The sequence below is a fragment of the Hymenobacter terrenus genome (assembly GCF_000972495.1).
In the GTDB taxonomy this organism is placed as follows: domain Bacteria; phylum Bacteroidota; class Bacteroidia; order Cytophagales; family Hymenobacteraceae; genus Hymenobacter; species Hymenobacter terrenus.
The window spans coordinates 57,672-101,281 of sequence record NZ_LATM01000019.1; the positions used below are offsets into that span (position 1 = coordinate 57,672).

General features: G+C 55.0%; 44 protein-coding genes (1 of these 44 only partly in view). 27 read left to right on the forward strand and 17 right to left on the reverse strand.

Going from position 1 to position 43,610, the window contains the following annotated elements; translation table 11 throughout:
- On the reverse strand, positions 1 to 2,854 hold the 5' portion of the coding sequence (locus WX88_RS19105) for a hypothetical protein (RefSeq protein ID WP_046246012.1). Its footprint begins 377 nt before the window's first position; the window shows 2,854 of its 3,231 coding nt (coding positions 1–2,854); it begins with the start codon at positions 2,852 to 2,854; its stop codon lies off the left edge, out of view.
- Positions 2,838 to 3,719, reverse strand: a complete 882-nt coding sequence (locus WX88_RS19110) for a DUF4007 family protein (RefSeq protein ID WP_046246013.1) — start codon at positions 3,717 to 3,719, stop codon at positions 2,838 to 2,840. Before WX88_RS19110 ends, WX88_RS19105 begins: the two co-directional genes overlap by 17 nt.
- Before the next feature lie 451 nt (positions 3,720 to 4,170).
- On the opposite strand from WX88_RS19110, the gene tssD reads away from it, so the two are divergent.
- The 9 genes from tssD to WX88_RS19155 all read left to right on the forward strand — a co-directional run bounded on the left by tssD (position 4,171) and on the right by WX88_RS19155 (position 11,177).
- Positions 4,171 to 5,211, forward strand: coding sequence for a type VI secretion system tube protein TssD (gene tssD / locus WX88_RS27995; protein ID WP_052732858.1), 1,041 nt, complete (start codon positions 4,171 to 4,173; stop codon positions 5,209 to 5,211).
- A 14-nt stretch (positions 5,212 to 5,225) separates the two neighbouring features.
- Entirely contained in the window at positions 5,226 to 5,984 is a 759-nt protein-coding gene (locus WX88_RS19120; protein WP_046246014.1) for a PoNi-like cognate immunity protein, read from the forward strand.
- 251 nt (positions 5,985 to 6,235) lie between these two features.
- Complete coding sequence (locus WX88_RS28000; RefSeq protein ID WP_052732859.1) at positions 6,236 to 6,991, forward strand: PoNi-like cognate immunity protein; 756 nt, start codon at positions 6,236 to 6,238, stop codon at positions 6,989 to 6,991.
- A gap of 332 nt (positions 6,992 to 7,323) precedes the next feature.
- On the forward strand, positions 7,324 to 8,061 hold the full coding sequence (locus WX88_RS19130) for a PoNe immunity protein domain-containing protein (protein WP_197076852.1): 738 nt from the start codon (positions 7,324 to 7,326) through the stop codon (positions 8,059 to 8,061).
- Positions 8,062 to 8,132: 71 nt separating this feature from the next.
- The gene (locus WX88_RS19135; RefSeq protein WP_046246016.1) at positions 8,133 to 8,891 is read left to right on the forward strand and encodes a PoNe immunity protein domain-containing protein; all 759 of its coding nucleotides are present in this window, start codon (positions 8,133 to 8,135) and stop codon (positions 8,889 to 8,891) included.
- A 112-nt stretch (positions 8,892 to 9,003) separates the two neighbouring features.
- Positions 9,004 to 9,519: an SMI1/KNR4 family protein gene (locus WX88_RS19140; RefSeq protein WP_046246017.1), complete on the forward strand. Its 516-nt coding sequence runs from the start codon at positions 9,004 to 9,006 to the stop codon at positions 9,517 to 9,519.
- Positions 9,520 to 9,560: 41 nt separating this feature from the next.
- Entirely contained in the window at positions 9,561 to 10,124 is a 564-nt protein-coding gene (locus WX88_RS19145; RefSeq protein ID WP_156176277.1) for a hypothetical protein, read from the forward strand.
- A gap of 69 nt (positions 10,125 to 10,193) precedes the next feature.
- Positions 10,194 to 10,376, forward strand: coding sequence for a hypothetical protein (locus WX88_RS19150; protein ID WP_046246019.1), 183 nt, complete (start codon positions 10,194 to 10,196; stop codon positions 10,374 to 10,376).
- A 12-nt stretch (positions 10,377 to 10,388) separates the two neighbouring features.
- Positions 10,389 to 11,177, forward strand: coding sequence for a PoNe immunity protein domain-containing protein (locus WX88_RS19155; RefSeq protein ID WP_046246020.1), 789 nt, complete (start codon positions 10,389 to 10,391; stop codon positions 11,175 to 11,177).
- 10 nt (positions 11,178 to 11,187) lie between these two features.
- On the opposite strand, the gene WX88_RS19160 is transcribed toward WX88_RS19155, so the two are convergent.
- Both WX88_RS19160 and WX88_RS19165 read right to left on the reverse strand, forming a co-directional pair.
- Positions 11,188 to 11,574 (reverse strand): hypothetical protein, encoded by a 387-nt coding sequence (locus WX88_RS19160; protein WP_156176278.1) that lies wholly within the window; start codon positions 11,572 to 11,574, stop codon positions 11,188 to 11,190.
- A gap of 141 nt (positions 11,575 to 11,715) precedes the next feature.
- The gene (locus tag WX88_RS19165) at positions 11,716 to 12,312 is read right to left on the reverse strand and encodes a TetR/AcrR family transcriptional regulator (RefSeq protein ID WP_046246022.1); all 597 of its coding nucleotides are present in this window, start codon (positions 12,310 to 12,312) and stop codon (positions 11,716 to 11,718) included.
- 375 nt (positions 12,313 to 12,687) lie between these two features.
- On the opposite strand from WX88_RS19165, the gene WX88_RS19170 reads away from it, so the two are divergent.
- Positions 12,688 to 13,269 carry a helix-turn-helix domain-containing protein gene (locus WX88_RS19170; protein WP_046246023.1) on the forward strand — a complete coding sequence of 194 codons (582 nt, stop codon included), beginning with the start codon at positions 12,688 to 12,690 and terminating at the stop codon, positions 13,267 to 13,269.
- A gap of 381 nt (positions 13,270 to 13,650) precedes the next feature.
- Complete coding sequence (locus WX88_RS19175) at positions 13,651 to 14,061, forward strand: hypothetical protein (RefSeq protein WP_046246024.1); 411 nt, start codon at positions 13,651 to 13,653, stop codon at positions 14,059 to 14,061.
- A 248-nt stretch (positions 14,062 to 14,309) separates the two neighbouring features.
- Here WX88_RS19175 and WX88_RS19180 read toward each other — a convergent pair whose 3' ends face one another.
- Positions 14,310 to 15,311, reverse strand: a complete 1,002-nt coding sequence (locus WX88_RS19180; protein WP_046246025.1) for a sugar phosphate nucleotidyltransferase — start codon at positions 15,309 to 15,311, stop codon at positions 14,310 to 14,312.
- A gap of 212 nt (positions 15,312 to 15,523) precedes the next feature.
- On the opposite strand from WX88_RS19180, the gene WX88_RS19185 reads away from it, so the two are divergent.
- The 10 genes from WX88_RS19185 to WX88_RS28010 all read left to right on the forward strand — a co-directional run bounded on the left by WX88_RS19185 (position 15,524) and on the right by WX88_RS28010 (position 26,118).
- Positions 15,524 to 16,102 (forward strand): LemA family protein, encoded by a 579-nt coding sequence (locus tag WX88_RS19185; protein WP_046246026.1) that lies wholly within the window; start codon positions 15,524 to 15,526, stop codon positions 16,100 to 16,102.
- Between the two features lie 103 nt (positions 16,103 to 16,205).
- Positions 16,206 to 16,664: a TPM domain-containing protein gene (locus WX88_RS19190; RefSeq protein ID WP_046246027.1), complete on the forward strand. Its 459-nt coding sequence runs from the start codon at positions 16,206 to 16,208 to the stop codon at positions 16,662 to 16,664.
- Positions 16,661 to 17,527: a TPM domain-containing protein gene (locus WX88_RS19195; RefSeq protein WP_082116154.1), complete on the forward strand. Its 867-nt coding sequence runs from the start codon at positions 16,661 to 16,663 to the stop codon at positions 17,525 to 17,527. Before WX88_RS19190 ends, WX88_RS19195 begins: the two co-directional genes overlap by 4 nt.
- 560 nt (positions 17,528 to 18,087) lie before the next feature.
- Positions 18,088 to 18,945, forward strand: a complete 858-nt coding sequence (locus WX88_RS19200) for an ABC transporter permease (protein WP_046246028.1) — start codon at positions 18,088 to 18,090, stop codon at positions 18,943 to 18,945.
- A gap of 6 nt (positions 18,946 to 18,951) precedes the next feature.
- Positions 18,952 to 20,238, forward strand: a complete 1,287-nt coding sequence (locus WX88_RS19205) for an ABC transporter ATP-binding protein (protein WP_046246029.1) — start codon at positions 18,952 to 18,954, stop codon at positions 20,236 to 20,238.
- A gap of 7 nt (positions 20,239 to 20,245) precedes the next feature.
- Positions 20,246 to 21,514 carry a glycosyltransferase family 2 protein gene (locus WX88_RS19210; RefSeq protein WP_052732860.1) on the forward strand — a complete coding sequence of 423 codons (1,269 nt, stop codon included), beginning with the start codon at positions 20,246 to 20,248 and terminating at the stop codon, positions 21,512 to 21,514.
- Positions 21,515 to 21,516: 2 nt separating this feature from the next.
- Positions 21,517 to 23,133, forward strand: coding sequence for a glycosyltransferase (locus WX88_RS31520; RefSeq protein WP_046246030.1), 1,617 nt, complete (start codon positions 21,517 to 21,519; stop codon positions 23,131 to 23,133).
- A gap of 64 nt (positions 23,134 to 23,197) precedes the next feature.
- Positions 23,198 to 24,157: a polysaccharide deacetylase family protein gene (locus WX88_RS28005; RefSeq protein WP_197076853.1), complete on the forward strand. Its 960-nt coding sequence runs from the start codon at positions 23,198 to 23,200 to the stop codon at positions 24,155 to 24,157.
- 9 nt (positions 24,158 to 24,166) lie between these two features.
- Entirely contained in the window at positions 24,167 to 25,072 is a 906-nt protein-coding gene (locus WX88_RS19225) for a glycosyltransferase family 2 protein (protein WP_046246031.1), read from the forward strand.
- 11 nt (positions 25,073 to 25,083) lie between these two features.
- Positions 25,084 to 26,118 carry a glycosyltransferase family 2 protein gene (locus WX88_RS28010; RefSeq protein WP_082116155.1) on the forward strand — a complete coding sequence of 345 codons (1,035 nt, stop codon included), beginning with the start codon at positions 25,084 to 25,086 and terminating at the stop codon, positions 26,116 to 26,118.
- A gap of 75 nt (positions 26,119 to 26,193) precedes the next feature.
- On the opposite strand, the gene WX88_RS19235 is transcribed toward WX88_RS28010, so the two are convergent.
- Entirely contained in the window at positions 26,194 to 27,165 is a 972-nt protein-coding gene (locus WX88_RS19235) for a glycosyltransferase family 2 protein (protein WP_046246032.1), read from the reverse strand.
- 516 nt (positions 27,166 to 27,681) lie between these two features.
- Between WX88_RS19235 and WX88_RS19240 the strand changes: the two genes are divergently transcribed.
- A complete protein-coding gene (locus WX88_RS19240; protein ID WP_231590747.1) occupies positions 27,682 to 28,515 on the forward strand; it encodes a hypothetical protein in 834 nt (277 codons plus the stop codon).
- Between the two features lie 328 nt (positions 28,516 to 28,843).
- Here WX88_RS19240 and WX88_RS19245 read toward each other — a convergent pair whose 3' ends face one another.
- Complete coding sequence (locus WX88_RS19245; RefSeq protein WP_046246034.1) at positions 28,844 to 29,476, reverse strand: DUF1684 domain-containing protein; 633 nt, start codon at positions 29,474 to 29,476, stop codon at positions 28,844 to 28,846.
- Positions 29,477 to 29,622: 146 nt separating this feature from the next.
- On the opposite strand from WX88_RS19245, the gene WX88_RS19250 reads away from it, so the two are divergent.
- On the forward strand, positions 29,623 to 29,802 hold the full coding sequence (locus WX88_RS19250) for a hypothetical protein (protein WP_046246035.1): 180 nt from the start codon (positions 29,623 to 29,625) through the stop codon (positions 29,800 to 29,802).
- A 79-nt stretch (positions 29,803 to 29,881) separates the two neighbouring features.
- Here WX88_RS19250 and WX88_RS19255 read toward each other — a convergent pair whose 3' ends face one another.
- Positions 29,882 to 30,553 carry a sterol desaturase family protein gene (locus WX88_RS19255; protein WP_046246036.1) on the reverse strand — a complete coding sequence of 224 codons (672 nt, stop codon included), beginning with the start codon at positions 30,551 to 30,553 and terminating at the stop codon, positions 29,882 to 29,884.
- A 29-nt stretch (positions 30,554 to 30,582) separates the two neighbouring features.
- The gene (locus WX88_RS19260) at positions 30,583 to 31,191 is read right to left on the reverse strand and encodes a shikimate kinase (RefSeq protein ID WP_197076854.1); all 609 of its coding nucleotides are present in this window, start codon (positions 31,189 to 31,191) and stop codon (positions 30,583 to 30,585) included.
- 85 nt (positions 31,192 to 31,276) lie between these two features.
- Here WX88_RS19260 and WX88_RS30930 point away from each other — a divergent pair, with 85 nt between their 5' ends.
- On the forward strand, positions 31,277 to 31,414 hold the full coding sequence (locus tag WX88_RS30930) for a hypothetical protein (protein WP_197076855.1): 138 nt from the start codon (positions 31,277 to 31,279) through the stop codon (positions 31,412 to 31,414).
- 422 nt (positions 31,415 to 31,836) lie between these two features.
- Here WX88_RS30930 and WX88_RS19270 read toward each other — a convergent pair whose 3' ends face one another.
- The 3 genes from WX88_RS19270 to WX88_RS19280 all read right to left on the reverse strand — a co-directional run bounded on the left by WX88_RS19270 (position 31,837) and on the right by WX88_RS19280 (position 34,995).
- Complete coding sequence (locus WX88_RS19270; RefSeq protein ID WP_046246039.1) at positions 31,837 to 32,895, reverse strand: ABC transporter permease; 1,059 nt, start codon at positions 32,893 to 32,895, stop codon at positions 31,837 to 31,839.
- A gap of 114 nt (positions 32,896 to 33,009) precedes the next feature.
- Complete coding sequence (locus tag WX88_RS19275; RefSeq protein ID WP_231590748.1) at positions 33,010 to 34,176, reverse strand: BT_3928 family protein; 1,167 nt, start codon at positions 34,174 to 34,176, stop codon at positions 33,010 to 33,012.
- Positions 34,177 to 34,452: 276 nt separating this feature from the next.
- Positions 34,453 to 34,995, reverse strand: a complete 543-nt coding sequence (locus WX88_RS19280) for a DUF1599 domain-containing protein (protein WP_046246040.1) — start codon at positions 34,993 to 34,995, stop codon at positions 34,453 to 34,455.
- Between the two features lie 94 nt (positions 34,996 to 35,089).
- On the opposite strand from WX88_RS19280, the gene folP reads away from it, so the two are divergent.
- The 3 genes from folP (at position 35,090) to WX88_RS19295 (ending at position 38,468) form a co-directional block, all read left to right on the forward strand.
- A complete protein-coding gene (folP, locus tag WX88_RS19285; RefSeq protein ID WP_046246041.1) occupies positions 35,090 to 35,956 on the forward strand; it encodes a dihydropteroate synthase in 867 nt (288 codons plus the stop codon).
- 105 nt (positions 35,957 to 36,061) lie between these two features.
- Positions 36,062 to 36,895, forward strand: coding sequence for a diadenylate cyclase CdaA (gene cdaA / locus WX88_RS19290; RefSeq protein ID WP_046246042.1), 834 nt, complete (start codon positions 36,062 to 36,064; stop codon positions 36,893 to 36,895).
- A 403-nt stretch (positions 36,896 to 37,298) separates the two neighbouring features.
- Complete coding sequence (locus WX88_RS19295) at positions 37,299 to 38,468, forward strand: MBL fold metallo-hydrolase (RefSeq protein ID WP_156176280.1); 1,170 nt, start codon at positions 37,299 to 37,301, stop codon at positions 38,466 to 38,468.
- Between the two features lie 30 nt (positions 38,469 to 38,498).
- Here the strand turns inward: WX88_RS19295 and WX88_RS19300 are convergent, their stop codons facing one another.
- The 5 genes from WX88_RS19300 to WX88_RS19315 all read right to left on the reverse strand — a co-directional run bounded on the left by WX88_RS19300 (position 38,499) and on the right by WX88_RS19315 (position 42,491).
- Positions 38,499 to 38,972 (reverse strand): hypothetical protein, encoded by a 474-nt coding sequence (locus WX88_RS19300; RefSeq protein ID WP_231590749.1) that lies wholly within the window; start codon positions 38,970 to 38,972, stop codon positions 38,499 to 38,501.
- A 403-nt stretch (positions 38,973 to 39,375) separates the two neighbouring features.
- Positions 39,376 to 40,008: a hypothetical protein gene (locus WX88_RS30285; protein ID WP_156176282.1), complete on the reverse strand. Its 633-nt coding sequence runs from the start codon at positions 40,006 to 40,008 to the stop codon at positions 39,376 to 39,378.
- Between the two features lie 214 nt (positions 40,009 to 40,222).
- The gene (locus WX88_RS30290; RefSeq protein WP_156176283.1) at positions 40,223 to 40,849 is read right to left on the reverse strand and encodes a hypothetical protein; all 627 of its coding nucleotides are present in this window, start codon (positions 40,847 to 40,849) and stop codon (positions 40,223 to 40,225) included.
- A gap of 32 nt (positions 40,850 to 40,881) precedes the next feature.
- On the reverse strand, positions 40,882 to 41,511 hold the full coding sequence (locus tag WX88_RS19310; protein WP_046246046.1) for a hypothetical protein: 630 nt from the start codon (positions 41,509 to 41,511) through the stop codon (positions 40,882 to 40,884).
- A gap of 2 nt (positions 41,512 to 41,513) precedes the next feature.
- The gene (locus tag WX88_RS19315; protein WP_046246047.1) at positions 41,514 to 42,491 is read right to left on the reverse strand and encodes an OmpA family protein; all 978 of its coding nucleotides are present in this window, start codon (positions 42,489 to 42,491) and stop codon (positions 41,514 to 41,516) included.
- Positions 42,492 to 43,610 lie beyond the last annotated feature (1,119 nt).

A 43,610-nucleotide genomic window follows, 5' to 3' on the forward strand; every position in this document is an offset into this window, starting at 1 on the left:
ATATCAGCAATTCGTTGGGCAGTTGGTGCGGTTCGAGGCTGCGGAACCGCTCGCGCAACGCCAGCTTGTACTGCTCAAACTCGGCCGACCGGCCCAGGATGTGGCTGCTGATGCCTTGCTCCAGTCGCAGCAGCAGCGCCGAATACACCTGGCGAATGAGCGTGATGTTGTGTTGCAGCGTCTGCACGTACCGCTCCCGCGTGGCCGTGTCCTCCTGCAACTCAGCCAGGCTGAAGCCCAGGGCCCCGGGGAACGTTTCGAAGAAGGCCGCTTCCGGGTCTTTGCTCAGCGAAATGCTTTCGCGCAGCCGCAAGGCCGCCGCCGGCAGTTTCTTGGTGCGCTGGGCATACTCCGGCAGCTGCCGGTAGAAGGTCAGAAACGGCTTAATCGACTCGATGAACGTCTTGTTGGATAGCCGCTCGGCTGGTCCAAGCTGTAGCAGCTCGCGGTATTCGTTGAACAGTGCCAGCTTTTCCGGCAGCAGCTCAAATGCTTTCACCGCGTACAGGGCGGGGCTCTTGGTGAAGAGGTCTACCACGTCGGCATTGAGGTCGGGAATGTACCGGTCATCCTCCCCGTACAGCGCGAACTCATGCCGCCGAATGTAGAGGAACACCGGTACCCAGAAATCAATAAGGCCCTGCTTCAGCTTGAACGGTTTGCCCAACAGCAGCTTCATCAGGTCCAAAATCTTCAGCTTGCCACCCTGCGACTGTTGTAGAAAAGCGTCGCACGCTTCCCAAAGCGGCTGGAACGTGGCCGCCGTGGGCGGCATCAGCGCATACTCGCCATTGAACTGCCGGTGAATGCCGGTATCCTGCAACAACGACAGGTAGATGGTTTTTTCGGGCGGGAAGTTCTTGGCTGGGAAATCCAGGTCTGGGTATTGCCACTTCTCAAACAGCGCCCGAATAAAGTTCTTGCGCGCCGTCACAATGGGCACCGACAACTTGGTGCGGTTCACCAGCTCGCTCCGGTACACGGGCGTATCCATGTACACCTCGCGGGCAATGGCCGACAAGCACCGGTTGAACGACCGACGGTTATTAAAGTTCACCTTCGCCGCACCGTTGAAAAACCAGGTGATGTTGCCATTGGCTTCATACAAGCTGTCCAGCACGTAGTGATTGAGCAAGGCCACCTGGTGGTCATAGATGCCATCTAGCTCGCGCACCGCTACCTTATCGTTCAGGTTCACCTTGCGCACGGCCCGCACCTTGTCAATCTCCCGGATGAGCCGCTTGATTTCGCCCGACTTGCGGTAGATGCCATATAGCACCGCCTGGCGGCGGTCGCCCACCGTCTGCCGCAGCTTCTCCGGTGAGATGGAATCCGAAAAAATCAGGTTCACGAAGCCGTCAATCTCGCCCTCGGGCTCTTCCAGCAGCACATCATCCGTCATGCGTACCTCAAATACCCGGGGCGTACCCACTTCGTAGGAAGCCTGCTTGGCGGCGATGTACGGAAACGTGAAGAACTCCCGCAGGCGCGTTGCCACGTCCGTTACCTGCTCTACCAGGCTGCCCGCCTCGTCAATGGCTAACTCAATATCCAGGTCGGTACCCTCGAAGAGGATATAGCTGTTCTTGTGCGGCTGAAACCGGATAAGCTTATGCTGCTTTAAGGTATTCAGCGCAGGCACCACCGAAGGAAGCCCCAGGCTCAGCTTGGCGTAATCTTCCAGAAACTCCGTGCTGATTTCAGCCCCCGCCGGCGCGAAGATGGACAGCAGCCCAATGGTCTTCACCAAGTGCCGGGCGGCGTTCAGGTCTTCGTCGGTATCGAAGTGTTTCTCCAGTCGTTCAAGCGTGTTCTTAAGAATACCCCACTGAAAGAAGTTGGGATTGTAGCGCGAAGTCAGCAGCGAGTAAAAATGGTAGCTCAGGTAATCGTATACCTGACTAACCCCATAGTAAGTCCCGTGCTTCAGGTGCTGCTCAATGCCCAAGTAGTCATTGGAGCGCAGAAAGGAGAACAGGGACCGTTCGTTCTGGCCGTAGCGTTGCAGTGCCTGCACCAGTACCCCACCCGAAAGCAAGTCCAACGGCCATAGTTGCTGCTGCATGTCGGCCGTTTTGTAGTCGCGTAGCGGGAAGACATGGGCTGCCTCAATTGTTACAAACAGTTGTTGGTTTGCCACCGGATTAGCGGCACTCTTTTGGGTATCGGCCAGTTGCTGCGCCGCTAGCTGTAGCAGCTGCTCCACCGGTTCGTTGAAGGTCAGTTCCTTCAAACGGCCCTTCACCTTTTCCCACTCCTGCCGCTGGGTGCGACTCAGGCCAACGGCGTAAGAACTTACGTCTTGGTGAACTGTCGTCAGCAGTAGAATATCCTTGCTAGAGTCATTGATGTACTCCGCCAGTTGCTGAATAAAATATAGCTCCTCCTCCGGGTTTTCTCGCGCGGCATATTCTAGAAATTTACCGAACTCATCTACCACTAGCACCAGCGCGAAGCGCTTCTTCGCTAGCGGTTGGTATTCCTGGTCTAAAGCTTCAATAACTTCCTTGGAAGAAGCTTCCAGTCCAGCATCGCCCAGAAAGTGCTTTGCCAGCGTTTGCTTCAGCGAGGCATATTCACCAATAAAGTGCTCGAACCGGAAGGCCTTGATGTCCTTAAAGCCAACCTCCGTTTGGAAATACTTATTTCCCTTATTCAGCGTCTGCTGAAACGCCCATAGAAAAGCCGATTTACCAGTGCCATAAGCTCCAACAATATTGAAGCTGTGAACACCTGATAAGTAATTATCAACTATCTGCCCGAAAATCGTCTGTGCATTCGGGGTGGGAATGTACAGAAGCTGCTGCGAAGCGTCGCGCGCAATATTGACAGATGGACTAAACGAGGTTGCCATAATATTTCTGCATCACCTCATCGAGGTTGATTAGTTCTTTCTTGATAGTAAGCACTCGGTTGCCGGCCGTGCTCGAATAGATAATGGCCGTCGGGAAATGCTCACGCATCTCTTCAATCTTATAGAACAAGCCCTTCTCATTCATGGCAAACAGCAATCCCGGTGAATCAGGAGCTACCTCCAAGTCATTAAAGCTGATGGTCTCGCCAAACTGCTCATTCTCCAGGATGATGCGCAGCACCACTTGCCAGGGGATTTCGCGCCGTTCCAAATTCTCAATGTGGTAGCGGAGCCCATCATTCTTAGTAATTGTAAGCAAGCTCAAGTCCTGCAACAACCCACTAGACTCCTCTTCGATATCTCCTTTGCCTTTCTCGCCAGAAGGCGCATAGCTGCGAATAAATACAGTGAGGTCGGCGTCGAGCGTGGTAGTATTCAATGCCGTCTTACCAAGTTCTAAGTTGCGCCGGGTAATAAACTGTTCCAATTGAGCCCGACTGAAAGAGAAACCTTCTTTCCGCAGTTCGTTGAAGACAAAGTGGTATATCGAAGCACGTCCAGTTTTGACTAATAGATAATGGAGATACCAGAGGGTCGCATTATCCTCAAGGTATGGGTCAAACCCTTCAGCCCCGAGCAATTGCTGAGCAACAGCAAGCAGCTCATCTGATTCATTAGTCAACCCAAATGCACGCAACCAATAGCGCACCGCATCCACCATGTTTTTACCGACGCCAAGTTTCACTACAGCGTCGGCATCGTTGAAGCCTCCTCCAGCTTCGATAAAGTCATACCCCTTCTTCAGCCAGCCGTGGCGACATAAGAACGTATTATGTCCTTGAAAAATAAGCTTTTCCCCTAGCATGGTTTTTCTTTTTTAAAGCTAAGGTACCACCACCCTAGTTGGAAAGAAAGGAAAAAAACTAATAGGTTGAGCATCAAAAGTTGAAGCGCAAAGAAGCCCCAGCCGCCCACGCAGCCGGGGCTTCTCTGTGCTACTCTCCGCCGCTACTTTGCCACTGGCGCTGCATCACCGCTGGACTTGCCGCCGCGACCGGCCGGCTATTGCTAACGCCCCGTTCGCACCGCATCCGATGCGTAAGGCCTGCACTGCTCCTCCCGCAACCTGTCAATGCCTCATTGACAAACCAGGATAAGGCCCCCGCCCTGGCACTGCTTCGCGCTTCCTGTGCCCCGCTTGCGGCGGCCGAACCTGAGTAGCTCCGCCCCGTGCCCGCAGTGGCCGCCAGGCTCGCCTGGTACTCGGATACGGCGTAGCTTTGCCGCCTATTTCACTTCTACAAAATCAGTGGACTATGGCGTCTTCTTACGCTGAAATGCACGTGGACGGCCACGTGTTTCCCATCCGGCTGTGCACCTACGGCGTCCACCAGGCCACCCACCAGCGGGGGCGGGTCAGCACCAAGGTGCGCTACGACGAGGTTAACGTGACCTTGGATGTCCCCCACGAGCACGTGCTGTCGGCTTGGGCTGCCGCTCCACAGAAGCGTCTGCCCGCTAGTCTGGTGTTTAAAGATGCGGCCGGGGGGAGCGCGCTGGAGACCGTGAGTCTGAAGGCAGCGTACTGCGTTTCCTACGACGAGGAGTTCGTACACGGGGATGTGAACACGGGGGCCTACGTCTGTCTGATTACTCTCTCTGACCCCGACGGGTGGACCATGCTGCCCGGTGGGCCAGCCACGACCTTCGTAGCGCCAGCGGCGCGGGAGCATGGCTTGCCCGTGGCCCTACTGAACGCGGCGATAGGTGGTGGCCCAGCGCCGGACCCGCACGCGGCCGATTGGGCCGCCGCTCGGGCGAAGGCGCTGGACCCGGCACGGATTGCAGGCCTGTATGCGGTCTATAAAGCGCGCAAGGAGAAGAAAAAGGAGACACCCCGCCCTCAGGACAAGTGGTGGGGCGAGCCCGGTAAAAGGGGCGGGGCTGGTCGGACTGTGGATGGCTGCTTGGGCGAGTACCAGGCCGATAAGCTCTTTGCGGCGCAAGGCCATCAAAAGCTCAACCACGGCGGGCAGCTCGTTGGCTTGCTCGACCCGCCAAGGGGGACGGGCATTGATGGGGTGTGGCGAAACGCTACCCCACCACCCGAATATATTATCACCGAAACCAAGTATGGCAAACCGCCCAAGCTCACCAAGGCGACCAAGCAGATGACCAATGAGTGGATATTTGGTTCAGACCGATTAACGCGTGCGGTGGACGACGAAGAAGAGGCAGACCGGATTACAACTGCTCAAGCAACCGGACAAGTCGAAAAGCGCGTACTGCATATTGATTTTGATGGAAAGTTGACAGAATATAAAATTGAAAAAACTAGTCGACTCACAAAAATCTGATAAACGATAAGGCTATGGTTAAGAGAGAACCTTTGCGGTCAGAGGAATACTTCGACCAGACAATCACTTTTAAAAGAGGGGTTATTAATCGAGATAAAGAAGCGTTAGCTATTAATCCTGGGCAATTCGTTGAGCCAGAAATAATAGCAGCATCTGTTTTCAAGCATCATCACAATCTTTTTGTAGCGGAATACTCACGGGGCTACCCATTAGCAGAATTACAGGGGGCTTTCTCAGAGACTGTTACTTCCTGGGAGCAGCTAAAGGCTTTTGACAGAGACAATGTGTTTGCTGGGATATTTAAAACGGATATTGATAATTATGTGCGGGCCCTTTGGCTACTCTCGCAAGCATATTTACTGGGTATAGAGCCGTCCGTGGTAATGCGCTTATTAGCGTGCATTGGCAACGAAGGGGAAGATTTGCTTTTTGAACGCCTTGTGACAGCTATAGTGCCTGAACTGCTACGCAAGCCAGCCAAGAAGCTGCTTTACCCAAAGCCATATCAGGCTCTCTACGATGCGTTAGACGCACCTAGTGAACAGCGGGCCACCCTGATACAGGAGTTTTTGAAGCAGTGGTACAAACGCATGAATAATACAGGTTGGCATGACGCTCACAAAGCGCCTAAAGGGGGTGGATTTGTCGGCTACTGGTGCTGGGAGGCGGCGGGCGTGGCCCACGCCTTTGGCATCGATGACAGTAGTTTTCGCGACCTGCCCTACTACCCGAAGGACTTGGCGGATTTCGCTCATGCTGCCAAGCTCGCGTAAACCAAAGCCTCCGCTCACGCGGAGGCTTTTTTGCTAGCCGATGATCCGCTTCATGGGTCAGCATCAGTGGGGTGTGGCAATGCTACCCCACCACCAGAGCATATGATCACCGAAACAAAACCCACTACTCCGGGCATCAAGCCCAAGTTTTCTATTGGCCAGATGAGCAACGTATGGGTGCTACATGATAAGAAGCTGCCTCGGGCAGCGAGCGAGGTGGAAGCTGATCGTATTCAGCTACTATAATTTGTATGACGAAGCGAGAGCCGTTACAATCCGAAGCCTATTTCGACGAATTGATAGCCTTCAAGAAAATGGTTATTGCCCGGGACCAAACCGCTTTATCGGCCGACCCGAAGCAATTTGCCCGACCAGATGCGCTGGCATTTTTCCTTTTTAGTCATGGTCGCATCTTGCCAATGGCTGAATATTCCCGGGGGTACCCAGTGGCTGATTTCCATGCTTCACTCTCTCAGGTTATCAACTCGCTGGAACAGTTGCGTGCGCTGGACCCAGAGGGTACGTTCGCGATGAGCTTCAAGAGCGATATGGACGACTATGTACGGGCGCTGTGGCTCGTATCGCAAGCCATCCTGTTGCGCCTGGAGAACTCCCTCATTGAGCGGTTGCTGGCCTGCATCGGCAATGAAGGACAAGACCTGCTATTCGAGCGTTTGGTGGCCGTCGTAGCTCCCAACATAGGCCGTAAGCAAGCGAAAAAGCTTTTGTACCCCAAAGTTTATCAGTCACTGTATGACTCCATAGACGCTCCGGCCGAGCAACAGGCGGCTTTGGTGCAGCAGTTCTTAAAGAATTGGTACAAAGGCATGCGCAAGACCGCCTGGTACGATTCCCATAAAGAAACCGATAGTGGCTTCTTCGGCTACTGGTGCTGGGAGGCAGCCGGGGTAGCCCACGCTTTCGGCATTGATGACAGCAGTTTCCGCGACATGCCCTACTACCCCAAAGACCTGGCGGATTTCGCCCGCACCCCCAAGCTCACGTAAGCCAAAGCCTCCGCTCACGCGGGGGCTTTTTGTTATATCGTAACCCACTCCGCGGACCGTGCCGCAATGAGACGTGGCGCAATGCTATCCCACTACTTAACACATTGACACCAAAACCAAGTATGACTCGGCGAAACTCTCCAGATGACAACTGAGTGACGACCGGGTGAGAAGAAGCTTATGCATCGAACGCGCGATGGACAAGAACCAGGTAGGAAAACGTTTACTTCACGTTGGTAGCGATGGGAAAATGCCCGAATACGAGTTGGACGAAATGGGCAAAATTTCCATCCCTTAAATACAGTTAGATGCTGAGCTTACGTGATTCCTTAATGGATGAAGTCTATTTCGACAAGACAATCCGATTCAAGCAGCAGGCTATTGAAGAAGACCGAACTGATTTGCTGAATGACCCTGGGCAGTTTCCGAAAATTGAAGGTGTATATGAGCGCCTCTTTCGGTTTCAGCACCACCTCTGGATGGCACAATATTCCCGCGGCGCCGCCATTCAGGACCTGGAAGAGAGCTTTTTGCTCGTTGTACAAGCCGCCGAGGACTTGCGTCGAGTAGATGTTCGCGGGGTGCACGCTTTTAATTTTAACACAACGCTGGATAATTATGTGGCGGCGTTGTGGCTGCTGTCCCAAGTCTATTTACTCAAGGTAAAGCCCGAACTGGTTACTCGCTTATTAGCATGTATTGCCAATGAAGGGGAGGATTTGCTGCTCGAACGGTTAGCCGCCATAAGCGCCCCCGATATTAGACGCAAATCGGCTAAAAAGCTATTGTACCCCAAAGCCTATCAGAGCCTTTATGATGCCTTGGACGCTTCTGCTGAGCAGCAGGCTACGCTAATGCAACAATTTCTAAAGGGCTGGTATAAGGCCATGAGTAAGACGGGCTGGCATAACTCCCACAAAGGCCCTGGTGGTGGAGGTTTCTTCGGCTACTGGTGCTGGGAGGCAGCCGGGGTGGCCCATTCTTTCGGCATTGATGACAGTAGCTTCCGCGACATGCCTTACTACCCCAAAGACCTGGCTGACTTCGCCCGCACCCCCAAGCTCACGTAAGCCAAAGCCTCCGCTCATGAATCAGGTATAGATAAATGCGGTAAAATTGTTACCCCCAATACCCCAATGAAATGACCAAGCGTGAGCCCTTAATGACCGAAGCATACTTTGACCAGCGCCTCGCGTTTGTAGAACAAATTATTGCAGAAGATGAAACGGACCTTCGCGACGACCCTACCCAGTTTACGGATGTTGCCAGCGTTTATTTCAACATTTTTCAACATCGGCTATTTCATCTCATCTCCCTTTATTCACGAGGGTATCCATTAGATAGCGTGCAAAAAAGCTACCTGCTTCTAATCGATGACTGGGAGCAGCAACGGGTTGCTGACGAGGAGAACGTGTACGCTGGAGACTTTCAACGCGACATGAGCACCTACGTGCAGGCGCTATGGCTACTGTCACTAGCCTACCTGCTGCACATCAACCAGTCCGACATTGTGCGTCTGTTAGCGTGTGTTCGAAATGAAGGACAAGACGTGCTATTTGAACGGCTCGTTGCAGCACGTGTAAGCGGAACGGCTCGAAAGCCAGCTGAAAAACTGTTGTATCCGAAAGCGTATCAGCCCCTATATGATGCGCTAGATGCTCCCGTTGAACAGCAGGCCGCGTTAGTAAAGCAGTTTTTGACGAGCTGGTATAAGCGCATGAGCAGCACGGGGTGGCATAACGCCCACTTAGGCCCAGATGGGGGCGGGTTTGACGGCTACTGGTGCTGGGAGACGGCCGGGGTGGCCCACGCTTTCGGCATTGATGACAGCAGCTTCCACGACCTGCCCTACTACCCCAAAGACCTGGCGGATTTCGCTCATGCTGCCAAACCCACGTAAGCCAAAGCCTCTCCCCTAAATCAAGACAAAGGCACATAAAGCCCTTTCAAATACCTCGGCTCGTACGATCAATACAACGGGCACCCCGGCCTTCCTTTAGCTAAACAGCCCTATGGAACCTAACCTTTTCAGTGGTACTGAGGAACCCGCTACGCTATCTGACATCGCAGCTATCGAGCAGCAATACGGCTTTACGCTGCCCGACGATTACAAAGCCCACCTCCTTCAATATAATGGTGGCTGGCCCGAACGCTCCATCTTTATGGAGGTTCGACCCGACGGCGAACAGATAGCTCGTGATATCAGCGATTTCTACTCGGTGCGTTACGGCGATATCACGTTGGAAAGCGGCTTAGAGTCATTAGCTGACCAATTGCATTCCGACTTAGTACCGTTTGGAGACGAAACCGGCGGGGATATTTTTGTTCTCAGCGTAGGTCCACAGGATTACGGTAGTGTTTACTACATCGGCCACGAATTCTACAAGGCCCCCGAGTATGAGTATGACGAGGAAACTGACGAATCGACGCCCCCGGCCCCGCTAGACTATGGCGCGGGAGTACATTTCCTGGCTCCGTCTTTCACGGCTTTTTTAGAGGGACTAAGAGAACCCAACGAGGCAAGCTAGCCGGGGCTGCCCCGACAGTGAACCCTTAAAGCGAAATTGTCATGATTGCTCAACCTTCTATCACCGCTACCGACTGCTTACTTTCAGCAACGGCAAACCAATTGGCTAACGCGCTGCACTTGCATTACGAGGTGGTCAACACTTCCGACAAGCCTCTTTACTTATTCAATAAGCTAGCGCGTGTTGGTGGCAAAAGTGTATTCGACACCGACCCCAATGCTACTAACATTCTGCTTTACGCCAATCATGTGGCAGTGAGCAAGACCCTCGTACCCGTACCTGATGACAAAGAAGTAGAGCGGGAGTACGTTCCAGGATTAACCCGAATAGCACCCGGAGGAAAGTTCGCCGAAACGATGCAGTTGCAATGCCCGCTTTCTCCATTTACCTGGTATGAAGGCCGCCCCATGAAGTCAGCGCCGGTAAGTCGTGCGCTATTTTTTGAACTAGGCTATGCCGTTGCTTCCGAAGAAGTTGAGAACCTTGTTCAACTACTGAGCACCCCTTATGGGGAGATTTATACTGCTAACTGGTTTCCGTTGCAATTGCAGAAACGTGTCTCGACGGGTCCACTACTCGACGTCTCTGTTTTCTCGGCGAGATAATCAATAAGTAGAATAAAGTACCTCATCACTGAGACCAAATATAACAACTCTAGCCTCTCTAAAGGGCAGATGAATAAGCAATGGGTGTTGAGTGGTAACAGATTAGAGCAAGCAGTTGGCCCTGATAAGGCTATCGAAATACGCAAGGCTCTATTCAATGATGATGTAGGCAAGCGTCTACTACAAGTCGATGCCACTGGCAACATGCAAGTGCGAGGCATTAACCGGGCAGGAAAATTAGTTGACCTGTAACTTTTTTATGATATGGCGAAGCGCGAACCTTTAATGACTGACCAGTATTTCGATGAGCACATTGCCCTCCGAGAAAAAACAGTCCGTGAATGGCAGGATGAAATGTTGCAGTATAAAAACAAGGATGCGGCTCAATTCAGTGTATTTCAATACTGCATGCACCTTGTTCCTGCCTATTACTCACGCGGAAATTCCATATTCGAAATCAAGAATAAATTTTTAGCTGCGCTTGAAGCCTGGGAAACACTGAAGCAGATAGACGTAGATAAGCAATTTGTAAACTCGCTGAAAAACGGTCTCAACGATTACGTTAATTCTATCGGACTACTCTCACAAGCGTATTTGCTGGATATGGAGCCAGTGATAATAGCCCGATTATTAGCTTGTATTGGTAGTGAAGGCCAGGACTTGTTGTTTGAACAACTTGTGGCTCAAATAGCTCCGGCTCTAGTTCGTAAATCAGCCAAAAAGCTTCTTTACCCGAAAGTATATCAGCTGCTTTACGATGCGTTAAATGCGTCTGCTGATCAACAATCCGTACTAGTTCAGCAGTTTTTGAAAGACTGGTATAAAGGGATTAAAGTTGTTGGTTGGCACAACTCGCATAAAGGCCCTGGTGGTGGAGGTTTCTTCGGCTACTGGTGCTGGGAGGCCGCTGGGGTAGCTCATGCCTTCGGCATTGATGACAGCAGCTTCCACGACATGCCCTACTACCCCAAGGACCTCGCCGACTTCGGCCAAGCCGCAGGAAAAGCTGCTGATACGCTGCGGCAAAGCCCTCGGCGGACAGCGGATGCATGACCTGGTTTTATTATCTGGTGCTTCTCGCGCCTAGCAGAAAGCCAAGGAGGCCAACTAGTAGCAGGACCGTTGCTAAAACATCAATCGTCATTACCCTTTTGAGTTGTGAGCTAATGTCCTTGCCAATCCAGAAGTAGAGTACGATGAACGATACCATGCTAACCAACCCCGTGACGGTTGCTACGGTATAATTCTTTCTACTGATAGCTGATGCAATCATGAGTCCGCCAATTATGCCAAATAGCACCGCACGGTGTCTGAGCAGCAACTCATAACTCGCATTGGGCACTTCAACACCGTAAGATTTCGAAATCCTATCGGGAAGAAAGACCAGCAGGGACGGTAATAAGTTGATCAGACCCGCTGCGAAGAGCATTAGTCGGTAAAATAATTCCATGTTTTGTTGACTTATCCGCCGTAAGGTCCAGCCGCGTTGAGGGCTGTAGGTCTGTTGTAGGGGTGAGTGGGGCTGATGCTGTTGATAGGAGGAAAGGAGGTGGATATTTTAAACTGTTTGGTCTTTTTTTAGGCAAAAAATTTAGCCTGCCAACTGGTTCGTCACGTAGTCTCGTAGTCGGTCCAGCAGCCGGTTCAGCACCCGCGGGTCGCCGCTGGTTTGGCTCAGCAGGATGCCACCTTGGATTTGGGCATACAGGTACTCGGCTTCGTACGAGGTGCTTAAGTTCGAGCGAAACTCACCGCTGGCCATGCCCCGCGCTAGGATAAGATGCAGCCCGTCCAACAATTCCGCCAAGGCAGCCCGCACCTGGCGATGTAAGGCCGGATAAGCGTCGTGCGTTTCTACTGCCGCGTTCATGATAGGACAACCGCCCGGTACCACTGGCTGCACCGTGTAGTTGCGGTAAAACTTGAGAATGGCCAGCACCTGTCCCTGCGCAGTCGCCTGGGATGCCGTCGCGCGCGCCAGTGCCGCCCGCAACTGGCCGTATGAGTGCGCAAACGCGGCAGCAGCGATTTCATCCTTGCCCGAAAAGTTGCCATAGATGCCCCCTTTGGTCAGGCCCGTGGCCGCCAGGATGTCGTTCATGGACGTGCCCGCGTAGCCCTTGGTGTTGAACAGCGGAGCGGACAACTCGATAATTCGTTGCTTGGTCCGGTCTGACTTAGAGGGCATGGCATGTAGGAACAGAGGTACGAATATAAACCAAAAGGTTTAATTTTCCTGTTTGCGTGCCGCATTGATGAATAGGTGAGTCACCTGAATCGGTAATGAAGTGTTGACTCACCTTGGTGGACGCTGGTTCACTCAGCCTAAAGCAAGCCCGCCCAGAAATTGCCTTATCCCAGGGTGTGCGAACCGTAATCAGCAACTGGCTGATAAGCCCCCGCCGTGCCCGCTGCTGGGGCTTTTTCGCGTACGGCAAAACCACTCGCTGCTTCTTGTAGCCTTTTTCAAAATTGCTGCGTCAAAGGCTACACCATACTTGTAGCCTTCTCTCGGCGTTTGCAAAAAAAGGCTACAATTTCCTTCACCTCTGCGGGCAGCAGTATGAAAGCTATTCCCTCTACCAGCACGGCTGCGGCGGTGCGGGCTTATTTCGGCCTTTCGCAAGCGGCGCTGGCGCAGTTTCTGGGTGTCACGCGGGGGCAGGTGGCCCATGTAGAAGCGGGCCGCCGCGGGCTGAACCGCGCCGACAACCACCGCCTGAACCAGCTGGCCGACCTGCTGCCGCCATCCCTCACTGATGAAGCGTCGGTTCCCGCCACCCCGGCCGAGACTCCCGCGCTTCCCGAACCCCTCGACCCCCACCCGTTGCGGCGTCGGCAGCGCCGGTGCACCTGGCGGGCCACCAACTTGCGCTACGACCTCGCCAAACTGGACGCCCGCGCCGACGTGGCCCGCCGTTGGCAGCAGGTCTTGCCGGGCCTGTTAGCCGCGCTGCCCACCGACCCGGCCAATGCTGCCGCCCAGCGCACCCGCCGATGGCTCACCACCCAGGCCACCGAAGCCGCCGCCGAGCTAGACGGAACCACTGCCACCACCCGGGTGCTGCTGCGGCTGCGCATCGAGCACCTGGAAGCCGAAGCCGCCCAACTAACCCAGCTATTGGCGTCACTAGCCCAGTCCTGAACGAGGGAGGGGAGGCGCCAACCCGTCATGCTGAGCGGAGCCGAAGCATCTCGCTCGGAGTAGTAACTCAATCGTCAGAAAAGGATTAGTGGTGGCACGCGAGATGCTTCGGCTCCGCTCAGCACGACGGTCTAATCCGTTCATGGTGATGGCCTCTTTCAGGTCATGGCGGACAGCCTAATCAGCTCATGATGAAGTTCTAATTAACTCATGACGGATGGCTTAATCAGTTTACGATGACGGGCTCCTCTAACTATTATTCCACACTCGTAAAGCTTCTTCTAAAATATTATGAAAAAAATAATTGATATCATACAATACGAAGCTGGGCACTCCGTTTAAATGCTGTTATCACTTTTTTCATCTTTTTTTGCAAACCTTATGGCTTACTCAGTGAAATTATTGAAGACCGTCGCCGAATGCGACCTGGCGTTGGCGTTAGCCAACGACGAGCTGAAAACGCTTCGTCACCAGCAGCAGAACATCGACTACCAGCGCGACAACACGACGGAAATCGCCACCGAAGTGCAAACGGAGCTGTCAAGCCTCAGTGTGGATATCGCCTCGCTGAACTCGCTCATCCCGACCTTAGCCGAGGGCCCTACGCGCAAGCGGCGCACCAAAGAGCTACGCATTGCCACCAACCGGCAGGCTGAGCTCACCGAACGTCAGGAGTTGCGCGGTGCCGTGGCCCTGCTCAAGCGTGAGCTAGCCCTGAAGCAGGTAGAAGTTCAAATCACTGAAACAGAAGCCTTCAAGACCGAGGTAACGGAGCACAAGGCCACGCTGTAAAGCAAGTGGTTGTCACACAAAAAAGCCCCAGCTGCTGATGCAGCTGGGGCTTTTTTGTGGCGCTTATTTCGTTGTGTATGGCATGCCGTGCAGGCAGGCTGGAGCAGTTCTAAAGTCGGTGTACCGTAGCGCGAACTACAAAATTCGCATTACCGCCTGGGCCGGTATACGGAGTGCCAAACCGCGCTAGGCTAGTTGTTAGGAGCCCGTCCCGATTGAGCGCCACATCAAGCGGCGGAGGAATGTCCTTAGCTGTAGTCAATCTCGGTGTTGTCGCCAATATTCAACGAGTGGTTCATGCCCCGAAACGACGCGTCGCTGCCCACGATGCAGTCGTGCATCACGGCCGAGCGCAGCTCCGAGTACGAGCCGATGATGGAGTCGCTGAGAATGGTGTTCTTGATGATGGTTTTGTCGCCAATGGCCACGTTGGGGCCAATGATGGATTGCGAAATCTGGCAGCCGCGCCCGATGCTGACCGGCGGAATAATTACCGAATCGGGGAATTCGGCGTAGTCGCGGCCTTCCAGAAACTCGGGCCGGTTGAGCAAGCGGGCGTTGGCTTCGAGCAGCGTTTCCTTGCGGCCACAGTCAAACCAGTTGTCCACCGGGCAGGTGCTCATCACCTCGCCTCCCTCGATGAGGTGCATCAGGGCATCGGTGAGCTGGTATTCGCCGTGGGTGCGTACTTCGGTTTCGAGCAGCCATTCCAGCGCCTGGGCCAGCTTTTCGGGGTAGGCCAGCTTGTAGAGGCCCACCATGGCGTAGTTCGACTTCGGAATTTTGGGCTTCTCGACCACCTTGTTCACCTGGCCGCTGGTGGCGCTCTCGACCAGGCCGAACATGCTGGGCGTTTTCACCTCCTTCACGGCCAGCACCGAGCCGGGCGTGGCCAACAGGGCCGGCAGGTCCACGTCCACAATAGTGTCGCCGAGCAGGATGAGCACCCCGTCGGTATCATGGCGAAACTCCTCGCGGGCCAGCCAGAGGGCATGGCCCAGGCCCTCGCGGGGCTCTTGCACCACAAACGTGGCCTTGAGGTTGGGGTAGTGGCGGCGCACGTAACGCACTATTTTATCGCCGAGGTAGCCAACAACAAACACAAAATCGCTGAGCCCGGCTCCCAGCAGGCGGTCGATGATGTGGCCCAGAATGGTGTTGCCGGCCACGGGCACCAGGCTTTTGGGCTGGGTGTGGGTGTGGGGACGCAGGCGCGAACCAATGCCGGCGACAGGAATTACGGCTTTCATTACGCTAGTAAGGAAGAGTGAAGAATGAAGGATGAAAAGTTGACCGGGGACAATCTCATCCGAAGTGCTAGTTACGGCTTTTTGAACTAGGCACAACCGCAAAAGGCTATCTGCGTACCTTTCGCCGTGCGGGGCCTAACCTGTCAAGTACACGCAAAGTTTTGGTTAACATTCCCCACTCCTCATTTCTTATTCTTCACTCTTCAGGAAAAATGAAACGCTTTCTCCTTTATTTCGCGGGCCTGGCCCTGTTGCTCACCCAGTCGTCGTGCGGCTACAACGGCATGGTGCAGCGCGACCAGGCCGTGAAAAGCCAGTGGGCCAATGTACAGAGTGCTTACCAGCGCCGCGCCGACCTGATTCCAAACCTGGTGAACACGGTGAAAGGCAATGCTAAATTCGAGCAAGGCACGCTGACCAGCGTTATCGAAGCCCGCGCCAAGGCCAGCTCCGTACAATTGAATGCGGAGCAACTCACGCCCGAGAATATCCAGAAGTTTCAGGCCGCCCAAAGCCAGCTTTCGCAAGGCCTGGGCCGCCTGCTGGCCGTGTCCGAAAGCTACCCGGAGCTGAAGGCCAGTGATGCTTTTCAGGCACTCCAGGCTCAGATTGAAGGCACTGAAAACCGCATCAACGTGGAGCGCAACAAGTTCAACACCATCACCAACGACTACAATACCTTCACCCGCTCGTTTCCCAACAACCTGTTTGCGGGCATGTTCGGCTTCCAGCCCAAGCCCTATTTCGAAGCCGACCCGGCCGCCAGCAAGGCCCCGACGGTTCAATTTTAAATAGAATTATGAGTTATGAATTATGAGTTATGAATGGTCCCGCCTAGCTTGGTGCCCCATCCCTAACTCGTAATTCATAATTCGAAACTCATAATTCAACAACATGAATTCCCCTCTCACTCCCGCGCAGGACGCGGCTTTGGTAGCGGCCATCCGTCAGGCGGAGGTCATGACTTCGGGCGAAATCCGGGTGCACCTCGAAGACACCTGCCCCACGCCTGAGCCCCTCGACCGCGCCGCCCAGGTATTTGCTGAGCTGAACATGCACAAAACCGCCGCCCGCAACGGTGTGCTCTTTTACCTGGCCTGGAAGAGCCGCCAGTTTGCCGTGGTGGGTGATGCCGCCATCAATTCCGCCGTGTCCGATGACTTCTGGGAAACCACCAAGGAGACCGTGCTGGCGCAGTTCCGGACCGGAAACTACGTGCTGGGCCTGGAGCGCGGTATTAAAATGGTGGGCGAACAGCTGCAACGCCACTTCCCCTACAATGCCACCACCGACCAGAATGAGCTGGACGATGCCATTTCTATTGGCGGCTCAACCCCGTCAGCCGACGCATGAGATATTCCGAGCCTGACGCCAGCTGGTGGAAGCCCATTGGGCGGGAAGCCGACGGGCCCGTCGTGCTGCTGCGGCAGGGCTGGTTCCTGCTCGTCCTATTGCTCGCGCTGCTGTCCGCAGCCGGTGCCTCCGCCCAAAACATCCCCCCGCGCCCCGACCCGCCGCGGCTGGTAAACGACCTGGCCCACCTCATGCAAAGCAGCGAGGTAGCCGCGCTGGAGCAAAAGCTGGTGGCTTACAACGACAGTACCTCGTCGCAAATCGCGGTGGTAACCGTGCCCAACCTCGACGGCGACGAAATTGCTAATTATGCCCAAAAACTCTACGAAAGCTGGGGCATTGGGCGCAAAGGCAAAAACAATGGTATTCTGGTGCTGGTGGCCCAACAGGAGCGTACCGCCCGCATTCAGCCCGGCTACGGCCTCGAAGGCGCCGTGCCCGATGCCATCGCCAAGAATATCATCAGCAACACGATGGTGCCGGCCTTCCGCCGAAACCAGTACTATGCCGGCCTCGACCGTGCCACCGACCAGCTCATTGCCCTGGCCAAGGGCGAATACAAAGCCGACCCCGCCGACGCCCAGCCCCGCAGCCGGGGTCGCACGGGTTCCGGCATCCCCTTCTGGCTCATAATCGGCGTGCTGGTTCTCCTCTTCGTAATGCTCCGTAACCGCGGCGGCGGTGGTGGCCGTGGCAACCGCGGCTTTGGCGGCGGGTTTGTGCCCCCCATCATCTTCGGCGGTGGTGGGTTTGGGGGCGGCTTCGGCGGCGGGGGCGGCGGCTTTGGTGGGGGCGGCGGCGGTGGTTTTGACGGCTTCGGCGGCGGCAGCAGCGGTGGCGGCGGCGCCAGTGGCAACTGGTAGCGCCACCCAGCCGCGAAGTGGCGCACAAGAATAAGTCAAAAGGTCATCTGCTCATCTAGCGTCCGCGCAGGCCAGCCCGGTGTAGAGACGCGACCCATCGCGTCTCGTCGTTGAACGATGACAGGCGAACGGCGCGGCTGGGCAAACGGCGCGGACGGCGCGGACGACGCGACGCGATGGGTCGCGTCTCTACACCGGGCTGGCCTGCGCAAACAACCAAAGCGGGCGAGATGCGCCGGCGGCGCGGATGCCTGACGAGCTGACGCGTTTAGCTGACCACTTACAGCGATTCCCAAGTCGGTATCGAAGTCGTCAGGCTCCCCTCTCTTTTGGCTTCGCGCATCAAGCGAACCGGGGTCGTACCCGGTAGGGCCGGGGGTGAGGTTTCCCCAGCCGCGCCGCGGACACTAACCAGAGAACCGCTACAGCTGTAAAGTAGGAGCCGAGCAAAAACTTAACGCCCTTGCTGCGGGGTCACTCAAACCGCTTTCCATAGATTTCTCGTTCTTTATTGAAGTTCAATCTTGAGCTTTTCGCTTTACGCCCTATTCAACTAAGAAATGTCCGGTAGTCCTGACGCCAAGTGGGATTGGGAAATAGCTGCTAAAACCAGTTGGTGGGGTTCGAGCTTATCCGAGCTGTGGTCATACCGCCATTTGCTGGTTGGCTTGGTCCGCCGCGATTTCCTGCTCAGTTATCAGCAAACCGTTCTGGGCCCGCTCTGGATGCTCTTCCAGCCGCTGATGACCTTGATTACCTATGTATTGGTATTTGGGAAAGTAGTAGGCATTTCTACCCAAGACACTCCGCCCACGCTGTTTTACCTGGCGGGCATTGTGCTGTGGAACCTGTTCAATGATGCTTTCACGAACACGTCCTCCACTTTTCGCGATAATGCCCACATCTTCAGCAAAGTGTATTTCCCGCGCCTGGTTATGCCCCTGGCGCAGCTAAGCGGCCAGCTGCTGCGGTTTGTAATTCAGCTGCTGCTCCTGCTAGCAGTGCTGTGTTATTACGTGCTATTCACCCCCTGGGCCGTACCTGTCACGACTCAGCTTTTTTTGGTGCCGCTGGCCATAGCATTAGTTGCGGCTTTGAGCCTGAGCCTGGGCTTGATTTTTTCGGTGCTGACGGGCAAATACCGGGACATCACGTACATCGCCGGGCTGGCAATTCGGTTGTTAATGTTTCTGACCCCGGTAATTTATCCCATGAGCTACGTGGCAGAGAAGTGGCGTTGGATAGTTCAAATCAACCCCTTGACGCCGCTGTTTGAGCTGTTTCGGTTGGGGTTGCTGGGCAAAGGCAACGTCACAAGCCCCCAGCTTTTTTACAGCGGTGCTTTCACCGGGGTACTGCTGGTTGTCGCGTTGCTCATTTTCAACAAACAGGGCGACAAACTAATTGATGTGGTTTAAGCAGGCATGGCAGAAACCGTAATTCAGGTAGAGAATTTATCCAAGATATACCGCTTGGGTACTACGGGAACTGGGTCGCTGCGGCAGGACCTGCAGCGCTGGTGGACCACGGCTATCCGCAAGCGAGAAGACCCGTTTTTTCAGGCGCCCGCCCTTGGAGCCAAGCCCTCGGCCGTGCAAAACCAGGCCTTGTGGGCCTTGCGCGACGTCAACTTTGAAATAAAGCAGGGAGAAGTGTGGGGAATCATCGGCAACAACGGCGCCGGGAAATCAACCCTCCTGAAAGTTATTTCCCGCATTGTGCGCCCCACGCGCGGAACCGTGAAGGGCCGGGGGCGCATTAGCAGTCTATTGGAAGTTGGTACCGGCTTCCACCCCGAGCTTAGTGGGCGCGAAAATATTTTTCTGAGCGGTTTTATCCTGGGCATGAGCAAGGACGAAATCCGCTCAAAATTTGATGAGATAGTTGCTTTCTCCGGCCTGGAGCTGTTTCTGGATACGCCCGTAAAGCGCTACTCTTCCGGCATGTACGTGCGGCTAGCTTTTGCGGTGGCCGCTCATTTAGAGCCCGATATTCTTATCCTCGACGAAGTACTGGCCGTTGGGGATGCGGAGTTCCAGAAAAAATGCCTCGGCAAAATGCGGGAAGTGTCGCAGAAAGAAGGACGAACTATTCTGTTTGTAAGCCACAGCATGCAGGCCGTAGCCAAGCTGTGTCAGTACGGCCTTTGGCTCCAGCAGGGGATGGTGCGGGAAAGCGGCAGGGTAACGCAGGTAGTAAACAATTACCTGTTGGGCACGCAGAACAACAACATCAAGCAAACCTGGGCCACGCCTGAAGAAGGCCCCGGCAACGACCAGGTGCGGTTCAAAGCAGTGGAGCTGGTCACCCATCTGGCCGTGCCCGATGCGCCCCTCGACATCCGCGCCTCCCTCACTATCAAATTCCAATTCTGGAACTTAGCCGGAAATGCGGTTCTGAATGCTGGCTTGCACTTATTCTCGTATGGGGGAGAATGCATTTTCGATGTCCCTTCTCCTTCCATCACCTGCGCGCAAGGGGTTGTGTCCGGCGAGTGTACCATTCCGGGCAATTTTCTCAATGACGGCTCCTACTTCATCTCGCTGGTTATTGTGCGCGACACCCTGATTGAGGTTTTCTATTTCGAAGAATGTCTGTCTTTTACCATGGAAGACTTCAGGGGGGATATTCAGTGGCAGGGCAAGTGGATGGGGACCGTGCGCCCGGCACTTCCGTTTCAGCTCACGCAACCCGAAACCATTATTCAATAAGCTGACTGTGCGCCCTTACCCGCCTTACCATATCACGCACACGTACCTCGACCGCGAGCTGGCGCGGCCCCCGGCGGCTGGCTCAAACCAAGGCAGCTACGTGGTATTCTGGTGGCAGGAAATAGCCCTGGGACACCTGTTCATTAGCCCCGGCCAGGAGCTCACCGAAACCGATTATTACGCGGCCCTATTAGCCGCTATCAAACCGGCCGTTCAGCAGTACAGTGCTCTTGATGCTAGCAGCTCGGTCTGGGAGTCGTGGGCGCTGCCCCAGGGCCTCGTGCGTTGGCGAGCCTGGATGCAGGCCACTTTTGCGACCTGGCTACCGGCCGCCGTTCCCGCGCAGGTTCCGGTTTCGGCCATTATCTGCACGCGCAATCGCCCTGTCCAACTACGCCGCTGCCTGCAACAGCTACGGGAGCTGCGCTGCGTAGCGGCCGAAATACTGGTGGTCGACAATGCCCCAAGTGATAACCGCACGCAGGAAGCGACTCAGGAATTTGAAGAAGTAACCTACATTCGGGAGCCCCGGGCCGGGCTGGATATTGCCCGCAACACGGGCATTCGGGCCGCTCACTACCCCGTCGTTACCTTCATCGACGATGATGTAGTGGTGCACCCCATGCTGCTCTATCGGGTGTGGGAAGCGTTTGAGGAGCCCGCTACGGCCGCCATAACCGGTTTGGTAATTGCCTTGGAACTACAAACCGAAGCGCAATTAATTTTCGAGAAATGCTGGAGCTTCAACCGGGGCTACGTCGATAAATGGTACGGCCCCGAATACATGCAGGCGGCGGCAACCAAGGCGCCGCCCGTTTGGGAAATAGGGGCCGGGGCCAACATGGCTTTTCGAAAATCTATTTTCGAGCAAATCGGCTATTTCGATGAGCTATTAGACGTGGGCGCCGCCGGTTGTAGCGGCGACTCGGAAATGTGGTACCGAATCCTGCTCCACGGGCACACCATTCACTACTGTCCCCGCGCCGTGGTGTACCATGAGCATCGCAAAGAAATTGCGGACCTCAAGCGGCAAATCTTCTATTACATGCGCGGCCACGCCGCGGCGGCGCTCATCCAGCAGGAGCAGCAGCCCCAAGCCGGCTACACGCGGCACTTGTACCGGAAAATGCCCCAATACTACGCTCGGCTGATTAAAACGGGCTTTCCGTTCTTCCGCTTCCGCAGCCGCACGCTGTGGGTCGAAATGAAAGGACTCGTCTCGGGCATTGCTTTTTACTACCGCAACCGGAACCGCGCGGCCAAGCCCCAATCCTGACAATGGCTCCTGCTGCAAGTACAGCCCTTCCGCTGGTATCGGTAATTATTCCCTGCTACAACCACGGAATTTATTTGCCGGAAGCCTTTGCCAGTGTCTGGCAGCAGGACTATCCCGCCGTGGAAATAATTGTGGTCGATGACGGCTCAACCGACAGCACCCGGGAAGTCACGCAGCGCTATCCGGCCGTCAAATACATTTACCAGGCAAACCAAGGACTCTCAGCCGCTCGTAATACGGGCATTCGGCACAGCACTGGGCAATATTTAGTTTTTCTCGATGCTGACGACTGGCTTTTACCCGATGCCCTCAAGATTAATGCGCACTACCTTCTGCAAGCCCCCACGTTAGCTTTCGTGTCGGGTGCTCACGATAAAGTATTTATGACTACGGGGCTTATCAGGGAGGAATTCCAGGAGGTTACAAGTCAGCATTACGAGCACCTGCTGCGTGGAAATTACATCGGCATGCACGCCACCGTGATGTACCAGCGCTGGATATTCGATGTAGTACTGTTCGACATAACCCTGAAGGCCTGTGAGGATTATGACCTGTATTTGCGAATTGCCCGAACCTATCCGGTTGCTCATCATGCGAAACGCATGGCCGCCTACCGGCTGCACAGCGCGAATATGTCGGGCAATGTTCCCCTGATGCTATCCACCGTATTGGCGGTGCTGCGGCGGCAGCAAACCCAACTGCGAACTGCCGCCGAAAAGCAAGCCTACGCCCGGGGCCAGGAAATCTGGAAGGAGTATTACAGCACCGAACTTTATCGCAAAGTCCGCACGACTGATGCCGCGGCTACCCCAGCCGAATTGCGAATGCTCGCTACCCACAGGCCGTCACTCTTACTGCGTCACCTTGTGCAACCCAAACCCATTATGCTGAAAAAGGTAATTAAAAAATACGCGCCCGCTTCCGGATTGCGGCTGCTGCATAAGGCCGGGCTCTACAACAACTATTCTCCCGCAATTGGCAAGATTTTGCCCGGGGATTTTGCCCGAAAATCTCCCTTCAGTACGGAGTTCGGCTACGACCGGGGCGGCCCGGTAGACCGTTATTATATCGAAGCCTTTTTGCAGCAAGAAGCCGCTTTAATTAAAGGCCGGGTATTAGAAATCGGCGATAATGAGTACACCCTGCGGTATGGCAAAGGCATTACGCAGAGCGATATTCTGCACGTAGATGCCAGCAACCCCCACGCCACATTTGTCGGGGACTTGAGCAATGCCCCGCACTTGCCCGATAATTCGTTCGACTGCATCGTGCTCACCCAAACGCTGCACCTTATTTATGAGTACAAGCATGCGCTGGCCACGTGCTACCGGATTTTAAAGCCCGGCGGCACCTTGCTGCTTACCGTGCCCGGCATCACCCCAATTGACCACGGGGAATGGAAAAAAACCTGGTACTGGTCATTCACCGACAGCGCATTGCACCGCCTGTTCGCCGACACTTTTCCGACTGGTGCCGTGCAAATAAGCTCGTTCGGTAATGTGTTCATTGCTTCTGCTTTTCTGTACGGTATGGGCCTGTCGGAGGTAACAAAAGAGCAGCTGGACCATTACGACCCACAGTTTCAGGTCATCAACGCCGTGAAAGCAACGAAGGCCTAACCCCATGCTCAGAAGGCTATTCTCGGCTATCCGGTTTTCCCGCCCCGACCAGGCTTGCGTGCTCATGTACCATCGTATCGCGGCGCTGCAATCAGATATCTGGAACATCACCGTTCATCCAGATGAATTTGAACAACACATTCAGATACTAAGCAAGCAAGCCACTGTCGTCCCCACCGAGGAATTAGTAGCAGCCCTGGAAAGGAAGGAAATTAAAAGAAACACCATCGCCATAACTTTTGATGACGGCTATGCCGATAATTTTCTAGTAGCCAAGCCTATTCTGGACCACTATAAGCTACCCGCTACCTTTTTTATTGCCTCGCAAAATATTGGTCGGGAAGAAGAATTCTGGTGGGATGAATTAGAGAATATATTCTTGTTTTGTGATTACCTGCCCTCCGTATTTACCAGCACCATCGCCGGAGAAACAATTACCTTCGACTTAGGCAATGAATCTCGTTTAAGCCATGACCTTAAGCAGCAACATCAGCGTTGGGACGCCTGCGAGCACGAGCCGCCTACTCGACGTTGCGCGTTGTTTTTGCAGCTGTGGCAGCGCTTAAAGCCGCTACCGCACGCCGAGCAGCAAATCCAATTAGCCCACATCCGGCAATGGGCGAATATCGACCCGAGCACCCGGCCGGAGTTCCGCAGTATGTCGGGAGCCCAGCTACAAAGCCTCGGCGATAGTAATCTGCACAGCATTGGTGTGCATACCATATCGCATCCGGCTTTAGCTCACCACCCAAAGGAATTTCAATGGCAAGAGCTACTAGATAATCAGGCCTTTCTCACGAACGCGGTTGGCAAACCAATAAACCTTGTTGCCTACCCTTACGGCAACTACAACCACGAAACGATGGAGGTTGTAGACCAGGCAGGATTCAAAGGGGCTTTTACCACCGAAGCAACTGGCGTTAAAAATACCTCCCATAAGCACCGCCTGGGCCGGTTTCAAGTGCCAAACCTGTCGAAGCAAGCCTTCGAGGTGCAGTTAAGTAAATGGCAAAGAACCCGCTAGCATAGCCCCATGGATTATTCAGGCTCACCGACTGTTTCAGTTATTATTGCCTTTCTAAATGAGGAAGCATTCCTTGAGGAAGCAATTGCGAGCGTACTCCGGCAGGATTATCAAAGCTGGGAACTACTCCTGGTAGATGATGGGTCGACCGACCAAAGCACGGCCATTGCCAGGCAATATGCCGCGCAATTCCCCGACAAAATTATCTATTGCGAACATGCGCAGCACCTTAATAAAGGCCTGAGTGCGAGTCGTAATCATGGCATTGAGCAGAGCAGCGGGTCGCTTATCGCCATCTTAGATGCCGATGATATCTGGCTGCCTAATAAATTATCCAGCCAAGTAGCGGTTTTTCGTGAGCACCCCGACGTGGCCATGCTTGCCGAAGCCTCCCTGTACTGGTACAGCTGGAACGACCCGCAGAGGGAAGACATCGCCATTCCATTAGGGGCCCCCGCGGATAAGGTGTATCAGCCCACCGAGCTATTGTTTCTATTATACCCATTAGGAAAAGGCGCCGCGCCCTGTCCCTCGGGTCTGATGATTGCCAGACAAGCCTTCCTCACCGCGGGCGGCTTTGAAGAGTCCTTCACGAAGGAAAACCAATTATACGAGGACCAGGCCTTCCTCAATAAAATCTATTTAAAAGAAAAGGTATACGTCTCGGCTGCTTGCAACAATCAGTATCGGCAGCGCGCGGGCTCGATAGTTCAGGCAGTTATAGAGCAAGGCCACTACCACCAGGTGAGAAAATACTTTCTCGAATGGTACGTGTCGTATCTGCATAAAAACAACGTGATAAATAAGCCAGTGCAAAAGCTGGTTGATAAGGCTCTCATGCCCTACCGACACCCCCTGCTCTACAAAGCCACTCATTTTTCCTGGAAACGGCTGCTTACCGGCTTATTCAAATAACTGGCACTACCATGGCGAAGCTTTCCGTAGTGATGCCTGTTTACAACGCAGAAAGGTTCTTGTCGGAGGCCATAGACAGCATCTTAGCGCAGTCTTTCACCGATTTTGAATTCATCATTCTGGATGACTGCTCCACCGACGCTAGCGTGAGCATTATTAAGTCCTACAATGACCCCCGCATCAGGTTTTACCAGAACGAGAATAACTTAGGAATTAGCGAGACTCTTAATAAAGGGATACTATTAGCCGATAGTAATTTAATTGCCCGGATGGATGCCGATGATATTAGCCATCCGCAACGGCTACAGAGGCAATACGACTATCTGACGTCGCACCCCGAGTGTGCTATGGTTTCCTCCCTGGTAAGGGTAGTAGCAGAGGATGGCTCTGTAATCAGAGAAGACAGGTTTGATAGCCGGTTTTACTATTATAACCTGGTCTTTATTTGTTGGATTTATCATCCGACGGTTATGTACAGAAAACAGGCTGTATTGGAGGTAGGACTCTACACCGTCCCGTATTCTGAGGATTTTGAGTTGTTTTGGCAGCTCTCCCGGCAGTTCGTAATAAGCAACATCCCGGCAGTATTACTCGACTACCGCACGACCTCCCAAAGCCTGCATCAGGTCACCAAAAAGGAAGAATATAGCCAGGCTCAGTTGAACCAAGTTCTGCGCAATATCCGCTATTACACAGGGACGGATTTTCTTATCTCGGCGAATCACCTACAATGCTTGCAACATGACTTCTACCCACTGCTAGCGGAGCAAAGTACCGACAGCATTGTCTCTTGCATTGAGAAGCTTGATTTCATATCAAAATGCATACTTGACAAGCCAAATGCGAACTGCAATAAAAAGGATGTCAGAGAAGCTTACTATTATAAAAGGAAGTTTATCATTCTCTTTTACCTAAGAAATCTGCCGCGTCGCAAGGGTATCATGCTGATGATTCGCTTGAGATGCATAAGCCTGGCACTCAAAGAAGTCTATAACCATCGCATCGTTGGGCGGGTTAGAGTAATCGGCCAGGCAGTAAATCCCTGAAAACGGCGCTCTAAAGCATACCTGCGAAGCTGCTTCCCCCTTAGCAAGAGGCATTTTATACTATGCCTTGGCCAGCTATTGAATCAGTAATTTAATTCGCAGCTTAAGAATTTTAAAGTAAAGCGCAGGGTCCTTGTGCATTGCTGTTAACTTCCGGAATAGCTTACCAATTGCCTGCTTATCGTGTGAAATATGCCACAGCTCATTAGCTAAACGGACGCCATGGTGACTATAAAACTTTTTCGATTCCCTAAGAACTGCTTCTTTTTTGTCAATAGGCAAGTACTGCTGGATAGATTGCATTACGTCGGCTAAATCATCCAGGTACTCTCCGTACAGAGACTTATTGCCAGAAATAGAGCTCATATGCTTGCGGTAGTCAGCAAGGGTTTGCGGAGTGTAGGCAACCGGAAATTGGTGAGCAATTCGAGCCCACATTTCCCAGTCTTCCCCATAAGTCACCCCACAAAAGCTGCCTATTTGCTCATATACCCCTCGTCTTACGACGATGGACGCATATTGAATTCTGTTGCGCTCCCCAATCTTCAAAAGCCAGTTTTCTAAGATGCCTTCCTGGCTGGCTTCGGCAGGTTGTGTGTATTTATAATGTCCTGCTTCATCAATATATCCGAACCGACAAAAAGCAGCTCCAGCTTCGGGATAGTTCTCGAATAGTTCGCTTATTTTTTCGTAGAATCCGGGCCTTACCCTGTCGTCACCGTGCAGCAAATGAATAAGTTGACCACGTGAGCGATTAATACAGGTTTCAAAGTTGCGAAGGCTGCCTACATTTTCCGGTTGACGGAAGTACTTCACACAACCTGCTCCGATTTCGGCCACTATTGCCTCCACATCAGCATCAGTACTCGCGTCGTCGATGACTTCAATCTGCATATCGTGTGCAATTCTTTGTGAAAGAACGCTCTGCAATGTTTCGGTTAGATACTGAGCACAATTGTACACCGGAATCATAACCGACCACAGTGGCCGCAATTCACCTTGCACTACAGGTCGGATAGTTGGGGGAAGTAGCGGAATCCTGTCCATGGAGGGCAATATCAAAAACACCTTGTCAGCCAAATGGGCACGAGTGGTCGTCGTAGCACTTCGAATACTACTTATTACGTCAATCGGCTGGTTGTGGGAGTGAGTTCAGTGATATAATTGAGAGCTGTCAAAAGGAACAACCTAATTTACTACCAGGCGGTGTAGCCATTCCCTGCGCTAATCGGTGTATTACAGTGGTCCTGCTCTGCATAGAGTATCACTCCAAACAATTTGATAATGTATGCAATTGGGTGTACCACGAAGGGTTGTTAGAAAAAGATGTAGCTTGAATAGTCTATACCTAAGCAAGTTGAATCCAATCTGTGTCAATGCGACGTATGGGTATAGAATGGCAGGTTTATACTGGACTTGGCTATACGCTGTTGCCCCAAAGACGCACGAATGAGAAGAGCATTTCTGAGCATCCTGTATTTAGTCTCATTAGCTAGAAATCGCAACCTTAGCAAGGACCATCACTATTATGTACGTGATAATTATTTCAGTAGATTGCTGCAGGTGAAATACGTTTTGAGGGATTTTCTCTTCAAAACGAGGTACAAGACTATTGATTATAAGGGTGAGTTTCAGCAAGAATTAACCTTCGTGTTGCCTTTTGCTTATTGGCACTACTTAAACGGGACGTTGCAAAGTACAGTGGCCTGTTTGAATACCAAAGAGTTGTATTTCTTTAGCTCCGACCATGTAGAGCAGTTTAAGGAAAGAGATTGGACTTCCAATTACAACAGCTTTGAAGTTCCTAACATGACTCACTGTATATCATTTGACTACAGTAAGTGGGCCCGGGTTCCTCTGAAGTCTTATTACAAGAACGACCTATTTGTTTTTGACAAGCCTATTTTGGTAATCGCTAACAAATACAACACGGAGTGGGGAGGTGCGCCAGTCAATTTCTTCAGTATAGACACGCTAGATAAAATAATAAACCTGGTTAAGGGTAGGTATAAGATACTGTACAACAGACCCGGCGCGGGTAATATTGTTACGGATAATAGTGAGGTGCTAAACTTGAACGAGCATGCGTGGCTGAAGAAGGAACATCCTGATGTTATTCTCATGGATGACTTGTACCGTGACAACGAAGCAAGCGTAAATAACTTCAATCACTTTCAGCTGCTGGTGTACGCTAGCTGTGATAGGTACATTTCAGTACACGGAGGAACGGCGGCTTTGGCAAGCTATTTTGGTGGGAAAAATATAATACTTTCGAAGAAGGGCATTGAGCACCCAATGAACGAGTTTGCTACAATCTTCCCGCAGCTTTCAGGAGCTACCATCCTTCATGCGAAGACAGAGAATGATATTTTTGAGTACATAGCCGAACATTATTAGGGGCTACTCGGGAATAGGTCTAAAATTGTTTGCATTAGCCAGCAGGATGTAGAGACGCGACCCATCGCGTCTCGTCGTCCGCGCCGTTCGTCCAGCCGCGCCGTTCGCCTGTCATCGTTCAACGACGAGACGCGATGGGTCGCGTCTCTACATCCTGCTGCTTCTAAGCGTAACAACCCGTCATGCTGAGGGGCTAATTCTGGCAGCGCGAGTCTCGCCACTAGCTTGGGGCTGTAATGTTCACCTAACAATACTCAGCGATGATAAAAATCAATGGCGTGGCCTACATACTGGCAACTCCGGGTGATGCCGGATACCGACCGCTGCTTTAATGGTCGCTCTGCACCCCAGCGGGGATAGCTACCGGCAGTCGGTTCTCGGCTGGCGGTACTGGGCATGAGTAGCTGTGATTGTAGGCGCAAGAAGGGTTATAAGCCTGGTTGAAGTCGAGCTGCATGGTGGTGGCGCTGGCCGGGGGCAGGCGCAGGTCAATGTATCGGCCGCCCCCGTAGCTGCCGTGGCCATTCGTGAGGTCCGTGAAGGGCACGAACAGGTAGTCCTCGAAGCCGGGGCGTTTCAGTAATTCCTGGTTTTGGTACACAGTCAGCTTCAAGGGCTGGCCGCTCAGCACGAAGTGAAGCTCGCCGTACTTGCGGTACAGCGGCCGTCGGGTAGTGCTGGTTTCCATGGCGAAGGGTTGGGAAGTGGAGTCACGCACCAGCGTCGCCTTTACGTAGTAGCCGTAGCGGCTGGGATAGAAGGGAAGGGTCTTGAAGGCCTGGCGCTCGGCGGCAGTCAACGGTGACTCGTTGGGGTCGCGAAATTCCTTGTTTATTGTTTGTTGGAATTTTAGTACGCTTTGCTGGTGAGCAAAGGAGTCGAGGTGGGGAGCTGAGACTTGCGCGTGCGTCGTTTGGCTCAGCAGTCCGAAAAGCAGGGCAAGAAGGAAAGGCCGGTTCATTTGCCAAAGCTACTCGGCCAAGCAGCGTAGGCGCTAGCGGGGCGGTGAGTAGGCTGAATCTTAACCTTTTTTGCATTGCCTCAGTATCAGCAGGTAGTCGGTGGTATTAAGCTGCTGGCCACCATCCACTCCTTTCCGATAATGCCATGAATTCTTCTCGTATATCCCTGTTTTTATTTCTCTGCGTATTGGCCACTACACTAACTAGCTGCGATACCATTGTCGGTATTTTCAAGGCTGGCGCTTACACGGGCATCATTGCCGTGTTCATCGTAGTAGCGCTGCTGTTTTTTATTGTGAATAAGCTGCGGGGCCCGCGAACGTAAATCGGCTGCGGCAACGGTAATAAAAAAGGGCGTCTCCGGTATCGGAGACGCCCTTTTTGTTTTGCGCGAGACGAGCAGATTACTCAGGCTTCTTGCTCGGCATCGTGCCAATAATGTGGTCCCAGAGCGTGCTTGATACGCCAAAGGCTACGGCCTCTTGCCGATAGTGGTGCTGGGCATGGTGAGTCCACCATACCTTCAGGAAGTTCTTGGGTGGCGAGTAGGCGTGGATGGCGTAATGCACGAACAAGTACATGGCGTAGCCGAACGTGAAGCCCGCCAGCAGCCCAAACGCGTAGGAGCCGAAGCTGATTTTGAAGATGAAAAACAGCAACGACGCCACAAATACCGTCACGATGGGCGGCATGGCCAAGCGGGTTTTATCCTTCGGGTACTCGTGGTGCACGCCGTGCATGGTATACTGAAACTTGGCCCGCGCCGGGGTAGTGGCGGGAATGTGATACACGTAGCGGTGCACCAGGTATTCCACGAGCGTGAAAAGCAGCAGCCCAGCCAGGAATAGCCCCAGCGCCAGCAGGCCCGACATGAAGCCGTGGGTGAGGCCGTAGTACATACTGAGCGCAGCAGTAGCCGCAAAAATGCTCACGGGTAGAGCGATGTGCGTGTGCGACAGTCGCTCAAGCACGGGGTTTTGAAAAAGCTGGGCTGAGCCTTTGTGCTTAGGCCGTACGGTGCTCGCGGCAGGCGGGGCAGGAACTACGGCTGGTTCTTCGGTGGAGACTGGTTGCATGAGGGTAACAAACGAATCAATTAACAAAATTACACGACCGGCGATAATTCATTCGTCGGTGGTGGGACAAACCCTGCGGCGGCGAGCTGAGCCACTACGGCGGCTACCGTACAGGCGGTCCCGTGGCACCTCACCCGGGCTTGCCGATAAAACTGCTCGCGAGCCTGTAGGGTTTCGCGCAGCCACTGTTCGCTGAGGCCCGCGGCGGCTACCAAAGGGCGGCTAGCCGTTTCGGCGCCAGCCGCCAGCCGGGCCGCGAGCATTGGAACCGGCACATCGAGCCAGAGCGTGAAGCCCGCCGCGTTCAGTACCGCCAGGTTGTCGTGGAAGCAAGGGGTGCCGCCGCCGGTAGCCAGCACCAGCGGGGGGCCCGGGGCCGCCAGTACCCGGCGTAGCACGGCCGCTTCGCGCGCCCGGAAGGCCACTTCGCCCTCCGTCGCAAATATTTCGGGAATGGAGCGGCCGGCGTCGGCCACAATCGCGGCGTCGAGGTCCAGGAATTCGCGGCCGTAGTAGGCCGCCAGCTCGCGCCCCAGGGTGGTTTTACCCGCGCCGGGCAAGCCTAGTAAGCTTAAGGGGCCGGCGCCGCTGGTGGGAGCGTTACCGGCCCCCGGCAAGGAAGAAAAGGGTGCAGACAATAGCAACAATAATTAGTGGTGCGAGCCCGCGCCGGCACTCATGAGCACCGCCATGATACTGCCAGCGAAAAGGAACCCGAGAACCATGAAAACGAGAAAGAAAATCAGCGTAGCCTTGGCCCAGTTGGCCTTGCTGGGCGGGGTGCTGCTGCTGAAAGCCCAGATGAACAGCAGAATGAAGTTTACAACGGGTATGGTGGAGAGCAGAATGGTTACTACCTAGTCGCCAATGCTGACGGTAGCTGATTGATTATCCGCGGCCGACTGACCGTAGTAAATTGAGTTGCCAGCAGAAGGGTAGGGGGCAGGAGTAGCATTGGGGTCCATAAGAAGGCTGTTAAGGTTAGAAAACAATACGCTCAGTATGGTTGGCAGCCCACCCCGACTGACCAATACCAGGCAGGGTAAATGTATTGATTATAAGTTGTCAATTGCTCATTGGTAGCCGGTCAGTAACAGATTTGTTAGAGCAGTTTTGGAGTACATGTAGCGTGGACTCTGCGAGTCCGCGCTTGAACTGACCAGCTAACATCCCGGCCACGCGCGAACTCGCAGAGTCCACGCTACATGTACACCCATGCCGAATCTGCTCTAAATAATGAGCAACTGGCTGCGCATCGACATTTGGACCATTCAAATGAGCCGTCAACTCAGCTTTACGCGGGGGTCGAGCACGGCATACAGCACGTCCACGGCAATATTTATCAGTACGAACAGCGCGGCTACAAACAGCGTGGCGCCCATCACCACCGGGAAGTCCAGGTTCTCGACGGCGCGTAACGTCACGGTACCTAGTCCTTTCCAGTTGAAGATGTATTCGATGAAAAATGCCCCGGCCATAAGCGACGCCAGCCAGCCCGACACAGCCGTAACTACCGGATTGAGGGCATTGCGCAGGGCGTGGTGCAGCACCGTGGCCGGCCGGCTCAGGCCCTTGGCGCGGGCCGTGCGGATGTAGTCCTGGCTCAGCACATCGAGCATGCTGGAGCGGGTGAGCTGCGTGATGATGGCCAGGGGCCGGATGCCCAGCGCCACGGCAGGTAGCAGCAGGTTGCGTAACACCAAGTGGCTCTCGCCCGTGAAAGGGTCTGTTTCGTATAGCTGCCCGGTCAGGCTCAGGCCGGTCCAGTGGCTCCAGTAGAAGCCGAAGGTGACGGCAATGGCAATGGCGGCCACGAACGACGGCACGGAAATGCCCAGTACCGACGTGCTCACCAAAGCCCGGTCCAGCCACGACTGGGGCCGCAGGGCCGCCGCCACCCCAAATGCCACCCCGCCGGTGCTGGCAATAACCATGGCCGCCAGCGCCAGCCACATGGTGCCGGGAAAATAGTCGAGCAGAATACGCAGCACATCCTTATTGCTTTGGAAGGAGCGGCGCAAATAAGGCTTTTTCAGGACCAGGGCGCGGCTGCCCAGCGGGAGCAGGGCCACGCCGCCGTACCGGGCGCGGCCGGCCGAGTCGCGCGGGTGCAGGCCCAGGGGCGACACGTCGTTGAGGTAGCCTGCCAGGCGGGCCGGCAAGGGCTGGTCAAGGCCGAGGTCGGCGGTGATGGCGGCTTTGGTGGCGAGGTCGGTGCGCTGGCCGGCCAGCAGGGCTGCGGGGTCGCCGGGCAGCACGTTGAATAGTAGAAACACCGTGCACGCCACGCCCACAAGCACGAGCAAGCCCTGGGCTAAGCGACGGAGAATAAAAGGGAGCATAAGTGGGACGCAGCCTTCGCTGCGTCGTCGTTGGGGAACGCGCTTACGTTATGGGCGCTATTTTTCGGGGGCGTGCGACTGGTGCACACGGGGTGACGCAGCGAAGGCTGCGTCCTACTTGAGCAGCTTTTCTACCTCGAATAGCTGCGGGATGTCGTGGTAGTGGTACTTGGCTTTTATTACGCCGTTGGTGAGGACCATCAGGCCGGGGTTGGAGCGAATCATTGATTTAAGTACCGTGGCGTCGGCGAAATAGTAGGGGCCGGCCAGGTTTACGTCGTGGCGGAATGAGTCGAACTTGGCCGCGCTGGTGCTCGTGATGGTGAGGACCGAGACATTGCGACGCGACTTGGTGGCTGCTTCCAGCAACTGATTGATGGTTTGGAACCGGTCGCGGTCGGCTTTGTTGGTATTCTGCACGATGAGCACGAGCTTGTTGCCCTTGAGCAGCTCGGGAGTATAGTCGTTGCCTTCCGCATCCGAAACGGTGAAGTCGGTGATGACCGGGCGCGAGGTTTCGGGGTTGAGGGGCGTCATGGCCTGGTATTTCCAGGTGGTGTCGGTCGGGTATTCCTCAAACTCCTTGGTTTCGCCGTTGCGCGTCATGGTGTAGTGGTAGCGGGCGGCCTCGCTGGGTTTCATGAGCTTGTTGATATCATTGCCGACTTTGTAGGGCAGAAAGTCGAAATACGGCAAGTGTCCCAGCGCCCGCACCCCAATGCCAATGGCAATGGCCGAGGCAAACGTCATGACCATCACGCCCGGTGTGCCCTGCACGAAGGAATGACGCAAAAACCGCTGGTTGAAAAACACAATGGCCCACAGCAGCAGCAGAAACAGGTCTTTGGTAAACGAAGTCCAGGGCGTGAGTTTGATGAAGTCGCCGAAGCAGCCGCAGTCCGTTACTTTATTGAACGCGGCGGAGTAGAAGGTGAGAAAGGCGAAAAACACCAGCAACCCCAGCAGCGCCCACAGGATGATGCGCAAGTACCAGCGCAGCAGCAGGGCCACGCCCAAAATCACTTCGAGCGAGCTGAGCAGGATGGACAGGAAGCGGCTGCCATTCTTGAACCAGAGAAAAAAGCCGGCGAGGCCGGGCACGGACTCCGCGAAAACCTCAAAATACTCTTCCAGCTTGTAGGCCGTGCCCACCGGGTCATTCAGCTTGACGAGGCCGGAAAAAATAAACAGGGCCCCCAGCAAAAACCACGACACGCGGGTGACAGTGCGCAGCAGGTTGGGGGCCGGGGCGGCAGTGGTATGGAAGCTAGGTGTTGACATAAGACAAAGTAAGCCCGTGGCAAACGCTCGGGCAACGAGCAATGTTCGAATAAGGGAATGGAAGTGCGCAGTTAGCAAAGAACGTCCTGCTAAGCGAGCCAAATAGGACGTCAGTCATGCTGAGCGGAGACGAAGCGTTTCTTCCGCAGTAGTAAATTGAGTAGTGCTACAACGAAGTGGTAGAGATGCTGCGACTCCGCTCAGCATGACGTTCTTGTTTCACCTATTTCGTCTATAGTTAGGATAGATTTTTAGTGCCGCTTTGTGATGCGATTCCTACTCCACACCGCGTAAAATGAGCGCGAATACGGCGTAGTTCAGCATGTCGCGGTAGCTGCCTTCTACACTTTCGCTCACCAACGCGGCCCCGCCAATGTCTTCCAGCTGCTTCACGCGGTGTAGCTTCATCAGAATCAGGTCGGTGATGCTTGACACGCGCATCTGGCGCCAGGCTTCGCCGTAGTCGTGGTTTTTGGCCAGGAGCAGGCGGCGGTTTTCGGCGGCTTCGTGGTCGTAGGCCTCGGCCACGGCTTCGGGCGTGAGGTCGAGCGGGGTGTTGGGCGGCAGGTGCAGCTGCATCAGGGCGATGATGCAGTAGTTGATAATGGCTACGAACTCCTCGTTCACGTCGTCGGCCACGAGCTGCACGCCGGTTTCCTGAATGGTGCGGATGCGGTTGGCCTTGATAAAAATCTGGTCCGTGACCGAGGGGAGGCGCAGGATGCGCCAGGCCGTGCCGTAGTCGTGGGTTTTGGCCAGAAACAGCGTGCGGCAGCGGGCCAGCAGCAAATCGTAGTGCTCGGGGGTTGAGGAGGGCATAGCGACAGTAGCGCGAACTTTGTAGTTCGCGTCCCCGCGCCATTCGAAATTAGGATAGCCGTGCGGGGACGCGAGCCACAAAGTTCGCGCTACTATGTCACATTCCCTCTTCGCCGCTCCCACCACCCTGCACAGCCCCCACGGCCGCTTGCTCAGCCTGCACCGGCCGCAGGTCATGGGTATCCTCAACCTCACGCCCGACTCATTCTTCGCCGGTAGCCGCGTGGCCTCGGAGCGCGACCTGCTGGCCCGCGCCGAAGCCATGCTCGCGGCCGGCGCTGCCATTCTCGACCTCGGCGCCTATAGCACCCGTCCCGGCGCCGCCGACATTGCCGAAGACGAGGAAGCCCGGCGCCTGCTGCCCGCCCTGGAAGCGCTGCGCCGCGAGTTCCCGCAGGCTTTTTTGTCCGTCGATACTTTTCGGGCCGGGGTGGCCGCTGCCGCCGTGGCCGCCGGCGCCGATCTAGTGAACGATGTGGGCGGCGGCACCCTCGACAAGGAAATGTTTGCCACCGTGGGCCGCCTGCGCGTGCCCTACGTGCTCATGCACCTGCGCGGCACGCCCCAAACTATGGCCAAGCTCACGTATTACGAAGACGATATTGTCCTCACCCTGGTGCGTTACTTCCGCGACGGCCTCGCCGCCCTACGCCAGGCCGGGGCCACCGACGTGCTGCTCGACCCCGGCTTTGGCTTTGCCAAAACGGCCGCCCAAAGCCACGAGCTGCTGCGGCGCCTGCCCGAGTTTCGGGTGCTGGGCCAGCCTGTCCTGGCTGGCCTGTCACGCAAAAAAATGGTGTACGGTCCCCTCGGCCTTAGTCCCGAAGCGGCGCTCAATGGCACTACGGCTCTGCACATGGTGGCCCTGCAAGGCGGCGCCAAGCTCCTACGGGCCCACGATGTGGCCGAAGCAGCCCAAACCATACAATTATTTGCGAACACCTTTCCAATGGCGGAATAAAGGCCGTAATTTGAGTAACGGAAGGCTGGTCATGCAACGGCCGGGCGCTGGCACGGCCCTTTAGGCTGACGCCGCCCACCTCCCCCAACTCCCATCTCCCAAAAAATGTCTGGCCCATTCCCCATCAATTTCCTGCATTTCGGCTGGATTGACGCGGCCGACGTGTTGCTTGTCACGGTGTTGCTCTACCAGCTCTACAAGCTGCTGCGCGGCTCGGTGGCCCTGAATGTGGCGCTTGGCCTTATCTCCTTCTACCTGTTGTATCTGGTGGTAAAAGCCACGGGCATGGAGCTGCTCACCAAGATTCTGGGGCAATTTATGAGTGTGGGCGTGCTGGCCAGCATCATCCTTTTTCAGCAAGAAATCCGCCGGTTTTTGTTGAGTGTGGGCAAGGCTACGGCCCTGGAGCGGGTGCGCAGCTGGACCTGGGGCCGCCCCATCGACGGCCCGCCGCTGTCCGTCGGCCCGTTTGTGGAAGCCGCCAAAAGCCTGTCGAGCAAGTACACCGGGGCGCTTATCTGTTTCACTCAAGCCTCCGATTTGTCGGCCTTTGCCGAATCCGGCGACCGGCTCGATGCCGAAATCAGCAAGCGGTTGCTGCTCTCGATTTTCAACAAAACCAGCCCCCTGCACGACGGCGCGGTCATCATCACTAACGGCCGCATCCAGGCGGCCCGCTGCATCCTGCCCGTGAGTGAGAACCCCGACGTGCCTGCCTCGCTCGGCCTGCGCCACCGCGCCGCCATCGGCCTGAGTGAAATCACCGACGCCGTGGTGCTGGTGGTGAGCGAAGAGACCGGCGCCATGAGCCTCGTGCGCCACGGCGTAGTATACCGTGACCTGGCCACCGCCGAGCTGCGCGCCCGCCTCAACGAATGGCTGCTGACCGGCGACTCGCGGGCCAAAGCCATGGGGGCCGCCACCAACGCGGCCGTGTGAGCAGCTAGCTGCCTAGCCTTTCAAGTACTCGTTCAGCAACCAGCTGAGGAAAACAGAACGGTCCTATTAAATTAAATAGACCGTCATGCTGAGCGCAGCCGAAGCATGACGGTCTGTTTTCTGTGCGGTTCGTGCCCGACTATTTAATTGATTAGGCCAAACTCATTCTGCTACCATCCGGGCGTTGACATCTCGTTAACAATTATTAGGAACTCCTTAACAAACTCCGCCGGGGGAGAAATCTACTTTTGTCGCCATGCTGAACGGGCCGTATAGTAGCCTCCCATTGCTTCGCTAGCTAAGCTATTTCGCAAAGTTTGGCTTGCTGACCGGAGGGTATAACAGCTACGATACGGCGGCATTTTACGCAGAGTAGATAATGAGGCCCACAAGTACAAGAAATATGATTAAGAACTTCTTAGCAGGATTGTTTGCAGCTGCTCTCACCATTCTATCGGCCCAGGCTCAGCCCAGCGAGGCCTTTATTATGGATGGGTACACGAAGAATATAGCTTTCATCGCAATGGACAGTACTCATAGCAGCGAGAGTACCGTTATTGAATACCCTAATTATTTGGTGGTGATAGAGCTGCCATTTATTGACGAAGGCGGTGGTAAAAGAACCGGGCTTAATGAGGATGCCGCCAAAGCTGAAAGATTTATTGCATTCCTGAAAAAGAAGTATTCAAACAAGCCGGTGAAGTATGTGCTGAGCTCGCATTGGCATTTGCACAGCCTGTCTGGTATCACCCCATTTTTCAAGCAGGGAACCAAGTTGATAACGACAAAAAGCAATTGGGATTACGGCGTAAAGAATGGGCTGCTTGGCGCACAAAGCCCCAGCCTTTTTAGCCCTAATCTCATCTATGTAAGGAGAGATACTACGCTTCTTGCTAAGTCGGAATTTCCAATAAAAGCGCTCTATTTAGACAGCACCTACAAAAACAAGCCAACGGATGACTACCTATTCTTTTACCTGCCGCGTACCAAAACCATGTTGGCGTCGTGCATGTGTGCGGTCAGCGATGTAGACTATTCAAAGCTAAAAGACTACGCGTACTCCGATCGGCTCATCGACCTTGAGCGCGCTATTTCCAGCCGTAAATTACCCGTAGAGAAAATAACAAAGCTGAGCCGAATCAAGCAGATGGGAAGTGAGTACATCCCACCCGTGTATTCCTATAGCTTCTTGCAAGAGCTGATGAAAAATGGCAAAACAATGCAGCAGTACGTTCGGGAGTACACCAGCCTAAATCAGCAAACCCTCATTCACCAAAAAGACAGTTTGATTCACACGCTTATCGCGAAAAAGCTTTCACCACAAATCATCAATCAGGCGGTTTACACCTGTATCCGGGAGAAAGAATTTAAGAAGGCTGTGGCGCTGTCTCAACTTTTAAATACTTACTATCCTGGGGAGCTGAATTTTATAGACACGATGGGAGAGGCCTATTTTGCAGCTGGCAATACTAGCGCGGCGGCATTCTATAATGGCCTGTTACTTCAAAAAGACCCCAAGTTCGGTGGCGGGCTGAAGGCTTGGGAGCAGAACAAGAAGACCAATACCTATTAAATAAACAGGTTGCGAAACAAGTGATATACATCATGGGAATACGATGATAATTTTAAACGAATCAATCAGGGCAGGTGGTGGCGGTGGACCGGTAGGGGCCAGGGCCCGCAGTTCGCGGGCTACTCGCAGAGTCCAGCGACGCTGGGCGGCGGCTTCCACGGCGGGGGTGCGGAAGTTCACCTCATCATCGTAGAGGGCACCAAGGGCCGCGTACTCATCGAGTAGGCACTGTATTTCTGCCACCACGGCTGAGCCAAACAGGTCGTCGCCCGCTGCCCGATGCTCGGCCACGCAGCGCCGAATTTTGCGGGCCACCAGCTCGGCCGTGTCGAAATGCACTTGCTCGTGGGCCAGCGTGCCGGCGCGGTCGGCGGCAGCGGTCACGCTCGGATTCACCCACGAGCTGTCGCGTCGGAACACGCAACTCACCCGGTAGTCTGCCCGCCCTTGGCCGTCTACGAAACCGACGATTGGAATCCTTGCCGCCGTCGCGGCGGCAGTCAAACTTGCATAGTGGCTACAGTCACCGTAGCACTCGGGGGCCCGAAAGTCGCCCCAGGTGAGGCGCCGGCCCGGTTGCCAGCAGAGGCAATTATTGCTGCTAGCAACTGCTCGTGGTCGGGCCTGTGCTTGCACAAAGTAAGGCAGCAAACAAAGCCAAAGGCTCCCGATTAAAGAACTGCGATGAGGGGAGCCCATTGCTAGCGGCGGTTCTCGATAACGATGGTTGCCCGGCGCTTGCGGGCAGCGCCCATGAAATCTCGGTCGTACTCTAGCCGGCCAATGCCGTAATGCACCCGAGGGAATGAGATTCTACCGCTGAAAAGGAGGGCTGCGATTGCTCGTGCCGACATCTGTTTATCTATTGTAGAGGATGTAGTAATAGCCAAGAAAGGCTTTAAACAAATCAGTCGAGGCAGGTAGCGGCGGTGGACCGGTAGGGGGACAGGGCCCGCAGCTCGCTGGCTACTTGCAGGGTCCAGCGGCGCTGGGCAGCGGCTTCCACGGCGGGGGCACGGAAGTTCACGTCATCGTCGTAGAGGTCGTTGAGGGGGTTGTATTCAGTCAATAAGCATTGGATGTCTGCGTTCACCTCAGAACTGAAAATGTCTTCGCCCGCTCGAATCCCGTCAGCAATCCGACGGCGGACTTTGCGAACAATCAGTTCGGCCAAATCAAAATGAATCTGTTCATGTGCCAGCGTTGACGCTCTATCTTCAGCCGACTTTACTTGGCTATTAACCCAAGACAAATCGCGCAGAAAGACACAGTCCAGCCGGTAAGTGGGCGCGCCGTTGCTATCTGTTATTTCCGTCAGGGGCATTACCACTGCCGTCAACGCGCTTAGCTTGGCTGGGTCATGCCCATCGGCACTGGGGTGCTGGGGGGCCTGGAAGTCCTCCCATTTTAAGCGGATACCTTCTTGCCAGCACAAGCGGCTGTGTGTACTAGGCGATTGGGGTTGCGCATGTGCGCCCACTAAGGTGGCACTAGTGAGGAGCACGTAGCAAAAAGAGGTGTAAAGGCGACAGAGAGACATGGCTAACGGCGGTCTTCAACGATAATAGTAGCCCGGCGCTTTCGCTTTGCTGACACCGGGTCTTTGTCATACTCCAGCCGGCCAATGTCGTAATGCACGCGTGAAAGAGCGATTCCTCTGCTGATAAGCAAACCTGCAATTGCTCGTGCCCGCGCCTGCATCAGTTTACCTATCGTGGGAATATGGAGATAATCAAAAAGCTGCTTTAAACGAATCAGTCGGGGCAGGTGGTGGCGGTGGACCGGTAGGGGGCTAGGGCCCGCAACTCGCGGGCTACTCGCAGGGTCCAGCGGCGCTGGGCGGCGGCTTCCACGGTGGGGGTGCGGAAATTCACGTCATCGTCGTAAAGAGCATTGAGCGCTTTTAATTCGCTAAGCAAGCATTTGATATCCTGTGCAGCTACGGGGCCAAATAAGTCATCCCCAGCTGCCCGATGTTGCGCAGCATACTGTCGAATTTTACGGGCAATTAGTTCGTATATGTCAAAATGAAGCTGCTCATGGGCCAACGTGGAAGCGCGATAGGAGGCATCATGCTGAGCAGCGACGGGATTAACCCATGAGCTGTCACGCAGGAATCGGCATGTCACGCGATAATCCTGCTTGTTGTCATTCGTAGTAAAGCCAACCACTAACACATTGGCCGAGGTAGCTGCGGCTACAAAAGTGGAATAAGTGCAGCCATAGCATCGGGGAGCCCGAAAGTCGCTCCATTGCAGGCGAACTCCTTCTTGCCAGCAAATACGGTTATCCCTCGCTGACTTATCGGGCTGCTGACTATGGGCCGGAGTGACCGATAGCAGCAGAGAGGCGAATAAAATAATGACAGCATGTAGATTCATAGCCAGGGGAGGGGTGTAGCAATGGAAACCAATCAGTCGGGGCAAGTAGTAGCGGTGGACCGGTAGGGGGCTAGCGCCCGCAGTTCGCGGGCTACTTGCAGAGTCCAGCGACGCTGGGCGGCGGCTTCCACGGCGGGGGTGCGGAAGTTCACCTCATCATCGTAGAGAGCATTGAGCGCTTCTAACTCATCCAGCAAACACTGAATATCCTGGGCGACGACAGGACCAAATAACGCTTCGCCCGCCTTGCGGTGCTGCACCACCCGCCAGCGAATTTTGCGGGCAAACAACTCCCCAATGTCAAAGTGCAGCTGTTCATGGGCCAGGGACATAGCAAGCTCGCGCGCGGCCGTCATATTGGGATTGCGCCAGGAACTGTCGCGTACGAAGTAGCACATTACGCGGTAATCGGCCGCCCCTTGCTCATCCAGAAAGCCTGCCGCTACTATAGATACAGCATTGTTGGCTCCAACTACGCTAGCGTGCTTACTGTATTCACCGTAACACCGAGGCGCCTGAAAGTCGCTCCAGGTCAAGCGGCGGCCTTCCTGCCAGCAGAGATGCCTGCTGGTGTGGGGCATGGCACTCCTGGGGCGTACCTGCGCTTGCCCCACGGCGCAAGTGAAAAGTAGGACGGTAGCAACAAGGCGGCGCGGCGCCATGATTAGCGGCGGTCTTCGATGATAATAGTAGCCCGGCGCTTTCGCTTTGCTGACACCGGGTCTTTGTCATACTCCAGCCGGCCAATGTCGTAATGCACGCGTGAAAGAGCGATTCCTCTGCTGATAAGCAAACCTGCAATTGCTCGTGCCCGCGCCTGCATCAGTTTACCTATTGTAGGAAATTCAGCAACGTAGGAAGGCGCTTTAAACAATGCTGCCTTATTGCCACCGTAAGGCCAAGTAGCCTCAAGTAGATTCGAAGCGGCGTTGCCGATAATCGTGGCGTGGACATTAGGATGTTGGTGCATCAGTTCAACTAAGTCGCGCATGGCTGCATAGGCCGCCGTCTTGTTCACGAACTCGTCCGAATTTTCTTGAAATAGAACTTCCTGGCTGTAGCGAAAAGGAGTAGTTCTAGTGACTAAAACAGACTCTCCTCTAAACACAAATGGTGACCCGCCTGCCAAAGCCGGGTGGTGCCGCGGCGTTGGCGGCTGCGGTAGCCGGGGCGGTACGGGCAGTGTGGCCAAGTCCCCGGGCAGGCCGAAGGGCGGCAGTGGCGGCACGTCCAGTTGAGGCCGGTGGCTGGGGAGATGGGCAATGGCGCCGCCGTGTCGCACGGGTGGGGAACCGCCACCGTGGGGCAGCGGCTCGGACACGATGTTATTGCGGCGGCCGTGGGGGCCAGGGGCGGCGTAGCTGCCGCGGTAGCCGTGCCCCGTGAGGTAGCGCAGGGCGTCTTTCACAACGCGCCAGAATTGCAGGGCCGTGCTCGGCTGGCCCCGGCGGTGGGGGTGGGGCCAGCCGAGCACGGCATCCGGGTCGACATCGGCCGCGAATACGAAGTGCAAGTCCAGGGCCTCGGCGCCGAAAGGCTTACTGCTGGGGCGGGGTAGGGCAGGGCGGTCGGCAAAGCGAGTGGCGGCCGGGCCACGGCGGCTGGTTGGCAGGCCGGAGGAGAAGGAAGAAGGGCGTTTCATAGGGGTAGCTAGCGATTAACAAATTGGAAGCAACGGTTAAATATAACAAGTAAGTCAGGCAACGGGCGGAGCACCCGCTGGGCGCTATAGAAGAACCTTAGTCTCGTTCCACGTCGATAAAAAGCGGTTCTGATTACCGAGCGTCCGGCCCCCGCAGCGTTCGCGCAGTCGGGCTAGAACTCGGCTCCACCAAATCAAGTCGGTACGGTTTTGCAAAATAAATTATACAAGCCGTACTGATTTATTTTTGAATAGGTACGGATTTTAATTTTTTATTTGCGAAACCGTACCGATTTATTTTTAAGCAGGTACGGTTTTCACTTTTTTCCTTTCGAAACCGTACTATCTTTTGTCCGCCATGACTCACCTGCTTACTCCTCATACCCTGCCTGCCCGGGTGCGGGACTATTTTGGCTTGAGCTGCGCCGAGCTGGCCCTGCACCTGAGGGTGACCGAGGCTACCGTTCGCCACCTGGAAACCGGCCGCCGCCGCCTCACCGCCGCCGTGCACGAAGCCCTGTGGCCCCTGGCCCGCCACCTACCCTCGTCCGCCGTCCCACCCGAAGCCGCCCCGGCCCTGCCTCCGCCCGATGCTGCCGAGCTGGCCTACCGCCGCCTGCAATGCGCGGCCCAGGGCCGCCGCCTGCAACGGGAGCTCGACCGGCTCGAAGCCCAGGCCCGCTACGGCGCCCGCTGGGCTGCTGCCGCGCCTGCCCTGCTNCTACGGCGCCCGCTGGGCTGCTGCCGCGCCTGCCCTGCTCGCGGGGTCGGCGGCCCGCCCGGCCGCCGACCCCGCCGCCACCGCCCGTGAGCAGGCTTGGCTACGGGCCTGGCTGGCCCACCGCGCCCGCCCCCTCACGGCCGCCGAGGCCGCCCGCGTCCGGCTGTTGCGAGCCCGCCTGGTGGGGCTGGCTGCCGAGGTGGCCGCCCTGGCCGAGGCCTAGGCCAGACCGGCCGGGCGCCCCGGTGCCGCCCGGTCTGGCACATGTATGTGAAACTTTCCTATATTGCCGTGCTTATCATTTTCTTTTACTTCTTTTCATCCCAGCCCCCTCACCTTTTTTTCTCCCTGCTCATGGTTCTGAACTACAACCTGCTGCTCACCTACGCCGACTGTGA

What these genes read in the sequence shown, in the direction of transcription:
- WX88_RS19110 (WP_046246013.1), bottom strand. Translation starts at nt 3,719, where the DNA reads ATGCTAGGGGAAAAGCTTATTTTTCAAGGACATAATACGTTCTTATGT.
- tssD (WP_052732858.1), top strand. Translation starts at nt 4,171, where the DNA reads ATGGCGTCTTCTTACGCTGAAATGCACGTGGACGGCCACGTGTTTCCC.
- WX88_RS19120 (WP_046246014.1), top strand. Translation starts at nt 5,226, where the DNA reads ATGGTTAAGAGAGAACCTTTGCGGTCAGAGGAATACTTCGACCAGACA.
- WX88_RS28000 (WP_052732859.1), top strand. Translation starts at nt 6,236, where the DNA reads ATGACGAAGCGAGAGCCGTTACAATCCGAAGCCTATTTCGACGAATTG.
- WX88_RS19130 (WP_197076852.1), top strand. Translation starts at nt 7,324, where the DNA reads ATGGATGAAGTCTATTTCGACAAGACAATCCGATTCAAGCAGCAGGCT.
- WX88_RS19135 (WP_046246016.1), top strand. Translation starts at nt 8,133, where the DNA reads ATGACCAAGCGTGAGCCCTTAATGACCGAAGCATACTTTGACCAGCGC.
- WX88_RS19140 (WP_046246017.1), top strand. Translation starts at nt 9,004, where the DNA reads ATGGAACCTAACCTTTTCAGTGGTACTGAGGAACCCGCTACGCTATCT.
- WX88_RS19145 (WP_156176277.1), top strand. Translation starts at nt 9,561, where the DNA reads ATGATTGCTCAACCTTCTATCACCGCTACCGACTGCTTACTTTCAGCA.
- WX88_RS19150 (WP_046246019.1), top strand. Translation starts at nt 10,194, where the DNA reads ATGAATAAGCAATGGGTGTTGAGTGGTAACAGATTAGAGCAAGCAGTT.
- WX88_RS19155 (WP_046246020.1), top strand. Translation starts at nt 10,389, where the DNA reads ATGGCGAAGCGCGAACCTTTAATGACTGACCAGTATTTCGATGAGCAC.
- WX88_RS19160 (WP_156176278.1), bottom strand. Translation starts at nt 11,574, where the DNA reads ATGGAATTATTTTACCGACTAATGCTCTTCGCAGCGGGTCTGATCAAC.
- WX88_RS19165 (WP_046246022.1), bottom strand. Translation starts at nt 12,312, where the DNA reads ATGCCCTCTAAGTCAGACCGGACCAAGCAACGAATTATCGAGTTGTCC.
- WX88_RS19170 (WP_046246023.1), top strand. Translation starts at nt 12,688, where the DNA reads ATGAAAGCTATTCCCTCTACCAGCACGGCTGCGGCGGTGCGGGCTTAT.
- WX88_RS19175 (WP_046246024.1), top strand. Translation starts at nt 13,651, where the DNA reads ATGGCTTACTCAGTGAAATTATTGAAGACCGTCGCCGAATGCGACCTG.
- WX88_RS19180 (WP_046246025.1), bottom strand. Translation starts at nt 15,311, where the DNA reads ATGAAAGCCGTAATTCCTGTCGCCGGCATTGGTTCGCGCCTGCGTCCC.
- WX88_RS19185 (WP_046246026.1), top strand. Translation starts at nt 15,524, where the DNA reads ATGAAACGCTTTCTCCTTTATTTCGCGGGCCTGGCCCTGTTGCTCACC.
- WX88_RS19190 (WP_046246027.1), top strand. Translation starts at nt 16,206, where the DNA reads ATGAATTCCCCTCTCACTCCCGCGCAGGACGCGGCTTTGGTAGCGGCC.
- WX88_RS19195 (WP_082116154.1), top strand. Translation starts at nt 16,661, where the DNA reads ATGAGATATTCCGAGCCTGACGCCAGCTGGTGGAAGCCCATTGGGCGG.
- WX88_RS19200 (WP_046246028.1), top strand. Translation starts at nt 18,088, where the DNA reads ATGTCCGGTAGTCCTGACGCCAAGTGGGATTGGGAAATAGCTGCTAAA.
- WX88_RS19205 (WP_046246029.1), top strand. Translation starts at nt 18,952, where the DNA reads ATGGCAGAAACCGTAATTCAGGTAGAGAATTTATCCAAGATATACCGC.
- WX88_RS31520 (WP_046246030.1), top strand. Translation starts at nt 21,517, where the DNA reads ATGGCTCCTGCTGCAAGTACAGCCCTTCCGCTGGTATCGGTAATTATT.
- WX88_RS28005 (WP_197076853.1), top strand. Translation starts at nt 23,198, where the DNA reads ATGTACCATCGTATCGCGGCGCTGCAATCAGATATCTGGAACATCACC.
- WX88_RS19225 (WP_046246031.1), top strand. Translation starts at nt 24,167, where the DNA reads ATGGATTATTCAGGCTCACCGACTGTTTCAGTTATTATTGCCTTTCTA.
- WX88_RS28010 (WP_082116155.1), top strand. Translation starts at nt 25,084, where the DNA reads ATGGCGAAGCTTTCCGTAGTGATGCCTGTTTACAACGCAGAAAGGTTC.
- WX88_RS19235 (WP_046246032.1), bottom strand. Translation starts at nt 27,165, where the DNA reads ATGGACAGGATTCCGCTACTTCCCCCAACTATCCGACCTGTAGTGCAA.
- WX88_RS19245 (WP_046246034.1), bottom strand. Translation starts at nt 29,476, where the DNA reads ATGAACCGGCCTTTCCTTCTTGCCCTGCTTTTCGGACTGCTGAGCCAA.
- WX88_RS19250 (WP_046246035.1), top strand. Translation starts at nt 29,623, where the DNA reads ATGAATTCTTCTCGTATATCCCTGTTTTTATTTCTCTGCGTATTGGCC.
- WX88_RS19255 (WP_046246036.1), bottom strand. Translation starts at nt 30,553, where the DNA reads ATGCAACCAGTCTCCACCGAAGAACCAGCCGTAGTTCCTGCCCCGCCT.
- WX88_RS30930 (WP_197076855.1), top strand. Translation starts at nt 31,277, where the DNA reads ATGAAAACGAGAAAGAAAATCAGCGTAGCCTTGGCCCAGTTGGCCTTG.
- WX88_RS19270 (WP_046246039.1), bottom strand. Translation starts at nt 32,895, where the DNA reads ATGCTCCCTTTTATTCTCCGTCGCTTAGCCCAGGGCTTGCTCGTGCTT.
- WX88_RS19275 (WP_231590748.1), bottom strand. Translation starts at nt 34,176, where the DNA reads ATGTCAACACCTAGCTTCCATACCACTGCCGCCCCGGCCCCCAACCTG.
- WX88_RS19280 (WP_046246040.1), bottom strand. Translation starts at nt 34,995, where the DNA reads ATGCCCTCCTCAACCCCCGAGCACTACGATTTGCTGCTGGCCCGCTGC.
- folP (WP_046246041.1), top strand. Translation starts at nt 35,090, where the DNA reads ATGTCACATTCCCTCTTCGCCGCTCCCACCACCCTGCACAGCCCCCAC.
- cdaA (WP_046246042.1), top strand. Translation starts at nt 36,062, where the DNA reads ATGTCTGGCCCATTCCCCATCAATTTCCTGCATTTCGGCTGGATTGAC.
- WX88_RS19295 (WP_156176280.1), top strand. Translation starts at nt 37,299, where the DNA reads ATGATTAAGAACTTCTTAGCAGGATTGTTTGCAGCTGCTCTCACCATT.
- WX88_RS30285 (WP_156176282.1), bottom strand. Translation starts at nt 40,008, where the DNA reads ATGTCTCTCTGTCGCCTTTACACCTCTTTTTGCTACGTGCTCCTCACT.
- WX88_RS30290 (WP_156176283.1), bottom strand. Translation starts at nt 40,849, where the DNA reads ATGAATCTACATGCTGTCATTATTTTATTCGCCTCTCTGCTGCTATCG.
- WX88_RS19310 (WP_046246046.1), bottom strand. Translation starts at nt 41,511, where the DNA reads ATGGCGCCGCGCCGCCTTGTTGCTACCGTCCTACTTTTCACTTGCGCC.
- WX88_RS19315 (WP_046246047.1), bottom strand. Translation starts at nt 42,491, where the DNA reads ATGAAACGCCCTTCTTCCTTCTCCTCCGGCCTGCCAACCAGCCGCCGT.